Raw genomic sequence first — 57671 nt, 5'->3', positions numbered from 1 at the left:
GCGGTTCCACCTGTAATATCGCTTGCCGAGCGAAGTCCAGGTATCCGCGGAAACGATCTTCGGCGCTCGACGTCTTGGATTTTACCGAGGAAACGACTCCAATCTTGCGATGACCCAAACCGGCCAAATATTCGGTTCCCATCTCTCCGCCTTGATAATGGTCGGAGTATACGGCATTTGTCTGGATCCCGGGAAGGAATCGATCCACGAGCACGAAGGGGAAATTATCGGCACGCAGCTGCAAGATTTCCTCGTTGTACGATTCGCCGTCTACCGGGCAGATGATGAGCCCGACCGCTCCGGCGGCTACCATCTCGCGGATCGCCGCCTGCTCCTCGGCCTGCGAGAAAACGGATCTCACGATGAGTGTAAAGCCTGCTTCACGGCAAGCTTCCTCAATTCCATAAAGCAAACGGTACGTAAAGTCATCACGGAAAGGAAGCATCACGAAACCGATCAGCTTGGTGCTGATCTCTTTCACGTGAGGGTTGCCCATGTAATGATTCGGTTCGGCAGCCCTGACGAATGTCCCTTTCCCGGCGATTCTATAGACGAGCCCTTCCTTGACCAAATGTTTAATGGCCGTCGTGATCGTAACCCGGCTGACTTTGAAGTGGCTCATGAGCTCCGCTTCCGTGGGAAGTTGATCGCCTTCCCTCAGGATTCCGCCGTCGATTTGCCCCTTGATGTATTCTCTGATTTGGATGTGCAATGGTTTCTTATTTTGCTCCATACATTCCTCGCCTAAATGTCATAATATATTTTATTCTATCTTATTTAATCAACATTGAATAGATGTACAGGACTCAATGATAAATAAATGTATTAATAAATGTATTGCAAAATGTATTAACAAATGTATTATAAAATGTATTGACTAAATGAATGGTGCAATGTATGATTCGAATATGAAAGCGGCTACAATCACAACGATAAATACTAAAGGGGAAGATGCAATTGAAGAAGATGTGGATACTTGCCTTATCGCTGGTCATGGCATTCGGTTTGATAACCGCTTGCGGCAATAACGACTCGTCAAGCTCTAACACGGGGGCGGCTGAAGGAACAAGTACGGGAACTGCTTCTAATGCCTCCGAGGCACCCGCGGAAAAAGTAAAGCTGTCGTTCTGGCACACTTGGACTGGCGACGACAACCTAACGAAAGCTTATCTAAATCTAATCGTTCAATTCCAGAAGGATCATCCGAATATTGTCCTGGATATTCAAGCCATGCCTATGGATGCCTACAAGACTCGCTTAAAGACGGCGGCTGCAGCCAATGAAATGCCGGACGTCTTCCTCACGTGGGCAGGTGCGATGACGAAAGAACTGGCAGCCGGTAAAGCGGTCAAACCGCTGAACGACCTGTTGGACGGCAAACCGGAGTGGAAGAATGCCTTTCTGGCCAATTCGTTTAACGATTTTACGGTCGAAGGTCAAATCTACAGCGTTCCGATGGAGCTGACGCCGACTTCTCTAGTTTACTATAATCAATCGTTCTTTGACCAATACGGCGTTAAAGTTCCCGCGACTTGGGACGAGCTTAAGCAAGCAGTGGAAACGTTCAAGGAAAACAAAGTCATCCCGATCGCTCTCGGAGATAAAGCCGCTTGGCTTGCCCAATCTAGCATTATGAGCGCTTTAGGAGACCGCGTGACGGGAACGGAATGGTTCCTGAATGCCGCTTCGCAGAACGGGGCGAAGTTTACCGATCCCGAGTTCGTGCAGGCTCTGACATATTTGCAGGAGCTTGCTAAGATCGGAGCGTTCCAAGAAGGATTCATCAGCATCGATAACGCCGGGCAACAGCAATTGTACAATCAAGGCAAAGCGGCTATGTTCATCGAAGGCGCTTGGGCGGTTACGAATCTGGTCGCTCAATCTCCCAAAGAAATTCTCGACGCGACGCACGTGACCATTCTTCCTTCGATTCCGGGGGGAAAAGGGAAAGCGAACTCCACTTCCGGCGTCGCCGGCGTTGGCCCCGCGATCAGTGCGAGCATGGAAGAAGCGAAAAAAGAAGCTGCTCACGAATTGGTATACGCCTTAGCGGGACCGGAAGCTCAGCGAATGAGCCTGGAGAACAATAAGCTCGTCAGCTACAAAATAGACGTCCCGGCAGATAAAGTATCGCCCTTGTTCGCCGAACTCAACCAGTTGATCGGAACGCTGGAGTTGTCTCCCGTATACGATGCCGTACTGACTTCCGCAGGCACGGATGCGGTCAATAACGGATTGCAGGAATTGCTGCTCGGGGGCGATCCGCAGAAGATCGCAGCTAAAATTCAAGACGCGGTGGTTAAATCCACAAACAAATAAATTGCATCCATTGAGAGAGCCCTCCCAAGCCGAGGGGGGCTTTTCTCTTTTCCAGCGAGGTGAAATATGCCGACATCAAGACGATTAAAATGGTTTATTTTTATCGGATTAACCCCCGCGGTTTCCATCTTCGTAGTTTTCGCTATTGCGCCGATGATCTGGTCGATGTATTACGGATTTTACGATTGGTCCGGAATCGGGGATTCCAAGTTTATCAAGCTCGAGAATTACAAGGAAACGTTCGGCGACCCCGTGTTCTGGAAAGCTCTGAAGAATAACATGATCGTCGTGGTCGCTTCTGTGTTCGGGCAGGTGCCGATCGCACTGGTACTGGCGTTGGCGCTAAGAAAAACGTCGCTCTTCCAGAGAATCGTAAGGGGAGCTGTTTTCCTTCCTATGGTTCTTTCTTCCGTAGTCATTGGAATGATCTGGCAATATATGTACCATCCGCAGGTCGGAATCTTAAACTTTGCGCTGGAATGGCTTCATTTGGGATCGCTGAAGAGACAGTGGCTAGGCGACCCGGATATCGCGATGTATTCTTTGACTGTGCCGATTATCTGGAACTATGTCGGGCTTTATTTGTTGCTGTTCATGGCCGCTCTGAGCAATACGCCTGCGGAAGTGGACGATGCCGCGAAGATCGACGGAGCGTCCGGCTTGAAGAAGCTGTTTCTTGTTACCCTTCCGATGATCCGGGGGACGATTCAGGTGGCGGTGATTTTATGCATCGCGGGAAGCCTGAAGGCTTTCGACCTTGTTTTCGTCATGACGGGAGGAGGCCCGGCACACGGTACCGAGTTGTTGGCGACCTATATGTACAATAACACGTTTAACATCTATCGCTTCGGTTACGGTAGCGCGATTTCCACGGTAACGATTTTCATCAGCTTTATTTTCATCGCGATAAGCCAGTTGCTTCTGCGACGGGATCAACGGCAGCAATAGGAGGAGCGCTTGGCATGAGAAATTTACCGCAATCCGCAAAGACGTCCAACGACATGACCATTAAACCTATGAGAGGCCTTGTCGCCTTCCTGCTAGCCATATATTCTGTGCTGACCGTATATCCCCTTTTCTGGCTTCTTATCAGCGCGTTCAAGACGGATCAGGACTTTTTTCTAAGGCCTTTCGGGATTCCGCGGGATTGGCTGGCGAGCAATCTTGAACGGGCTTGGTCCGTGGGCCATATGGGACAAGGGTTCTTGAATTCGATTATCGTAACCGCTGCGTCCTTGGTGCTTACATTACTTGTCGGATCGATCGCCGCGCATATTGTCGCACGGTACCGGTTCAAGCTGAAGCCGCTCGTGATGGGGTTGTTCATGATCGGTATGCTTATCCCGATCCATAGCACCTTGGTTCCTCTATTCATCATGATGAAGCAGATGAACATCTTAAATAGCTACGCCGCTTTGTTGTTTCCTTACACGGCTTTTGCGTTGCCTACCGCGATCTTCATCGTGTCGGCTTTCATGTCGTCGGTTCCCCGGGATTTGGAGGAAGCGGCGATGATGGACGGCAACGGTCTTTGGGGCGTCTTTTGGCGAGTTATGCTACCGATATCGCGTCCCGCTCTAGCGACGACGGGAATTCTAAGCTTTCTGCAATTTTGGAACGACTATGCGTTCGCCTTAATTTTCATTAGCAATAACGCATTAAAGACACTTCCGCTGAGCTTAAGCATTTTTACGACGGGATATTCGACGAATTACGGTCTCACCATGGCAGCGATTGCCATTGCGGCGGTTCCGACTATAGTCATCTATCTTTTGCTTCAAGAACAGGTCATGAAAGGCATGACAGCCGGCGCCGTAAAAGGATAGGGAGACATCAGAGAGGAAAGTTGGGATCGGGATTATGAGCAGATACGAATCTATACTCGCGGAAATGCACGCATTGCAGCCGAAGCATTATTGGAGCGAGAGAATTTTGGGCCAATTAGGGTATGCAGTGAAATTATCCAAGTTAAATAACGGCGAATTCGACGGACTTCTGGCTGAAGTCGTAACGGATCTGTCCCTCCAGGTAGAAAAATCGGGCGTCATTTCGAAGGAATTGGCGATGGAAACGGAGGGAAAGCTTTCGGCTCTGTCCGTGGAGGCTAAGCGTTATCGAATGATCTGCGCGGGACATGCCCATATCGATATGAATTGGATGTGGGGTTGGGACGAAACGGTGTCCGTCACGTTGGATACTTTTCGTACGGTCCTCGATTTAATGCGGCAATATCCCGATTTCCGGTTTTCACAATCCCAGGCGGCGATTTACAAAATCGTCGAAGACCATGCACCGGAGATGCTGGACGAGATCAAGCGAAGGATCAAGGAGGGGCGCTGGGAAGTTACGGCGTCCCATTGGGTCGAAGCGGACAAGAACATGCCGAACGGGGAAAGCCTTTCCCGGCATTTGCTATATACGAAGCGTTATTTATCGCGTTTGCTAGACTTGGGTTCGGATTCGTTTGATCTCGATTTCGAGCCCGATACGTTCGGTCACAGCGAGAACGTACCGGAGATTCTGGCGGACGGCGGAGTCAAGTACTACTATCATTGCCGAGGAGACGAAGGACATCAGATCTATCGTTGGATCGCGCCTTCGGGGAGATCGGTTACGGCATACCGGGAGCCGATCTGGTACAACGGGGAAATCACTGCCGAGATGGCATGGTATGTGCCTGAGTTTTGCGGACGTCACGGGTTGAATACGATGCTGAAGGTCTATGGGGTCGGCGATCATGGAGGCGGACCGACGAGGCGCGATATTGAGCGGATTAAGGATATGGCCGCTTGGCCTATCTATCCTTCGGTCTCATTCGGCACTTTCCGAGACTTCTTCCGGTTGACGGACGCAATAGTCGAACGGTTGCCTGAAGTCAGGGGAGAGCGGAACTTTGTGTTTACAGGCTGTTACACGAGCCAGAGTCGGATCAAGATGGCCAACCGTTATGGCGAAGCGGCGCTTAAAGAAGCGGAAACGTTCGGTACCTTCGCGGCATTGGCCGCGGGGTTCTCCTATCGGAATGAGGTATTGAGCGATGCTTGGAAAAACGTCTTGTTTAATCAGTTTCACGACATTCTGCCCGGCTCAGGTGTCGTAGCAACCCGGGAACATGCGATGGGATTGTTCCAGAATACGATGGCGTCGGCCAATAGCGTACGCAAATTAGCCATGCAGCGAATCGCCGATTCGATCGATACTTCCGAATTCGGTAGTGCGGAGGAAGGTAACAAGCGCACGACTTCGGAAGGCTCCGGCGCCGGGTTCCTCGCGGATCGGTATCGGATTAGCCATGTGGAGCGGGGAGCGGGGAAAACGCGGATCTTCCACTTGTTCAATTCGGCTTCGTTCGAACGGGAAGAAGCGTGCGAGATCACGATTTGGGATTGGAACGGAGACATCGCGGCCATCCAAGCGGCGGAAGATCAAGGGATGTCGATCCGTCATCAGGTCGTCGATCACGGATTCAATCCTTACTGGGGACATCATTATTTGACTCTTTTGATCTTCGCGAGGGTTCCTGCATTCGGCTATGCCACCTTTGTTCTGACGGAAGGGGAGAGGACGATTCCGACGCCTCCTTACCCGGATCCCCGCAAAGAACAACCGGTCAGCGCCATCGTACTGGAGAACGGCAATCTCATTGCATCATTCGATCGCGAGAACGCTTCGCTTGTGTCTTTGATCGACAAGAAATCGGGAAGGGAGATGATCGGAAATACGGATGTTCGAGTCGCGAACTCCGCCGTATTTCGCTTCATTGTAGAGGATACGGATACAGAGATGACGGCTTGGTACGTAGGCCGGTACAAAAGTTCCGCGAGTCTTCATAAGGAAGCAAGAATACGGGACGTTAACGTGGGCAAAGGTCGGCTTAGACAGTCGTTCGCTTACGAAATCCCGTTTGCGAATTCGTTATTAAAGGTTACCGTCAGTTTGGATGAAGACAGCGACTGTCTCGCCTTCGAAGCGGAGTGCGATTGGCAGGAAAAAGGGGGACGGGACAGTGGAATCCCTCAACTCGGTTTCCATGTTCCGCTGGCTTATGGTTGCGAGAGTTATAAGTACGACGTGCCATATGGCGTCATTAAGCGTGAGGCGTTGGAGATGGACGTCCCTGCAACATCGTGGGCCCTTGGCGAGAGCAAGGAACCCGCAAGCGCTTCGCTTATGTTGGTCACGGATTCGAAGTACGGCTACCGCGGATGCGGACAAGCTCTGAACGTATCGCTTATTCGCAGCTCTTACGACCCGGATCCTTATCCCGAACTCGGCATCCATCGCTTCCGCATCGGTCTGATCGTAATCGCGGAGACGGGCAATCGAGAGTTGTCCGACCGGGGGGACCGCTTTAATCACCCTCTTAACATGGTATCGGGAACCTTTCACTCAGGAAATCTCCCGTCGAATGATAGCTTCCTCCAGCTTGAGGAAGGATCGATCGCAATTTCTGCCGTTAAAATGGCGGAGGATGGGGGAGATGGTGTGATCATTCGTTATTACGAGACCGACGGCAACGGGGGACAAGCCGTTCTGCGGTTATCGCGCCCGATCAAAAAAGTAGAGCGGATAGACGTTCATGAGCAGGGAATAACGGGTGAAGGTTGGGTGCGGTTCAGTGGGCGGCAGGCGATATTATCGGTTAAGCCTTACGAGCTGGCTGCCGTACGCATCGAGCTCGAATGATCGATCAATCTAAGCGGAGAGCGGGGTTTCCTCAATGTACACAATGAAACTGAACGAGAACTGGGCGGTCAGATTCGAAGAACTGTCCGAAGGGGCGGACCGGCATCGCGAGGTGGCGCTGAGAACGGAAGGTTGGATGAAGGGAGCTTCGCTTCCTTGCGATATTCATATGCCTTTAATAGAAGCGGGCCATATCGAGGAGCCGCTGGTCAGAGATCATTTTTTTGATTGCGAATGGACCGAGAACAAGTCGTGGTGGTTCAAGAAGCTCATTCGTCTCTCGAATGAGGAGCTGTCGCCGAGTCGGATCGAGCTCGTGCTGGAGTCGTTGGACGCGGAAGCGGACATTTTCCTGAACGGATCGGCGCTTGGTCATCATCGTAGCGCGTTCTACCCTTACCGCCAAGAAGTGAAGAGGTTGCTTCGGGAAGGCGATAACGAGTTGCTCGTCAGGGTAACTTCGGGTTTGGAGCTGCATAGCGGTCCAGCGGAGACGGAACGGTTCAAGGAACGGGTAGGCATCGAGAAAGGGCATAACCGAGGGGACTTGCGGCGCGTATTCGTTCGCAAACCTCAATACGGTTTTGGTTGGGACTGGGGGCCGAGAGTGGCGACCTGCGGCATCGTCGGAGGCGTTTATTTAGAAGGTCATGAAGAAGCGACGATCCGACATATTCACGCGTACACGGAGTCGATTGCCGGGAACGAAGCTATCGTTCGGTTCGAAGCGGAGATCGAGAATTTCCATCCTTATTCCACGCTGGAAGCCGAAGTTAACGTGAAGTTATCTTTCGCCGGCGAAGTCGTGGCGAGCTTGTCGAGGGGAATGCCTCTACGTTCCGGTCTGAATTACGTAGATTTTCGGCAAACGCTAACCAATGCCAAGCTTTGGTGGCCGAACGGGATGGGCCGGCCGGAATTATATCAAGTATCCTTCTCGTTAGTCGTAGGGAAACGGAAAATCTCCTTTCCCGATTTCGATATGGGAATTCGCACGATCGAACTGAATCAGGATCCCGTCAGTGGGGGCGAGCGGTTGTTCGCTATCTATGTGAACGGGGTGCGGACGTTCTGCAAAGGGGCGAATTGGATTCCGGCGGATTCTATCTATGCGCGTATTACGGACGAAAAATATACAGAAATCATTTCGGAAGCCAAGGAAGCCCAGTTTAACATGTTGCGCGTCTGGGGCGGCGGACTTTACGAGACCGACGCTTTCTATGAAGCTTGCGACCGCAACGGAATCATGGTCTGGCAGGATTTCATGTTCGCCTGCGCGCTGTATCCGGACGATCTGGAATGGTTCCGCGAAGAGGTAAAGGAGGAAATGGAATATCAAACCTGCCGTCTTCGCAATCATCCGAGCATTGTTCTATGGTGCGGCAATAACGAGAATCATTGGAACTTCGATATGTGGAAGCAAGCCAATCCGGATGAGAGTTTCGTAGGCGGAGCGATAAGCTACAACGAGTTGGCACCGCGCATCGTCCGCCGCAATTGTCCGGAAATTCCTTACTGGAACGGCTCGCCTTACGGCGGAATCCATCCTAACGGCGAAGAAAGCGGGGATAACCATTACTGGTTCGAAGCGATGATGAGCCCCGAGATGGTCAAGCGGATTACTCCCGAAAGATATGACGATTGGAATTCGAAGTTCGTTTCGGAGTATGGCTATATCGGACCTTGTCGCAAGTCGACTATCGAACGTTACCACGCCGGTGAACCGTTGGATCGCGAAGGGTGTATCTGGAAGTTACACAACAACATGTATGAGAAAGACACGGTCGCGGCCGGTATCACGAAACACTACGCGGATGCGGGAGGATTGGATCTTGATCGCTACTTGCTATACGCCGGACTTTGCCAAGGGTTAATGTACGGTTATTCATTGGAAGCAATGCGATACAGGCGCGATTGTTCCGGGGCATTGTTCTGGATGTACAACGATTGCTGGGGCGAGATTGGCTGGAGCGTCATCGATTACGATTTAAAACGGAAAATCTCATGGTATTTCGCGAAGCGGGCCTGTGCCCCCGTCGCTTTCATTGTCAGGGAAGCCGACGGCGTATTGCGTGCGGTCGGCATTAACGAAACAGGCATCGACATCCGGTGCGAGCTGGATTACGGCTACGTTTCTTTCGACGGACTTACGCGCTTGACGGAACAGGCGACCGTACTTCTTCCTGCGTATTCCAGGGATTGCGTTCTGACGTTTCCTAAGTTGGAACAGGATTGGACATCCGGTTGTTGGTTCGTCAGCCCGAAGCCGGAGCTCTCGGTAGTCGAGACCTTACCCGCCATCCTTCGGGGCGGAGTCGTCCGCGACTTGAAGCTGCCTTCCCCGGCTTTATCCGTTCGCGATTTCGTTCGGCTGGATTATGGCGTACGGTTTACGATAGCCACTGACGTCTATGCGCACGCAGTGCATTTTAGCCTGCCGGATCACGTGAAGCTGTCGGACGAGTTTTTTGATTTGCTGCCGGGACAGAGCCGGACGATCACGATTTACGATACATCCGTTAAGGCGGAAGAAATCGTGCCTATGGCGGTACAACTCTAGTGCGTGCAATAAAGCAAGACTAAATAAGGAGGCATTTTATAATGACGCTAAAAAGTTTTCGTTTAGCCTTCCTGTGTTTGCTAGCATTACTGTTGGTCGTACCTCCGCTTGTTCCCGGCTCTGTTTTGCCGAAAGCCGATGCGGCGGAAAGCCTGGGCGACACAATCTATGTATTCGATCTGGACGCTTACGAGAATTCGCTGGACCGGGCCGACTGGTACGATCTTAATTTATTTTTCGGTACACTTCAGGGGATCGTTAATCAGAAAGGGCCTAAACTGTATTTGCGCAACTACCGTTACACGCCTATTCTGAATGATCTGTCGTGGTATGCCCACGACGATACGAATTGGGAAACAAAGAATGTCAATCCTTATTGGCTAAGCAAATTCCAACAATCGGGACAGTGGTTAAGCGAAGCTAACGTAACCGTCCTCCCGTCTATCGATGCGCTAGTCCAAACTTTTGCGGGCGAGATCCAAGGGTTGATCCTGTGGGATCCCAAGGTGGATGCTACAGTAAACGTGGCGACTACGATGGCGGGAATCGAAGGCGCTCCTATCGTTATGTCGGGCGGCGATTTATATACGCGGTTAACGTCGGCTCCCAATTATTTAGCGGTCAAAAGCTCATGTATTGCTGCTCCGTTAACCGGACCATGCGATTTGGCGGGGAAATTCTCCGGAATTAACGCAAAGACCGACGCTTATCTCTGGGCTAAGACGAACTATCTCGATACTGGAAAAGCGAACCCGGGCATGCTTTCCTATATTGGCGATGGCTTTACGCGACAGAATACCGGGCTTCGGACGCAGGGCTATACGATCGAACGGGATTACTTGGTTAAAAACAAAGCGTTCGTGTTCGATCTGTCCCCGTGGGGAGACGAAGCGCCAAGCGACGCGCCAGAAGCTAGTCCCGTATCCAAAGATAAGGACACGCTGACCGCAATTCTTCAGTCCGCGTACAACCAGCACGGCCAATATTGGCCGATCGAGATCGTCGGATTCGTACCCTGGTGGGATAAGTACTCCACCTTCACGGGAGCGCAGGACTCCCCGAACGGGGACGGTCGGTCTCAGCACGACGCGATCGCGGGAGAGTGGGGAAGCCTCCAGTTGTTTTCGAATTACAACGCCCACTTGACTAGCATTATAGATATCGTAGGATATGGCAACGCCAGCTTTCATTCCTGGGCTCCGGTCGGGAAGGAACTCGCCAATCCGCCTAAGTCGCCGCCGAGAAAAACGTTGCAGAACAAAACGTACGTCTTGTACATGATGGGAGACCACGATGGCGGAACAGTCCATCAAACCTTTCCGCGCTTATGGGAAGACGATAGGAGAGGGACGGTACCGTTGGCATGGGGCATCGTGCCGAACATGTTGCGGGATTACCCGGATATTGCCCAATATTTGTACGATACGGCAACTCCGAACGATTATTTCATTGCGGGAGCTTCCGCGGGCGGTTACATGAATCCAGGATATTTGACCTCCGCTCAATTGCCCGTATGGACCGAGTGGAACGAACAATTGTACAAGCGTTCAGGATACACGATGTCGGGATTCGTGCTGAACGGTAACGCCGGCGCTCTGACGCCCGCGATCGAGCAGCAATTCTCGAAGTTTAGCGGCGACGGCATCGGCGCTTGGATGGGACAGATCGCGGGGCCATTACCCGACGTCCGCAGCGGGAATATGGCCGTTACGCAGATCAATACGGACATATTCAGATTCGATGTCGATACCGCCGTGTCCAGATTGCATGCGGCTGCCGCTAGCTCGGGCAATGCGGGATCTGCACCGAATTTTATCGAGGTCCGTTCCTCTTGGGCGACGCCGAAGTTCATCGAGCAAGTAAATAAGAGAATCATGTCGGAATATCCGGGCGACCAATTCGAAGCGGTGGATCCGTACACGTTCTTCTCGCTGATTCGCCAAGCCAAGAGCAATCGAGCGAACGACGCTATCGTATTGTCCGCCGACGTTCCGGATGTCATGGTGTCCGGCCAGGATTACGATGTCGCGCTAACGATCCGCAACGTGGGCGGCAACGCTTGGGCGGAAGCGACGAGCGATCGGCTGGGAGCGGGATGGAACAATCAGTTTACTTGGAAAAACCTGAATGGAGGCTTTTCCGCCGGTGTGACGAATCAAAGGGTATTTCTATCCGCAGGAGAAAGCGTCGCTACCCAATCGACAAAAACGTTCAAGTTCACGGTGACCGCGCCGACCGTCGCATCTCCGGGCAGCTATACGTTAGGAGCGATGATGGTTCGCGACGGAACGGCTTGGATGGGAAGCGAATATACGAGAAAGGTAACCATCGTACCCGCCGCGGGCGATCAAGCGATCGTGACTGCCGTTAACGTGCCGGAGATGCTCGAAGAGGGAACAACCGGCACGGTATCGATTACCTTTAAGAATGTTGGGAACACGACGTGGACGTCTACGGCTGGCATTCGACTTGGCGCAGTGCAGAAAAAACTTGCGCAGCGAAAGACGATGCCGAACCAGTTGTTGTGGACTGGCCCGGCCGGATGGGGCTACGGAAACTCCGAAACGGATCAACGGGTGTTCCTCGCTCCGGGCGAATCGATAGCCCCGGGGGCCATTAAAACTTTCGATTTTAATGTCCTAGCACCCTCGAAGAGAGGGAAGTACGTCCTTTCTGCCCAGATGGTTCATGATGGCGTGACTTGGTTCGGTTCACCGGTCGAGAAGGAAATCAAGGTTGTGCCTGCCGGCAGGATCGGATTCGATGCCGAGCTTGCGGGTGCTGTCGTTCCGAAATATATGATTGCGAACTCATCCGCCAAAGTTACGATAAGCGTGAAAAATACCGGGACGGAGACTTGGAGCGCCGCAGACTCCTACGGGTTGGGGGCTTCCATATCCGGAGAGCAAAACGAGCTGATTTTCGGCAGCTTCACGGACGGGGGATACTCCAATAGCGCTACGGATCAGCGCGTATATCTGAAAGCAAGCGACGCGATCGGACCGGAGCAAACTAAATCATTCACGTTCGATATTCAGGCAGGTGCCGCGTTAGGGCCTAAGGCGTTCTCGGTGGAAATGGCGCATGACGGATCGGGATGGTCCGGGAAGAAATATACGTTTACCGTTAACGTGGTCGGCGGCGGGAACGATGCCGTCTTCACGAACCATGATATTCCTCTGACCATGGCGGCGAATTCTATCCAGAACGTGAACGTCGAGGTCATGAACCGGGGAAGCAGCCCTTGGAAAGCGGGAACGTATCATCGCCTGGCTACGACTACAAACAATCAATTCCGCCTCAAGGAATTTAGGGACGGCGGGTTCAGCAATGACCTTACGGATCAACGGGCTTATCTCAATAATGCGGAGACGATTGCGCTAAACCAGAAAAAACAATTCACGTTTTCTCTGCAGGCTCCATCGACGCCGGGTACGTACACGATGGAATTCAAAATGGTGCAAGATCTGGTCGCCTATTTCGGGGATACGCTGACGCTCACGGTCAACGTGGTCGACGGTTATTCGAAACGAATCAATGCCGGCGATGGGGCTTTAGCGGATCCGAACGGCGATTGGTTAGCTGATTGCGCTTATGGCAGCGCATCTTGTCCGACATGGGGATACGTCGGAGCATCGACGATTGCGACAACGGCGAATGCCCAGACGGTGTGGAACAATGGGATTGTTTATTCGTTCCCGGCGGCGATCTATCCGTCCGCTCGCAAAGGAACCTCCTTTGGATATCGGTTCGATGTGCCGAATGGTACGTACCGAATAAGTCTGGGGTTATCGGAAATTTCCAAAACGCAAACGGCGCAAAGGTTGTTCGCCGTCGAAGCGGAAGGACAGGAGCTGTTGACCGGGTTGGACGTATATAAAGTCATGTGGTCGCGAATGACGGGCGGCAAGGACAAAGGAAGAACGTATCAGTTCGATGTTCCCGTCACGGACGGACAACTGAACGTAGACTTCCTAGGCCAAGTCGACGAAGCGTCGGTTAACGGGATCGTCGTAGAGCGTCTATACTAAACTGCGGGAAGTCTCTTTCGATTTGGAAGAGACTTCCCCTCATTGAGGAATATCGCTGAAAATGCGGTGGACGACGAATGACACGCAAGGCAGCTTGTCCGAAACGACCATGTCGTCGCCCTCGAACAATTCGAGCAGATCGAATTGTTTGCGATCGTTCAGCCGATACTGCTCCAACGTTCGGGCTTCCGGATCGATGATCCAGTATTCCGGCACTCCGTGTTTCTCGTATACCGCCATCTTCTTCAGTCTGTCCCGTTTCCTCGAGCCGGGAGATAGGACCTCCACTACCAGATCCGGCGGACCTTCGACTCCCCGGGAAGTCACGATGTGTTGGCGACTGCGATGAATCATGAGTACGTCAGGCTGCACGACGTTCGTATCGTTCAGGATGACGTCCAGGGGAGCGACGTAGATCAAGTAATCCGTTTTGCAACCTTGACGCAATTCATGGATCAGTTCCAACGAAATGGACTGATGCGCCGCTGTCGGACTCGGAGACATCAGTTCCAACATCCCGTCGATGACTTCGTATCGTTTGCCGTCATCCGGCATTTCCGCATAGATCTCGTAAGTGACTTGTTGATCTTTTACTCTATCGGCGGCTTTTTTGTCTTTTTCCATGCGAATAGTTCCCTCCTTATAATAGATTCTCAACCAACCACTATGCTATTCCAACATCTCCGGAGGCACGGGAAGGCTGCGTACGATCTCGTTCATGCTGAACGAGACGCAAGGAGCCGTCTTGGAATGGATTGTATCGTCTCCGGCGTAGACCTCCGCTAGCTCGTAGCGGTCGCCATCTAGAACGTATTGCTCCAAGGTGAAGTTGGAAGGGTCGACGATCCAGTATTCGGGAACTTGATATCGGGCGTACACGCTGCGCTTCGTCACCTTGTCCCGCCTGCGGGAATGCTCGGAAGTGATCTCCGCAACAAGATCGGGAGCGCCGTTAATTCCTCTATTGCTAATGATAGATACTCTGTTGCGGTGGACCATAACAAGGTCTGGCTGCCGAACTTCCGTGTCGGACAAGATGACATCGATCGGGGATGAAACGATAATAAACTCGTTACGGCAACTTGAGTTGAGTATATACTGCAACTCATAACTGATTGCTTGATGGATGAATGTAGGAGCTGGGCTCATCAACTCCAGCACGCCGTCCGAGATCTCATAACGATTGCCGTCATCGACCATATTGGCATAAATCTCGTAAGTAACGGGAGACTCCTTCATGACCTCTTCGAGAGTTTTCTTTTTCATTTCAACAACCTCCGCCCCATAAAAATAGCACCTGCAAAGCAACACGTCTTGTGTTTGACTTTGTGAGGTGCTTCCCCGACTTTATTTCCTTTATTATGATCGAACTCCCAAGGGCTGTCAAACCATGACGACCCATCGATGATCGAAAGAAACAAAAATAGCTCGACATAAATGTTTGTTTAATATAGTATAATGTTATAAACAAACAAAATTGATTTAAGCTAAGAGGAGAGGTTATTATCATGTCTACTACGAAGCCGAGATTAAACCGGATGTTCAGCGCGCAGGGCAAATGCTTCGACGTGGCTATCGATCATGGCTTTTTTAACGAGTTCTCGTTCCTGTCCGGCATAGAAAATATGAAAAGCGCCATCGAAACGGTCGTCCAAGCAGGGCCCGATTGCATCCAACTAAGCACGGGGCAGGCCAGATTGCTGCAGGAAATACCGGGTAAAACGAAGCCGGGGCTCGTCTTGCGTACGGATGCCGCCAACATCTACGGAAACGTGCTGCCGCGCTTCCTGTTCAGCGAATTGATCGATCGCGCGATCGAGCAAGCCGTCCGCTTGGACGCCGTTGCCGTGTGCGTGAACTTGCTGTTGCTTCCGGGCCAGCCGGAGCTTCACCACCAATGCGTGCGCAACGTCGCGATTCTGAAGACGGAAAGCGAGAAATACGGCATGCCTCTTATGGTAGAACCGCTTGTTATGCTGCCGAACGAAGAGAAGGGCGGCTACATGGTGGACGGGGATATCCGTAAAATCATGCCGCTAGTACGGCAAGCCGTCGAACTCGGCGCGGACGTCATCAAAGCCGATCCTAGCGACGACGTAACGGAGTACCATCGCGTCATTGAAGTGGCCTCGGGCATTCCGGTTCTCGTACGCGGAGGCGGACGGGCTAGCGACGAGGAAATCGTTAACCGTACGGTAGAGCTCATGAATCAAGGCGCTTCAGGTATCGTTTACGGACGTAATGTAATCCAACATCCGACACCGGGAGGCATGACTTCCGCATTGATGAGCATCGTGCACGATGGAGCAAGCGCGGAGCAAGCGCTCGCGATTCTGAAAGGAGCGCAAAACTAATGGCGAAGAAAATCGTATCGTTCGGCGTTATCGGCTGCGGGTTGATGGGCAAGGAATTCGCCAGCGCGGCTGCCCGCTGGTGCCATCTGACGGGCGTGGATTTCGAACCTCGCATCGTGGCGGTATGCGACGCGAACCCGGCCGCGACCCAGTGGTTTCAAGAGAACGTGCCTAGCGTGAAGTCGGCTTACACGGACTATAAGGAATTGCTTGCCGACTCTACTGTCGAAGCGATCTATTGCGCGGTTCCGCACAATTTGCACGAGCAAATCTATATCGATATTATTCAAGCGGGCAAGCATCTTCTGGGGGAGAAGCCTTTCGGTATCGACCGTGAGGCGAACGAAGCGATCGCGGCCGCGATCAAGGCAAATCCTCAAGTCGTCGTGCGAAGTTCGTCGGAGTTTCCGTTTTTCCCTGGCGCGCAACAGATCGTTCAGTGGGTGAACGAAGGCAAGTTCGGACGGATCATCGAAGTCGAAGCCGGATTCTGGCATTCCAGCGACCTTGACCCTACGAAAGCGATTAACTGGAAGCGCCGTATCGCTACGAACGGGGAGTACGGCTGCATGGGCGATCTTGGGCTGCACGTGCTTCATTTACCGATGCGTTTCGGCTGGAAACCGAAGAGCGTGCGGGCTCTGCTTTCTAAGATCGTTGAGGAGCGTCCAGACGGAAAAGGCGGATCCGCGCCATGCGAGACATGGGACAATGCGATTCTCGCTTGCGACGTCAAGACGGACGATCAACAATTCCCGATGGTGCTTTCCACGAAACGGATCGCTCCGGGGCATGCGAATACTTGGTTCATTCGTATTCAAGGCACCGAATTATCCGCGGAGTTCACGACGAAGAATCCGAAGCAAGTCGCGTCGCTTCCGTATACCCCGGGCGGTCAGCAGGCTTGGCATGTCGTAGACGCGCCTTATAAATCGGCTTACGGAACGATCACCGGCGGCATCTTCGAATTCGGTTTCTCGGATTCCATCTTGCAGATGTGGGCAGCCTTCTGCGATGAGGTCGTTCATGGCAAGGAAGGCATGCAGCAATCGTTCACTTGCGCTTTGCCGGAAGAAGCGGCAGGGAGCCACCGGCTGTTTACCGCCGCTCTCGAATCCCATAAGACGGGCGGAACCGCGGTCGTCGACTGGGGGAGCGAGGCGTGAGCAATCGCGATTACTCCGCTGCCGAGATCGTAATCGCCGGACATATTTGTCTGGATATCATTCCATCGATGCACGCCGGCAAGCCGGGTCAGGGCATCGGGGAATTGCTCGTCCCCGGCAAGCTTGTCGATATAGGGGCTGCTCAGCTCTCGACGGGCGGCGCGGTGTCCAATACCGGAATCGCCCTTCATCGCCTCGGTTTTTCGGTTAAGCTGATGGGCAAGGTCGGCAACGATCTGTTCGGGGAAGCAATTCTATCCATCCTGAAAGGATACGGAGAGAATTTGGCCGAGGGCATGATCGTGTCGTCCGGCGAATCCAGCTCTTACACGATCGTGATTAACCCCCCCGGGGTCGATCGTATTTTCCTGCACTGTACCGGAGCGAACGATACGTTCTCGGCGGATGACGTAACTCCGGAAGCCGTGGCTGGATCGAAGCTTTTCCATTTCGGCTATCCGCCGCTCATGCAAAGAATGTACGAGGAGCAAGGCGCGGAATTAACGCGGTTGTTGTCGGGAGCCAAGGCGCAGGGCGCGACCGTATCTCTCGATCTGGCGCGGCCGGATCCGGACTCGCCTGCCGGTCAGGCGGATTGGAAGGCCATTCTGCAACGGGCCCTTCCTTACGTAGACGTGTTTCTTCCGAGCTTCGAAGAAATTCTATATATGCTTCGGCCCGAGCATTACCGGGAGCTGTCCGAGCGACACGGTACGGCCGAACTGCTCGCGTATGCGGACGGTCCGCTGCTGAACTCGCTGTCCGAGGAACTGCTCGGCATGGGAGCGGCGGTCGTCGGGTTAAAGCTCGGCGAGCATGGCTTATACGCTAGGACGACCGATAGCTTGGAGCGTCTGCGCGGCATGGGAGCATGCGCGCAGAGTGAGGAGAAGTTGGAAACTTGGCAAGGCAAGGAACTGCTTGCTCCGTGTTTTCAGGTCGAAGTCGCCGGTACGACGGGGGCCGGCGATTGTACGATCGCCGGATTTCTAGCAGGGCTGGTCAAAGGGCTAACGCTCGAGGAAACATTGCTTGGAGCGGTAGGCGTGGGTGCATATAACGTCGAGCGTTCGGATGCGGTAAGCGGCGTTCCCGGTTGGACGGAAGTCCAGACGCGGATCGCATCGGGCTGGAAACAGCGCGAAGCTTCGCTTTCCCTGCCGGGGTGGACCCAAGAGAGCGGACGCGGGATATGGCATCGACGCTCGGACGGATAAAACGAAAGGGGATAAGAGGATGTCCATATTACGAAGCGAAGTGAAACGCGCGCAAGCTCGCACGGCTGAGTTGTTCGCCAAGGCGGGCATCGTATTGACCGCCGAGGAAAGCGATCGAATCGAGGTCGCGTGTTTCGGGTTAGGCCAATTGGAGACGCAGGGCCTTGAACTGATCACGTACGTGAATACGGACCGGTATTGCGCTAAGGATCTGGTCTTGTTCCCAAGACAGACTTGCCCGGAGCATATTCATCCACCAGTGAACGGAGAGCCGGGTAAGATGGAGACGTTTCGTTGCCGATGGGGCAGCGTAATGTTGTACGTGGAGGGGGAGGCGTCGCCGAATATTCAAGCTATCGTTCCCGCTCGGAGCGCCGCATCGTATACCGTATTCCACGAAATCGTCCTTCTCCCGGGAGAGCAATATACGATTCCTCCCGGAACGAAGCATTGGTTTCAAGGCGGTCCGGACGGCGCGATCGTATCGGAATTTTCCAGCACGAGCCGGGACGAATTCGATATTTTCACGGATCCCGACATCGTGAGAATGCCCGTTATCCTTGAAGATTAACGAGAGGAGGCGCTCGGCTTGCTGTTATACGGGGAGAAGATGACGCGCCGGGAAGTCGAAGCCCGCGTCGGTCATCTCGGACAGATCGGCGGCGTTCGGCGAATGAAGCTGACGGAAGGCAAGGAAGCGGGCACGGAGCTGATTGAAGTCCGGACGGGAGCCGGACTTTCCTTCGACGTGGTTCCCTCCAAAGGTCTCGATATCTCTCATGCCCAAGCGTGGGGAGCGTCCTTATCCTGGCAATCTCCCAACGGCAACGCGCATCCTATGCATTACGAACCGGAGGGAGTCGGTTGGCTTCGCACCGCTTCCGGCGGGCTTCTCATGACGTGCGGTCTGTCGCATGTCGGTTCGCCGTCGTCGGATGATACAGGTTCATATGGACTGCATGGAAGGATTCATCATACACCCGCGAAAAACGTTAACGTACGAGAACAATGGGTAGGCGACGAACTGGAGTGGGAAGTTTCGGGCGTGGTGGAAGAAACCGCGATTTTCGGCAGCAAGCTTAGACTGACGAGAAGCATCTCCGGTCGTCTAGGAGACAACCGGGTTACGATCAACGACCGGGTGGAGAACTTCGGTTTCCAACCCGCCGCTCATATGATGCTCTACCATTTCAACTTCGGCTTTCCTCTATTAGGGGAACATACGGAGATTGTATTGCCGGAGGCCGATAGCGAAGCCCGGGGAAGCGGAGGCGCTTTGCTTGAAAAATGCGGCCGATGGGAAGCGCCGGATGCGTTGATCGAAGAAACCGTATATTACCATTTACTTAGGCGGGAGGCTGCGGACGCGGAAGGTATGGCGGAAGCGCGGGTAAGCAATTCTCGTTTTCCGGCAGGCGGCGTTAGTCGACCTCTCGCGGTAACGCTAAAGTGGTCCGTCGATACGCTTCCGAACCTCGTTCAGTGGCGCATGCCCGGCGCGGGCGAGCATGTGCTCGGATTGGAGCCTTCCAATTGCAGGGTAGAAGGACGAGCGGAGGAACAGAACCATGGCGGACCGTTCATTTTGCAACCAGGATCCTCGGCTAACTACCGGTTAGAGTTGAATGTCACCAGCTAGACGGCGATAATAAAGGCACACCGGGCAAGACGATAATCGGGAGGCCATTTCGGATGAGGACAAACGCATATCCAGGTTTGAACGCAAGGCAGCAGCAAATGCTGGAGCATATTTCCCGGGAGGGCGAATTGAAACTCGCGATTCTGAAGGAAACCTACCAAGTAACGGAGATGACGATCCGCCGGGATCTCGAGAAGTTGGAAGAGACCGGGGCGATCAAACGGACGTTCGGGGGAGCTATATTCATCGGCAAAGACGTTGCCCTGCAGGAGAGGGCGGGCATTCTGACGGAAGAGAAAGCGAGGATCGGCCGTCATGCGGCGTCCTTGATTCAACCGGGGGAATCCGTATTCATGGACGGCGGTACGACAACCTCGCAGATCGCGAAGTTTTTGCCGGCCGGAATGAAGATTACGGTGGTGACCAACGCGGTTAACGTGTTGGCGGAGCTGTCCGGCAAACAAATACCGGTACTTATGACCGGAGGCATGCTGCTCGAGGCGACGAACTCCCTCGTCGGTCCGATCGCGGCGCAAAGCTTGGCGGGAATGGCGTTCGATCGTATTTTCCTAGGCGCGACCGGCGTGAATACCGAACACGGATTCAGCAACTCGAACATTTACGAGGCGGAGATCAAGCAGATCGCGATCCGACAGGCGGCGGAAACGAATATCGTGCTCGACCATACGAAGTTCGGGGCCAAGGTGCTCGTATCTTTCGCTCCTCTAGCGGGAGTAGGACGGATAGTGACGGATCGCTTGCCGGATGATGACCTCCAGAGGGCTTGCGAAGAAGCGGGTATCCGGTTGGAGATCGCGAACCCATTCTAACATCGCCAATATCGTAGGAGCATGTCGCGTTTGCGTATATACACGATTACGGTTATTTGCTACCCTGAAGCTGTCTTATCCGATTCTCATATCGCGGGAGGGTAAATTCAATGAGCAGCATTCGCGTCGGAATGATCGGTACGGGAGGCATCGCGCAATGGCACGGTAGGCAATTGCTGGAGTTGCCGGAGGTAGAGATTGTCGCAATCTCGGATACCAGCGATAAAAGCAGGGAATCATTTATCGGCAAGTTTGACTTGTCGGGGGTAGAAGAGTTCGGCGATTACGCGATGATGCTCGATAGTTGCGAGTTGGATGCCGTAGTCATCTGTTCCCCTCACACGCTGCATTTCAAGCAAGCGATGGACGTTCTGAACCGCGGACTTCATGTCTTGATCGAGAAACCGATGACCTGCTCATCCGGCGAGGCTGCTCAACTGATCGAAACGGCTAACAAGTCGGGTAAAATATTGCAGGTGTCGTACCAGCGTCATTTTCAACCCGAGTTTCTGTATATTAAAGATGCAATCGCTAGAGGGGAGATCGGCAAGCTGACTTCCATTACGGCCTCTCTCTATCAGGAGTGGAAGCAGGGAACTCCCGGAACATGGCGCCAAGATCCGTCCCTGTCGGGCGGCGGTTTTCTCATGGACTCCGGCAGCCATATTATCGATGTCTTGTTGTGGACGACGGGACTTACGCCGATAGAGGTTAAGCCTCAATTGCACAAGCATGGGTCGCCGGTCGAGATTGACACGTTTACTTCGATCCGATTTGCCGAGGGGGCGATAGCCTCGCTGAATCTTGTGGGATATTCGCCGTGCTGGCATGAAACATACGTGTTCTGCGGAGAAGAAGGCGGGATTTTCTACGAGAATGGCAAGATTACGCTTAGACGTTACAAGGAGGAACCGATCGTGCCGGAGCTTCCGGAGCAGACGACCAACCAAGACAAGAGCTTCATTGACGCCGTTCTAGGCCGGAGCGATGTAGCGGTAAGCGGAGAATTCGCCTACAAGGTCGTGAAGCTATCGGAGATGATCTACGAAGGTGCCGGATATTCTCCAATCCCAATTGCGAGCGGTAAGGGAGCTGACCTATGAATTACAAATTAGGCATGCGAATTCCTCCCAAGATCGGGAAGGAGGGAATTCATGCGGTAGCCGATTGGGCGGCGAAAACCGGATTGGACGTTCTGGATGTGCCGGAATTAACGCATGAAGTGAAATCGGCTTGCGACGGAGCCGGCATCGGCATCGGTTCGGTGGATGCGCGGAACGTCAGGTATTTGCTTAGCCGGGACGAAGCTCTTCGCTCGGACGCGGCGGAAACTCTGAAGAAGCAAATGGACGGAATGTCCGAGCTCGGCGGGCAGATTCTGTTCATGTGCCTGGTGCCCGACGATGTTACGCTTCCTCGCGCGGAAGGCTTCGCAATTTGGAAAGATACGTTCCCGGAGCTTGTCAAACATGCCGAGAAGAAGGGAATCTACATGGCTATCGAGGGCTGGCCGGGACCTGCGCCTTATTATCCGACGCTCGGATGTACCCCCGAGATGTGGCGGGCGATGTTCGAGGCGATTCCATCGAAGCATTTCGGACTTAATTACGATCCCTCCCATTTGGTTCGGTTAGGTATCGATTATATTCGCGCGTTATCCGAATTCGGTGAGCGGATCAACCACTGCCATGGGAAGGATACGGAGATTTTGTCCGATGAGATGTACGAGTGCGGGACGTTGCCGGCCACCTTCGGGTCAAAATACGACTTCTCGGAAGGCTCTTGGCGGTATACGATACCGGGACACGGAGAGGTGGATTGGGGCAAAGTCGCCGTTCGCTTGGAACGGATCGGTTATCGCGGAGCGATCAGCATAGAGTTGGAGGATCACCGATACTGGGGTTCGCTGGATGCCGAGTGCCAGGGCGTGGAAAAAGCGTTGGCCCATTTGGTTCGATATTTTAGGTGATCATGCGGTTTATTTCTCCGTTGGCTGTTTAACCTCGTTAATATCGGGTTAATAAGAAGCATAAAGGTAACGATGAAATACGAAATCGAGGTTTCTCTCTCGCAAGGCGAGCGGTTTTACTCGGTTTCAGGCGCACGAAAGACGAATCGGACCCTCCACCACCGTAGGGCATTCGTTATTGCCGCAAGGCTAACCAAGCGCCTGAGCCGATTAAAATAAACTTCAAACCGAAAGGGGATAGTCCATTGGAGAATGAAAGCGAAGCATGCCGGGATCGGATCGTGCCGAGAAGAAGCAGGTGACAGCTTTTTCGTAATCCGTGGGCATGCGGGACCCAATCGATCATAGACAAGCAGGGAATGCAAGGAGTATAAGATTCGATAGCGCATATATGCAATGGCGCGGAATGAAAGGATAGGGAAGACGATAAATGAATAGCCGTTGTCAACGATAGCCTCCGTTTATCATGATATAAACGGGGGCTATTTTACGTATATATGGGTGTGGAATTGCCTTCCAATGTGATACGATGGGTGCTAGATGTATCCATTCTATTATTTTCCGTTGAAAGGGATGTTCGTCAAATGCCGTTAGTCGATATGCCGCTTGAGAAGTTAAAAGAGTATCAAGGAATCAATCCGCGTCCGGCCGATTTCGATGTTTATTGGGATCGGGCGATTGCGGAGATGCGGGCCGTGGATCCGCAAGTCGAGCTTATTCCGAGCGAGTTCCAGACGCCGCAAGCCGAGTGCTTCGATCTTTATTTCACGGGAGTGCGCGGCGCTCGCATACACGCGAAATACGTGCGTCCCCGAAACGTTAACGAGCCTCACCCCGCCGTTGTGTTGTTCCATGGGTATACGGGTAATGCAGGGGATTGGAACGATAAGCTGGCATACGCGTCGCTTGGCTTCTCCGTGCTGGCCATGGATTGTCGAGGTCAAGGCGGATCGTCCGAGGATACGGGAGGCGTGAAGGGCACGACTCATCAAGGGCATATCATTCGCGGGCTCGATGATCATCCCGACAATCTGTTATTCAGACATATTTATCTAGATACGGCCCAATTAGCGGGGATCGCGCTTGAACTTCCGGAAGTCGACCCGGAACGCGTTTACGCGGCCGGAGGTTCCCAGGGCGGAGCCCTGACGATCGCTTGCGCGGCGCTCGAACCGCGCGTGAAGAAGCTTGCGCCGGTGTTTCCGTTCCTATGCGACTATAAGCGGACGTGGGAGATGGATTTGGCGAAAGATGCTTACCAAGAACTGCGTACGTTTTTCCGCCACTTCGATCCGTTGCATGAACGCGAGGACGAAATTTTCGAGAAACTCGGTTATATCGACTTGCAGTATCTTGCCGATCGTATTCGCGGCGACGTTCTGATGTTCGTCGGTCTCATGGATACGATATGTCCTCCTTCCACTCAATTCGCCGCCTACAATAAGATGATCGCGCCTAAGCAGGTAGTCATATACCCGGACTTCGGCCATGAGCATCTTCCGGGATCGACGGACAAGACGATTCAATTTTTCTTAGGCTGATTCGGAATGAAGCTGGAGAGACTCATTTCGATCATTTACAGGCTGCTCAATAACGAGATCGTATCCGCGTCGGAATTGGCGGCCAAATATAAAGTTTCCCAGAGAACGATCTATCGCGATATCGACATCATTTGCGCGGCGGGTATACCGGTCGTCTCCTATCATGGGGCCAATGGCGGCTATGGAATCATGGAAGCGTACAAAATGGAAAAGAGTTTGTTAGGCTCGTACGACGTAGCCTCTTTGGTTACCGTACTGAACAGTCTGTCCCGAGTGTTCAAAGACGACCGGGCGGCGGAAACGATCCATCGCCTTCAGACCGTGGACAACGGCGATCGCGCTCCGACCATGACGATGGATATCGGGAGCTGGGGCGTGTACAACGATTTTCTGCGGTTGTTAAGAACGGCGATTATCGAACGCTTCGTCGTGAAGTTCGAGTATATTAACGCCAAGAACGAGAGAGCGGCCCGAGTCGTGGAGCCGGTCAATCTTTCTTACAAGTTCAATACTTGGTATTTGTACGGCTATTGCAGAACGCGCAAGGATTATCGGGAATTTAAGCTGTCGAGGATCGCGGAATTGGATTCGACGGAGGAAAAATTCCATAACAAACATGATGTCCGAATTGAACAATCCGAACGGCCTTACAGGATGTACGATAGAACCCTCGAGATCGTATTGCGCGTGTCCGCGAATTCGTTGGCGCACTCGCTCGACGTTTTCGCGGAAGCGGATAGAAGGTTCGACGAAGACGGTTCGTTAACTCTAGTCCTCCGGGTGTCCCGGGATACTCGAGATTCCCCTTACGAATGGGTCGTTTCGAGAATTCTAAGCTTCGGGACCGGCATCGAGATTATCGAGCCCCCGGAGTTGAGACTATACGTGAAAGAGCGAATAGAGCAGATGCTAGAGAAGTATCGGGATTAAACTTTACGAGAAATAAAGAGAGAGCACCGAGTCCGCCGCTACGGATTCGGTGCTCTTTTTGGATATAAGAGAGGTATTGCGCTCAAGCGTCCACGGTCAATCTTTCCGACTCGCCTTCAGCGGACTTCGGGTCGGGCTCGACGGAGAGACATGGGACGATTTCTCCCTCTACTCGCAAGCAAATAACAAGGTTTGAATGGAATGAGCCGGACTTACGGACTCGGCAAGCTCATCGCGGTTCCGAACGATATACGGAAGATCTTCATCCGTGCGGTTAAGCACGACGACGGCGATCGTTCCATCTACGTTCTTGAACGCGATCGTGTCCAGCTTCTCCGTATATTTAGAGCTGGCGATTCTCACGGCGCCAGGACGAATATACTTGCTGAAGTGGCCGATGTAGTAATAAGAGCTTTGGAACGTGAGCGAATCGTTTTGCGTATCCGCGATAATCGGCGCGTCGCAGTAATTGCCGACATGGTTCGGACCGCCTTGCTCATCCAATACGATGTTCCAATCGGTCCATCCGGACATCCAATTGTTCAGGTTGCCGATGATGTCATGAGCGTAGCGCTCGCCGCTTTTCCAAGAGCCGAGCTGTACGCCTCCTTCGTGGCAGCCTTCCGTGAATATGAGGCCCTTGTCCGGAAACCGGTCATGCACGGCGGACAACGCTTGGAAGTGATCCCCGGAATACCAGTGGAAGCCGATACCCCAAATATATTTGGATGCTTCCGCATCCAGGAATGCAACCTTGGCGCGGTCATATACGCGTTCTTTGTTGTGATCCCATATCATGAGGCGAATTCGGGAGAGATCCGCTGCTTCAAGGGCAGGCCCCAGATGATCGCGAACGAAATCCCTCTCTTCCTCGGCGGTATAGATGCAGGAATCCCAGATTTGCACGGCTTTGGCTTCGTTCTGAACCGTTAAACCCCAGATCGGCAAACCTTCCGCTTCGTAAGCTTCGATGAACTTGACGTAATAACGCGCCCAAGCTTCGCGGTATTCCGGTTTTAACTTTCCGCCGTTGTTCATTTCTCCGTTCGTCTTCATCCAGGCGGGCGGGCTCCATGGCGACGCGTACAACAGGAAATCGTCCCCGGCGGCAGCGTATGCCTGTTTGATGTAAGGAATAAGAGCTTCCTTATCCCGGCTAATATCGAAGTTGGCTAGCGTAGCATCTTCTTCTTCCACGTAGGCGTAGTTGCCGACGGAGAAGTCGCAGCTGTTGATGTGCGTGCGGCAGAGCGTATAGCCGATGCCTTCTTCCGCATCGAAATAAGCTTGGATGATTTTATTTTTGTTTGCTTCTCCGAGCTTGGCGGCGGTTACGGCAGATGCTTCCGTAATGGCACCTCCGAAACCGATGATTTCTTGATATGTCAAATCGTCGTATACGTTGATCAGTTGGGTTTCTACGCCCTTCTCATCAGCGTGGAACAATAAAGAAGCTTTCTCCGAGAGCCTGTCCTGCGATTTCTGTTCCGTCTGGATGAGTCTGACTTTTCTTTGGCTCATTTGGTTAACCTCCATAAATATTTATATGATTATTATAGGAGGAAAAGCCGCAACATATGTAGAAACAATGTGATTGAAAACCTATACGATCTGGTCATAGTAGGCGCGAGAATTGAGGGTGACAGTATGACGGTTAGCGATATTAACGTTCAACTTTGCGAGTATTCGAGACATCAGGAGCCGTTCAAGCATGAATACGGCAACGGCCTCGATACCTATATTATCCGATTACAAATTGAAGGGGTTAGCCAAGCGCTGATCGACGGGGAATTGACCGAAGTGCTTCCCGGGGATCTGCTGTTATTCAAGCCCGGAGATATTTACGAGCTAAGGATCGGTACGCCCGGACAGCCGATGAAACCGAACGGGGATTATTTCGTCTTCTGTACCGGAAAAGGAATCGACGACTGGTGGGGAGAGAAGCGAAGGCCTACTCGCAAAAGAATCGCGGAAGACGAGCGGATCAAAGGGATCTGGCATCAATTGATCTTGGAAAGAAGACGTCTTGACGGCGGCCATTCGGAATTGATCGCGCTGCTTGTCCGTTCGCTGCTGCTGTTGCTGGACCGTGCGCTCGAAGAGGCTCCGCCAGCCCAGTCGGTATCCGCTTTCCATGCTTTGAAGATGAGGAACTATATCGAAGAGAACGCCGCTAAGGTTTTGAGATTGCAAGATGTCGCAGGTCATGCCGGACTAAGCGTATCGCGGGCCGTACATCTGTTCAAGGAGCATTTCGGAATATCCGCGATGCAGTACGTCCAGCAACTAAGGCTCTCTCATGCGTTGGAGCTACTCGATCACAGTCTGATGTCCTTGGAGCAAATCGCCACGGAGACGGGACTAAGCAGCTACACTTACTTTCACCGGGTATTCCGCGAAACTTACGGCATTTCCCCCGGTCAATACCGGAAGAAAAGGGCTTCTAATCCCGACTCTACGATTTCACGAGTTTAAGCCGCCCCCAGCGGCCTATCCGCCCAAGTTGCCTCTCTTTGAAGATTTTCCCCGGCATTTCCCCTTCCGAATCGAGCTAGCTAGACCCAGGGATCGATTTGATTTATGATTACCCTCAAACAAACTTACCTCGCGGCGGGGAGGACATCGCGGATGAAACGGTGGTTCAGAAGGTTAACGCCCGAGACGTTCAAGAATCGCATTTTGCTGGCATTCTTATTGTTCTTATTGGCACCGATCGCCTTGCTCGTCGTCTATAACTTCAAGGAAACGGAGCGGGTTCTGCAGGAGAACGCTTCGGCCAAGAACATGGAACAGCTCGCGGGAATCAAGAACGGTTTCGTCGATTTGATGAGTCTCGTCATGAAGACGGGATTGCTGCTAGAGCAAGATACGTACTTGCAATCGGTGATGAAAGAACCGGAGCAGCTCGACGATATTAAGCGGAAGAAGGCCGTGGAGAACAAATTCGGCGGCATCGAAAACAGCTTTTTCCTTACGGGAGCTACCGTGTATTACACGTTAATGGATTTTCACGGGAATGCTTATACGTCCTTTCTTCCCCAGAATGCTTTGAATTACGAGGAGCTGAAAGCCGAGTCTTGGGTGAAAGTTCTGCAACGGGAAGGCGGGGAAAGGTATATCTGGAACCCCAACGACAAGAATTACGTCATTCGGGAGTGGACGAACAGCCGCAAAATGCTCAGTCTCTATCAGGTGCTTCGCGACGAGGGCATGAAGCCTTACGCGTATGGACGCTTCAGCATCGATTACGAGGAATGGTTCAGCCGCACGACGGAAGATCGGCAAGAGGAAGGGGCTTATTTTCTGCTGAACTCGTCCGGCCAGACGATGATCCAATCGATAGCGGAGCAGACGATCAGTGAGACGATCATATCGAATATTATCTCCTCTCCCGAGGATGCGTTACCCACTTCGTTCATCGACGGCAAGGAGAGAACGCTTTATACGTTCAGCCGGATTAAGGAGCTTGACGGTTATCTCGTGAAGAAGGTGCCACTTGCGCAATTGTTCAAGGAAGTGGACAAGCAGAAACAGCGCTTTTTTCTGGGCTTCGGCGTTATTCTGCTCTTGTTCGTGCTGCTCACTTATTTGATTTCTTCTACGATTACGGTTCCTCTTAAGCTGTTCCAGAAGAAGATGGATACGTCCGTGAAGGCGAACCTGAAGGTCAAGCTGCCGGAACAAGGAAGAGGCGAGATACTGGCATTGACGCGAAGTTTTAACTCGATGATTGACGACATTAACGATTTGTTGGAACGATTGAAGCTTGAGGAGAGACAAAAGCAGTTCGTAAGGTTTCAGGTGCTATTGGCGCAGATGAACCCCCATTTCCTGCTCAATACGCTGAATACGATCAAGAGCATCGCGCTGGATAAAGACGAAGACGACATCTACGAAATCTGCGTTTCGTTGGGGAAAATATTGGAGACGACGCTTAACACGGAAGTCGATCTGATTTTTCTCAAGGAAGAAATGGTGTTGATCGATTCTTATATGGGTATTCAAAAAGCGCGGTTCGGCCATGGGATTACGATCGAATACGAGGTGGACGAGGAGCTGAGATACGCGCTTATTCCGAAATTCTGTTTGCAGCCGCTCGTGGAGAATAGCTTATTGCACGGCTTCGGACAATCGCCGCAATCCGGTCTGATCGAGATTAAAGCTTCGGCGCGCGGTTCGCTGCTGTATTTGGAAGTGACGGACAACGGCGTCGGACTCGAGCAAGCGAATCGGAAGAAGCCGTCTCGCCAAAGGAAAAGCATCGGAGTCCAGAACATACGGGAAAGCTTGGAATTGATCTTCAAAAACCAAAGCACGGGACTAACCTTGGAAGCGTTGGATACAGGGACGAGAGTCGTCATGCATATGCCGCTTCTGTTGTCTAAGCCGTATCGGAAGGATGAATAGGAGGATGGCCATGTGGCGGACTTTGATCGTCGAGGATGAACAACCGGCAAGAGCCAGCATGCGCAAGCTGTTCAAGAAAGCAGACATTCCGTTCGAGATCGTTGGCGAGGCCGCGGACGGGAGAGAGGCTCTGGCGATCATTCGCGAAATCCGGCCCGACGTCGTCATCACCGATATCGATATGCCGATCATGGATGGAGTTAAACTGCTGATGCAAGCTAGGGAAGAAGGCTTCGATTGCAGGTTCGTCATGCTCACGGCGATGAGCGAGTTCGAATATGCCCGGCAAGCGCTCGAGTACGGGGCTTCGGGTTATTTGCTCAAGCTGTCGCTCGACGTCAACGGTTTGCGACAAGCGATGATGAAGGTCGTTAACGAGTTGGAGCAAAGAGAGAAGCTGCGCAAGGTCGACAAGTGGTTTCCTGGCGGCAATCAGGCCGAGCCGACCGATCATCCCGAGATGAACCGAATCATCGGCTACATCGAAGAGCATTACGCGGAAGAGATCACGCTCAAAGGACTTGCCGAGTATATTCGGATGGATGCGAGCTACGTTAGCGACTTGTTCAAGAAGAAGACGGGTTCGACCTTAACCCACTATATTCAGAACCGGAGAATACAAGCGGCTAAGATGCTGCTCGCGGAGACGGATAAGACGGTCAGCGAGATCGGCCGGCAGGTCGGCTTCGAGAACGATAATTATTTCATCAAAATTTTCAAACGTTGGTGCGAGGCTACTCCGAACGAATACCGGAAAGGGATTGCGTCGGATTAAGTTCGCGAAAGAAACAAAATCCGTTCTATGAATGTCCAAATGCCGTTCATCCCCAAACCGTTCCCCGATGATAAAGTTATACACGTAGAGCAAACATATGTTTAGGGGGATAAGACGAATGAATAAGAAAAAGTGGTTGGTCTCAACGCTTTGTTTCGTCATCGCGGCGGTGCTGCTTGCCGGTTGCGGAGCCAATAACGACGCGAACGGCAACGGAGCGCCGGCTTCATCCGGGAATTCCGGAAGCGAGAAGATCAAGCTGACGCTATGGGGCGCCGTTCCCGCGGAAGCCGGACCTCAAGCCGTAATAGACGCGTGGAACGCGGAAAATGCCGACGTCAAAGTAGAATACGTACGTTACGTCAATGATGACGCGGGGAACCTGAAGCTGGATACCGCGCTTATGACGGGGCAAGAGTCGGACCTGTTCATCAACTACACGTTAACTCGTTTGCAGAAGCGCGTGGATGCGGGCGTTGCCGTAGACTTGAGCGCGAAGACGGACTATAACATCGATGATCAGATGGGTCCGGACGCGGCCCTCTGGAAAATCAACGATAAATACTACGGCATGCCGACCAAGAAAAACATGGCGTTCTTCTGGTTGAACAAGAAGATGCTCGACGACGCGGGTTTGCCCGTTCCTCCGCTGGATTGGACATGGGACGATGTGCAGCAATATGCGATCAAGCTCAAGAAAGATAACGTATACGGCTTACTCCAGCACGATGCCAGTTTCACGAACACGATGGACGGTACGGTTGCGGGGCTCGGCGTAACGAAAGCGGACGGAACGTCCAACTTTAATAACGATCTCTGGAAGAAGTATTTCCAAACGCTGCACGATATGATGTTCAAGGATAAGTCGACTCCCGAATACGGAGAGCAATTGACGAGCAAGATGCCCGTGGACACGATGTTCCTGAAAGGCGAGGCGGCGATGCTGAACGCGGGAGAATTCATTTTCCGCAATGCGAACAACTTGACCGAATTCCCTCACGACTTCCAAATCGCGTTCGCGACGACTCCGCGCGTCTCCGCGGATCAGAAAGATTTCAAGTATCCGGGCGGAGTCGGGGACGTGCTGTCGGTTAACGCTAAATCCAAAAATCAAGACGCGGCATGGAAATTCGCGAAATGGTATGCCGACGGCGGCATGCTGCCAATGGCAAGCGGCGGACGCATTCCTTCCTCCAAGAGCGTGGACAGCAAACAGGCGATCGAACTTCTGCTGAAGGGCGTAGAAGACAAATACGACGTCGACTCCTTGAACAAAGTCGTATTCGGCAGTTTCGAGTCGTTCCAATTAAGCGTACCTCAACAAGTCGTAGATGCGAGGAAAGAGGAGTACGAGAAGTACTTCTTGAACAAACAAGATCTGGATACGACCTTGGCTAATATGGCGAAGAGACACCAGGAGTACATTAAGTAATCGAATAGATCTATCGCGGCGGAGAGAAGAAGGAACGACGCTTCCTTCTTCTCTTTGTTGCATTCATTCGGAGTTTAAGAAAGGCGGCGATTCCGTGAAACGGCGAAGCTGGATTCAGAAGCAAGGCTGGGTAGGGTACGCGTTCATCATGCCGAACATGCTCGGCATTCTGCTATTCTTCATTGTTCCCGCGTTATATTCGTTCGGTCTTATGTTTACCGACTATCAATTTGCCAATCCGAATTATTCGTTCACGGGGATGGATAACCTTAAACGTTTGTTTCAGGACGAGCAGTTCTACGGCGCGATCAAGCATACGGGAATTTTCCTTCTGTCGGTACCGGTTTCGCTCGTGCTTGCGTTCATCGTTGCACTCGTGCTTAACCGGAGCGTTTACCTGAAAGGCTTGCTTCGCGGGATGTTCTTCCTTCCGTATATCTCGAGCGGAGTTGCCGTCGCGTTCGTCTGGATGCTTCTGTTCCAGCCGTCGCACGGTCCGATCAACGAAGTGCTCAGATGGATCGGCATCGCCTCTCCTCCGGGCTGGTTCGCGGATCCCGACACGGCGATGTACGCGATCGACGTCGTGCAGATCTGGTTCATGCTCGGCTATAACATGATCATTTACCTGGCCGCGCTTCAGGAGATTTCCACGGAACAACTGGAAGCGGCGAGGATCGACGGAGCGAGCACGAGAACGATCACTTGGAAAATCGTATGGCCGCTCGTCAGCCCTACGACGTTCCTATTGCTGATTACCGGCCTCATCATGACGATGAAATCGTTCTCGTTGATTCAGGCGATTACGGGCGGAGGGCCGAGCGGCAGTACGACCATCCTGTCGCTATACGTCTATAAGACGGCATTCAGCTATTACGAAATGGGATACGCCTCGGCGATTTCCTGGTTCTTGTTCGCGGTTATTTTATTGATCACAGTCATCCAGTGGATCGGCCAGAAGCGCTGGGTCCATTACTAGAGAAGGGGGTTATCGTATGAACGAATCGGCCGGACGAATGAAAACCAAATGGCTTGTCACCGTTCTCATGCTCATCGCCGGCGTGTTCATGATTCTTCCTTTTCTATGGATGATCAGCACGTCATTCCAAAGCGCGAGCGAAGTATTCTCGAGCTGGCTGCCTTCCAAACTCGATTGGAGCAGCCACAAGCGAATCTGGACCGGAAACTACAACTTCGTTCCATATTATCTGAATTCGGTCAAGATTTCGGTCATCAGCACGGTAGGCGCCGTATTCCTGTCCGCCTTGGCGGCATACGGCTTCGCGCGGATCGAATTCAAAGGCCGCGATGCGCTTTTCCTAGTTTACTTGTCCATGATGATGATTCCGCCTCAGGTTATTTTCGTGCCGAAATTCATTATGTTTAACTGGATGAACATCTATAACACGCACTGGGCGCTTATTCTGCCGGGCATGTTCTCGATCTTCGGGGTGTTCATGCTAAGGCAATTCTTCATGAGCGTTCCGAAGGAGATTACGGAATCCGCGTTTCTGGACGGGGCGGGCCATTTCAAAATTTTCTTCCGATTGATTTTACCGCTGGCCAAGCCGGCTCTCGCCACGTTCGCGATCATCGATTTCTCTTGGCATTGGAACGACTACGAGAATGCGCTCGTATTCCTGACGAGTCCGAAGCTGTACACGATTCCGCTCGGCTTGCAAAATTTCATTCTCGAAAACAACGTCGACTACAACGGGATGATGGCGGCTTCGTCCGCGGCGATCTTACCAATGATCGCGATCTTCCTGATCGGCCAGAAATATATTATTCAGGGCATTTCCAGCTCGGCTGTGAAAGGCTAATTACGGAGGGATCCTACGTGAAGCACGAAGTAACGAAGTCGGACGTAACCGTCGTCGGAGGAGGATTGGCGGGGATCAGCGCCGCGATTGCCGCGGCTAGAATGGGGATGAAGGTGGCGCTTGTTCACAACAGACCGGTACTAGGCGGCAACTCCAGCTCGGAGGTCAGAGTATGGGTTTGCGGGGCGACCGGACATGGAGTCAACCGATTCGCCCGCGAGACGGGCATTATGGGAGAACTGTTCGTCGAGAATCAATACCGCAATCCGGAAGGGAATCCGTATCTATGGGATCTCACTCTACTGGAAGCGGTTCGCGCCGAGCCTAACATCAGCTTGTTCATGAATACCGACGTGCGGGAGGTCGAAGCGGACGGAGAACTCGAAGCGCGAGTGATCCGTAGCGTGACGGGATGGATGATGGGCTCGGAAAGACTCATTCGCTTCGAAAGCGAGGCTTTCCTCGATTGCACGGGAGACGGGCTCGTCGGTTTCCTCGCGGGTGCCGCTTACCGTTTGGGACGCGAAGCTAGACACGAATACGACGAGGATTGGGCGCCCGAGGTCGCGGACGAAATTACGCTCGGCAGCACCTTGCTGTTCTACACGAAGGATACGGGCAAGCCGGTTCGCTTCGTCGCTCCTTCGTTCGCCAAGGATATCACGAAGACTTCGATTCCCCTTAAGCGGGTGATCCGCAGCGGCGACTCGGGTTGCCACTATTGGTGGATCGAGTGGGGCGGCGAGCTGGATACCGTCCACGAGAACGAGCGCATTCGGGATGAGCTATGGGCCGTTATTTATGGGATATGGGATTATATTAAAAACTCCGGACAATTCGATGCGGAAACGATGACGTTGGAATGGGTCGGTTCTTTACCGGGCAAGCGGGAGTTTCGTCGTTTTATCGGCGATACGGTGCTGACGCAGAACGATATTTTGGCGCAACGTCCGTTCGAGGATCGCGTCGCTTTCGGCGGCTGGTCGATCGATTTGCATCCTCCGCAAGGAATGTATGCATCGGAGAGCGGGTCTAAGCATCTTCATGCCGACGGAATCTATCATATTCCTTTCGGTTCGCTGTATTCGAAGAACGTGGGTAACCTGTTGTTCGCCGGGCGCAACGTCAGCGCGACTCACGTAGCCTTCGGGACGACTCGCGTAATGGCCACTTGCGCCGTCATGGGAGAAGCGGCAGGCGTAGGCGCCGCTCTATCCGTTAAAAAAGGCGTGTCGCCTCGCGAGCTTCGCGATATCCATATGGCAGAGCTTCAACAAGCGATGCTGAAGAGCGATTCCTCTATTATAGGGTTGAAGAACGAGGATGAAGCGGATTTGGCTAGGAAGGGTACCGTGCGGGCTTCGAGCACCATGACAAGGATTCGGTTGGATCAGCCAACGGAAGCTTATCCGCTTGCGGCGGATATCGGTATGTTATTTCCGATCGACGGGGCGATAGGGGCGCTAGAGCTACTCTTGTCGGCAACGGAAGGAACGGAGCTCGTCGTAGAATTGTGGGATACCGGGCGCGAGGAAAATTACGTGCCGGCAACAAGGAAGCAGAGCGCTACGATCGCGGTTAATGCCGGCGAGAAAAAGTGGGTTACGCTGCCGATCGAGGAGAGGGAAGAGGCTGGAGTCGGCGAAGCGCGCAACGCGTTCCTTATCGTTCGAGCCAACGACAAGGTTAGCCTATTCAAGTCGGCGGTTCCGTTAACGGGCGTGCTCGCTTTCGAACGAGGCGTCAAACCGGTCGTCTCCTCGGATCTCGAAGATCATCAGCCGGATCAACCGGTCATCGAATGGAGCATGAAGCGGCTCGTTCGCCAGCCGTTTTGCTTCGCGGTCGATACGGGAGCATATGCCGCGGATAAGGCGATCGACGGATTCGTTCGTCCGTTCGGCGGACCGCACATCTGGGTATCGGAGCCGTTGGAAGAGGGACGGGACGAGTGGATCGAGGTAGAATTGGCGGAGCGGGCGAACGTGTCCGAGATCCATCTGACTTTTAACGACGACGTGAACGAGGATTTGATCAACCTGCACCATCACGAGACGCCTTTCCCGGTTATACCGGAGCTGGTCAAGGATTATGAAGTCGAGGCTTGGCTCGGCGGCAAGTGGCAGTCTATCGTATCGGAGCAGGGTAACCGCAAGCGCAAGCGGGTTCACCGCTTGGCGAATGCCGTCGCGGCGGACCGAATCCGCCTCGTCGTTCACTTGACGAACGGCGGCGAGCGCGCGGAATTGGTCGAGATTCGTGTGTACTGATGAGCGATGGCAATCGCATTAGTCTTAAACTTCTAACGGAGACCACGGACGTTATTTAGTCGAAAACAAGCGGTTTAAATTTCTAAAGGAACTGATCGCAGTTATTTATGCCCAATTAGCATGTTTTCATTGGAAAACACACAAATAAGAGCGCCCACATCCGTTAGATTTTGAAAAGTACATTTTTGAACAAAATAAGGTCTGTGGGTTCCGTTAGACGGAAGCTAGTGTAGAAATCCGAAAATAATAAGCGATTCCTAATACGAATGCCCCCTGACGACCGACGGAATCAAGGTTGACAGAACATTTTAACTTGAACATAATTAAAAGATCAGCTATCGGGGAAGCACCTCACAAAGCCAAACACAATACGTGTTGCTTTGTCGGGGTGCTTTTTAGTATTAGGAGGCATGTGATTCTATGACCAAGAATAAGGATGAAGATCGGATTAAGGAGCAGCAAGTAACCTATGACATCTATGCGGCAATGCCTGACGACGGACAGCGTTATGAGATCGTAGACGGAGTGTTGGAGCTGATGTGTCTCGGACCTATGACGGTTCATCAAACGGTAAGCGGAGAGTTGAGTTACATTTTAAAACAAAGTTGCAAATCGGACTACATTTTCTTCACGCATTGAATTGATCCTGAGCCAGACGAACGTACTACAGCCCGATGTTTTGATGATTCACCGCACTCGACTGGATATCGTAAAGGCTAGAGGAATTGAAGGTCCGCCTGATCTAGTTGTTGAGGTTATCTCGCCTAGCTCCCGTAAAAGGGATAAAGTAGTCAAGTCGAGAATCTATGCGAAATATCAGGTACCGGAGTATTGGATCATAGATCCGAAGGGGCGGACATTGGAGCAATATCGGCTGCAGGGCGAGTTATATGAGTTAGTTCATTTATTCGAAGATGACGACCAGGTAACTTCGGACAAGCTTCCGTGCGTTTCTTTTGCTCTAAGCGATATTTTTAATGATCTTAAATTATTTTCTTTTAAGGAATAGTAGGTGTCGATCATTGAAAAAAATCATCTTTACCGGCGGTGGTTCAGCAGGCCACGTAACAGTTAATCTAGCCTTGATTCCCCGATTTACGGAACAGGGTTGGTCCATTGAATATATAGGTTCCCGAGACGGCATGAAAGACGATTGGTCTCTTCTTTACCTGATGTAACTTATCACGGGATAGCGGTCGGCAAGCTGCGCAGGTATATGGATTGGAAAAACGCAAAAGATCGAGTGCCGGTTATTATTCATGAGTCGGAATGTAGGGCCCATTATCCGTGAGGAGCTTAAGCGGGGGAACGCGGACCGGGGGCGAGAGTTATGCGGTTTTACTAGAAATAAACCCGTAATTCTGATCATGGGCGGCAGTCTAGGGGCGCAGAGAAGAACAATCAGACAGACAGAATCGCATTAGACAGGTTAGCGGTTAAATATCATATCGTAAGTCCGATCTCGTTTGTCACGCGAGCGGGAGCGAATTCTATTTTTGAATTTTTAACGTTGCGCAAGCCGATGCTGCTTATTCCCTTAACTAAGGAACAAAGCAGGGGAGACCAACTCGTGAACGCCGAATCTTTTCAAACAGCCGGTTATTGCGAAGTGTTGCATGAAGAGAAGCTTACGCCCGACGCGTTGGTAACTAACCTTGATCGCTTACATGAGAATCGCCAAGTATACGTCGATAACATGAATAAGTTCGAGCAGAAGGACGCTTTAACTTTAGTAATTAATCTGATTAATAAGGTCGCCAAATGAGAGGGGAAGGTAAGATGAAAAAACGAGAAGACCAACCGATCATCCGGGAGCAAATGGTTACGTATGACGATTATGCGCGAATGCCCGACGATGGCAAACGGTACGAGGTGGCCAATGGGATGCTGGAATTGTTGTCCGCTCCGAGTCCTAAGCATCAAGTCGTCAGTTATCAAATGCAAAGATTGCTTACGAATAGCTGTAATTCGGAGTACATCGTATTTGCTTCGCCGATTGACCTGATCCTATCCGCGACGGAAGTCCGCCAACCTGACCTGTTAATGATCCATCGCAGCCGAATGGAAATCATTACGCACAGAGCGATCGAGGGCATTCCCGATTTGGTAGCCGAGATCTTATCCCCTCACTCCGTCAAGAGAGATAGGCATAAGAAGCTGAAAGTGTACGCCGAATATCGGATTCCCGAGTATTGGATCGTCGATCCGGCTAACGCGGCGCTTGAGCAATACTTGCTGACCGGTGACGATTACGAACTCTTGAATCTCTATGACAGAGAGGAAGTCGTCCAATCCGATCGCTTGCCGTGCGTGGCGTTCACGATGGAGCAGATCGTCGAAGCCGCGGCTGATTTACCGGGGTGACCGAATATCGCGAATACGATCAGGGGGTTAGCCGAATCATCGGCCGAATCCCTTTTTTGTTGCGATTACAGTGAATTTTTTGCTAAAAAAAGGGATTTTAATAGAGAAAATTGAATATTCCATACATAGACAGACAACTCGGATATATACATAAAAATTATGGTATAGAAAGGTTGCGAACTATGAAGCGTAATGGGCTGCCGGTCAAGCAAGGGCTGTACGATCCGCAATACGAGCACGATGCTTGCGGAATGGGGTTCGTGGCGAATATCAAAGGGCGGAAGTCGCATGAAATCGTCCGGCAAGCACTGACGATTCTGGGAAATCTGGACCATCGCGGCGGACAGGGATGCGAAGCGAACACGGGGGACGGAGCGGGCATTTTGCTGCAAATTCCCGATGTCTTTTTCAGACGAGAGCTAGGCAAAGAGGGAATCGCGCTTCCGCCGACGGAGGAGTATGGGGTCGGAATGCTATTCTTGCCTCAAGATGCCGAACTGCGCGCATCGTTCGAGAATAAGCTGGAAAATATCGTGCGCGAAGAAGGACAGACGTTAATCGGCTGGAGAACGGTGCCGACGGACGACGGGAAGCTGGGAGAGACGGCAAAATCCGTGCAGCCTTTCGTTCGTCAGGTATTTATCGGACAACAGGGAAGCTACGCCGATGAGCTGGGCTTCGAACGCAAGCTGTTCGTCATTCGCAAGCGAGCGGAACAAGAGATTCGTTATTCCGGTACCGATGGCGGCGATTCCTTCTATTTCTCGAGCTTGTCGAGCAAGACCATTGTCTACAAAGGAATGCTGATCCCGGAGCAGGTCGACTCTTATTACGTCGAGCTTCAAGATCCCTCGGTCGAGACGGCGCTAGCGCTCGTTCACTCCCGGTTCAGCACGAATACGTTCCCGAGCTGGGAACGGGCGCATCCTTACCGATACGTCATCCATAACGGGGAGATCAATACGCTGCGCGGCAACGTGAACTGGATGCACGCCCGCCAAGCGCTCGCGAAGTCCGGGCTGTTCGGAGAAGACATGGCGAAGGTGAAGCCGGTTATCGATCATGACGGCAGCGATACGGCGATGTTCGATAACGCGTTGGAGTTTCTGTATTTGTCCGGACGCACCCTCCCTCATGCGGCCATGATGATGGTGCCGGAGCCTTGGTCGAATCATGAAAGCATGACGGAGCAAATGAAAGCGTTTTATGAATTTCATAGCACGCTGATGGAGCCTTGGGACGGTCCGGCGGCGATGGCTTTCACGGACGGCACGCGAATAGGGGCATTCTTGGATCGCAACGGCTTGCGACCTGCCCGTTATTACGTGACATCCGACGATTTAATTATTCTTTCATCGGAAGTGGGCGTGCTCGACGTGCCTGCGGAAAATGTACTCTATAAAGAAAGGCTTCGTCCCGGCCGGATTCTTCTTGTCGATACGAAGGAAGGCCGAATCATCTCCGACGAGGAGGTGAAGACGGGGATCGCGAGCAAACATCCGTACAAGGATTGGTTAGAAGAGCATCTGATCGGATTGGAGGAGCTGCCGGACGCGCCGGAAGTACCGCAGCCCGACCATGCTACCGTGTACCGGCGGCAGAGAGCTTTCGGATATACGTTCGAGGAACTGCGGAAAGTGTTCGAGCCGATGGCGCAGAGCGGAGTCGAACCGATCGGGTCGATGGGTTACGATGCTCCGCTTGCGATTCTTTCGAAACGGCCGCAGCGATTATATAACTATTTCAAGCAATTATTCGCGCAAGTGACGAACCCGCCGATCGACGCGATTCGCGAGGAAATCATTACGGCGACGGGTACGACGATCGGGCCGGAGCGCAACTTGCTCGAACCGGAGCCGGAAAGCTGTCGGCAGATCAAGGTGAAATCTCCGATTCTATCGAACGAGCAATTCGCCAAGCTCCGCCATATTCGCAGACCCGGGTTCAAATCGATCACCTTGCCGATTTTCTTCCTTGCGGGAAGCGGGTCGCAAGGGCTGGAAGCGGCTTTAGCCGAGCTCTGCCAAGCAGCCGATCGGGTCATCGCGCACGGACATAATATTTTGATTTTATCGGATCGCGGCATCGATTGCGACAATGCGGCCATACCGGCTTTGTTGGCGGTGTCTTGCTTGCACCATCACTTGATCCGGGCGGGCACGCGGACGAAAGTGAGTCTTCTGCTCGAATCGGGAGATCCGCGCGAAGTTCATCATTTCGCGTTGCTGCTCGGCTACGGAGCGAGCGCGATCAATCCTTACTTGGCGTTGGAGACGCTGGACGATATGATCCGGCAGGGGATGCTGGTCGGCATTTCTCATGAAAAAGCGGTACAGAATTATTTGAAGGCGGCGACGAAAGGCGTCGTGAAAGTGCTCTCCAAGATGGGGATATCCACTATCCAAAGTTACCGAGGCGCCCAGATCTTCGAGGCGCTAGGGCTGGAGCAGCCGTTGATCGATAAGTACTTCACGTGGACGCCTTCGCGAATCGGCGGCGTAGGCCTGGAGGTTATCGCCAAGGAAGCCTTGGATCCTCATGAGCAAGCCTACGCGGAGCAGACTCGAGGAGAATCCGTGTTACCCGCAGGCGGAGAGTACCAATGGCGGCGTGACGGAGAAGAGCATATTTATCAAGCCCAAACGATTCACGCGCTTCAACAGGCTTGCCGTACGAACGATTACGGTTTGTTCAAGAAGTTTTCCGAGGCGGTTAACGGTCAGCAGGAGAAGCTCTATACGCTGCGGGGGTTATTGGAACTGAAGTTGGACGGGGAGAACGGTGTGCCGATCGATGAAGTGGAGCCGGTCGATACGATTGTCAGAAGGTTTAAGTCGGGCGCGATGTCCTACGGTTCGATCAGCAAGGAAGCGCACGAGAGCATGGCGATCGCGATGAACCGCATCGGCGGGAAGAGCAACACCGGAGAGGGCGGGGAAGACCCAAGCCGGTTTATCGCCGACGCGAACGGCGATTCACGGCGAAGCGCGATCAAGCAGGTCGCCTCGGGCAGATTCGGCGTCACGAGCAATTATCTCGTGAACGCCGACGAAATTCAGATTAAGATGGCGCAGGGAGCGAAGCCGGGTGAAGGCGGCCAGTTGCCGGGACGTAAAGTGTATCCTTGGATTGCCGAGGTGCGGGGCTCGACGCCCGGAGTCGGATTGATCTCGCCGCCGCCGCATCATGATATTTATTCGATCGAGGACTTGGCCGAACTTATCCACGACCTGAAGAACGCGAACCCGCGCGCAAGAATTAACGTGAAGCTTGTCTCCGAGGTCGGGGTTGGCACCATTGCGGCCGGCGTCGCCAAAGGCCGGGCAGACGTCGTACTGATTAGCGGCTACGACGGGGGAACCGGGGCTTCGCCGCAGACGAGCATCCGCCATGCGGGATTGCCGTGGGAGCTTGGCCTCGCGGAGACGCATCAGACGCTCGTGCTGAACAAGCTGCGCGACCGCATCGTCGTGGAAACCGACGGGAAACTGATGACCGGACGGGATCTGGCTATCGCGGCGCTGCTGGGAGCCGAAGAGTTCGGCTTCGCAACGTCACCGCTTATCGTGCTTGGTTGCGTGATGATGCGCGTCTGCCATCTGGATACGTGTCCCGTTGGAGTCGCGACGCAGAATCCGGAGCTGCGCAAGAAGTTCAACGGCGATCCGCAGCACGTCGTTCACTTCATGCGTTTCGTCGCGCAGGAGCTGAGGGAGATCATGGCGTTGCTCGGCTTCCGTACGGTCAACGAAATGATCGGCCGTACCGACAAGTTAAACGGCCGCAAGGCGATCGAGCATTGGAAGGCGAAGGGCGTCGATCTGTCTCCCCTGCTCCACCAGCCCGAAGTCGGATCGGAGGTAGGCCGGTATTGTCGGACGTCCCAGAACCATGGACTGGACGAATCGCTTGACCGAAGAGAGCTTATGAAGATCGCGGAGCCTTCCCTCCTAACGGGCGAACCGGTAGCGGCGACCCTCCCGATCCGCAATACGAACCGGGTCGTCGGTACGATTCTCGGAAGCGAGATTACCCGGCGATACGGCGCGAAGGGATTGCCGGAGGACACGATTCGCTTCCATTTTATAGGCTCCGCGGGACAGAGCTTCGGGGCGTTCGTGCCGAGAGGAATAACACTTAAGTTGGAGGGGGACTCCAACGACTACGTAGGCAAGGGATTGTCCGGCGGCAAAATCATCGTAGCCCCATCGGATAAAGCCACCTTCAAGCCGGAGGAAAACATCATCATCGGCAACGTCGGTTTCTATGGCGCTACGTCCGGAGAAGCGTATATCCGCGGTATTGCGGGCGAGCGTTTCTGCGTGCGGAACAGCGGCGTGAACGCGGTCGTCGAAGGCGTGGGAGACCACGGCTGCGAGTATATGACGGGAGGACGCGTCGTTGTTCTCGGACGTACGGGACGTAACTTCGCGGCGGGAATGTCCGGCGGTATTGCCTATGTGTGGGATGAGACGGGGGACTTCATCAACCGTTGCAACTTGGAGATGGTTCATCTGGAACGGGTGGAGTCGGGAATGGAAGCGAGCCGACTGAAAGCGATGATCGAACGGCATGCGGCTTATACGAAGAGTTCTCGAGCCAAGTCGATACTGGAGAGTTGGGATGATCGCGTAGCTGAATTCGTCAAAGTCATCCCGAAGGATTACAAGCGGATGCTGGAAGCGATGGATCGCTTATCGGCTTCGGGCTTAAGCGGCGAAGCCGTCGCGATGGCTGCCTTCGAGGCGAATATGAAGGATTTGTCGCGGGTAAGCGGAAACTAGGGCGATGGAGGAATAACGATGGGGAAATCTACCGGATTCATGGAGTTTAGAAGGGAACTGCCTCCAGAAGTTAACCCCTTGGACCGCATCCATCATTGGCGGGAGTTTCAGAGCAAAGCAACGGAAGAACTGCTTAAGGAGCAGGGTGCGCGCTGTATGGACTGCGGTATTCCGTTCTGCCATACCGGACAGATCATTAACGGGATGGCGGCGGGGTGCCCGGTTAACAACCTGATCCCGGAGTGGAACGATCTCGTCTATCGCGGCTTATGGCGTCAAGCGCTGGATCGGCTGCACCAGACGAACAATTTTCCGGAGTTCACCGGTCGTGTCTGTCCGGCCCCATGCGAAGGCTCGTGCACGGTCGGGTTAAACGACACTCCCGTCACGATCAAGAACATCGAGAAAGCGATCGTCGACAAAGGTTTCGCCGAAGGCTGGATCGTACCGGAGCCGCCCGAAGTTCGTACCGGCAAGAAGGTAGCGGTCGTCGGCTCGGGTCCTTCCGGGCTCGCTTGCGCGGCGCAATTAAACAAGGCAGGCCATCTGGTTACCGTGTATGAACGCGCCGATCGGATCGGCGGTCTGCTCATGTACGGAATCCCGAACATGAAGCTGGACAAGAAAACGGTCGAACGTCGGGTAGAGCTGCTTAGGCAAGAAGGGATTACGTTCGTAACGGGAACGGAGATCGGCAAGGATATTCCAGCCTCGCAATTGACGGAGCAGTTCGATGCCGTCGTACTATGCGGCGGCGCGACGAAAGGCCGCGATCTGCCGATCGAAGGCCGCGGGTTAAAAGGCATCCATCTGGCGATGGAATTTCTGCATAAGAACACGAAGAGCTTGCTCGATTCGGAGCATGAAGACGGAAAGTACATTTCGGCCGAAGGGAAGGACGTCATCGTTATCGGCGGAGGCGATACGGGAACCGACTGCGTAGGGACATCCTTGCGTCACGGTTGCAAGAGCGTGACGCAGTTCGAGATTATGGCGAAGCCGCCGGAAACGCGCGCGGACAACAATCCTTGGCCGCAGTTCCCTCGCGTCTACAAGCTGGATTACGGCCAAGAAGAAGCGAAAGCTCTCTATGGAAGCGATCCGCGGCAATATCTGATCTCGACGAAACGTTTCGTCGGGGACGAGGAGGGCAACCTTAAGGAGCTGCACACCGTCGGCATGGAGTGGAAGGTGGACGCGAACGGGCGATTCGGACCGGTGGAAGTTCCCGGAACCGAGCAAGTGTGGCCGGCGCAACTAATCATGTTGGCGATGGGATTCTTGGGGCCGGAGAATACGGTGCTCGATCAGTTGGGCGTGGAGAAGGATGAGCGTTCTAATGCCAAAGCCGATTACGGTAAATACGCGACGAGCGTGAAGGGCGTATTCGCCGCCGGCGACATGCGGCGCGGTCAAAGCCTCGTCGTATGGGCGATCAACGAAGGCAGGGAAGCGGCTCGCGAGTGCGACAGGTATTTAATGGGCGGCACTTTGCTGCCGTAAGGTAAGTCATTCGTAAAGCGAAATACCTTACAGCCCCTTTATAATTCAAACGAAGAGAGCTCTTATCCGCAATCGCGGAGTGGGCTCTCTTCTTGTTTTTGTTCCCGTGCCCTAGGAGAGGCTATAATGATGGATAGTCTACGATCCGGGAGGAACCGAAATGCCGGCAAACTTGAAATATTGGTATCTGGGGCTGTCGATTCGCTCGAAGTTTCAACTGTGGTTCCTCCCGTTGCTCCTCGTCGCTTCCGGAAGCATCGGGTTTTTCTCCTATACGACCGCTTCTAACCAAGTGTTGGAGAAGGTCTCTCAAGCGCAGGAAAACATCTCCTCCCAGACGATCTCCCATTTGGATTACTTGGCGAAAGATATCCACGATATCTACAACTACTTGTCTTTGTCGTCCGAATTGCATGATTTGTTGTCGCCGGAACCTACCTTTAACTCGGCCATTATCGTGAACTCGATGATTAATCGGCTGCTGAGTACGCGTCAATTTTTCCAATCGCTGCTGATTTTCTCCGACGGGCATCAGACGATCAAGTTCAATAGCTTGAATAACAACGAGATCATCAGTTTTGAAGAATATAAGAAAAGCCGGATCTACGAAAATACGGTGAACGACGTCGTGAGTGGCGCTTGGGGGGTCGAGGAAGGACCGCTGAAGTTGTTCATCGGCGATCAAAGGCGGAAGGTGTTCTACAGCAAAGTTCTCGTCAATCCCGAGAATCTCGTGAAAGAAGGCTTGCTCGTCATCGGAATGACCGAGGAAGATTTCCGCCAGTCCTACGGCCGCGCCAAGGAAAACGTCGAAATCGTGATCGTGAACGGCGATGGAACGATTTTGTCGGACTCGGATGGAAAATGGAGCGGGAGCTCGTTCGAACAATTGCCTTATTATGACCATGTCCCTATCGAGCAAGTCGATTGGAGTAACCATGACGGCGAGTGGCTTATCTCCCACTCCTCTTCGGAAGTTACCGGGTGGCACGTGCTCGTAATCCAACCGCGGACGGAACAACTCATGCAACTGAATGCGATCCGCTGGCTCACGATCGGGCTCATGCTGCTCATCCTGCTCATGAACGCGCCGCTCAGTTGGACGATCTCCAGACTGTTTTTGCAGCCGCTCAAAAAAATATTGAAGTCGATGCGCGAAGTGCAAGCGGGCGACTTCAGCCAGCAGGTAGACGTTACGCTGCGGGACGAGATCGGCCAATTAGGCAATGGATACAACATCATGGTAACGAGAATCAGAGAGCTGATCCAGGACGTGTACCAATCCGAGATTTCCAAGAAGGAATCGGAGCTAAGGTTGTTGCAATCGCAGATCAACCCTCATTTTCTGTATAACACGCTCAATTCGATCGCCTGGATGTCTTACCGGGAAGGCGCGGAGAAGACGGCGGACATGATCCAGAAGCTATCCGATTTCTTCCGTTACAACTTGAGCCAAGGCGCGGACATTATCAGTTTGAGCAAAGAATTGAATATCGTGGAAAGCTACTTGTATTTAAGCAAAATCCGATTCGCGGACAAGCTGACCTACTCTATCGAAGTAGCACAACGACTGTCCGACGTCCTCGTTCCTAAGCTGATCCTGCAGCCGCTTGTGGAAAACGCGGTCGTCCACGGCATCGAGCAGATCGACGAGCAAGGATTCGTCCACGTATCGGTACGCGAATCGTCGGGCGATTTGCATATCGAGGTGACCGACAATGGCATGGGAATCGCGCCGGATAGGTTGGATAAGCTTCGTTCGGCCATCCGATCGGAGAAGCGCGCGGCACACTACGAAGATACGGGAGGTTTCGCCCTTCTTAATCTGCGGGACAGGCTGGTTAACCATTTCGGAGACGGAGCCGGGATCGAGATCGACAGCAAGCGGAATATCGGAACGACGGTCAAGATGGTCATCCCGTTCCGTCACTTGGAGTCGGAGGATATGAGGAGCGATGGTCGTGTTTAAACTGTTAATCGTAGAGGACGAGCCTTCTTTTCGCGAAGGCATTATGGCGATGATCGACTGGGAGGCCGAAGGCATTCGCGTCATCGGTACCGCATCGAACGGGCGCAAGGCGTTGGAGATGATGGAGGACGGCGAGGAGCCGGATATCCTGCTCACGGATATTCGCATGCCGTATATGAACGGACTGGAGTTGATCGAGGAAACGCGGAAGCGCGGAATCGATCTCATCCCGGTGCTGCTGACCGGTTATAGCGAATTTGATTACGCCCAGAAGGCGCTCAAATTAGGCGCGTTCGATTATATTCTTAAGCCATGTAATCCTAAGCAGGTGCGAGATGTGATTCTGAAGGTGAAAGACGAACTGATTCGTACGCGGAGCCGGGCCATCCAGGTGGATCGGTTGGAGAGAAAATGGATGGCCAACGCGAGAACGATAACGGAAGACAAGCTGTTGAAGTGGATGAGGGGCGCCCCGCGCGGCAAGGAAGATCGGACAACCGAGGTGAAGGAGTACGGCATCCGGTTGACGGAAGGACCGATTCTCGCTATCGTGTTCCGGTTCGATTCCAAGGATTTGAACGCTCTGGAATACGAGGAGCGGGATCTCGGTTTGATTCGTTATGCAGCGGCGAACATTATGGAGGAAAGCATAGGGGAACTGTTCTCGGGTAGGCACGAGCTGTTAACGCTGGAAGATCAATTCGTCCTGTTCGCCAACGTGACGGAAGGTTCGGTCGAGTCCGATATTCGGAGACGGCTGGAACGGTTGCAGGCTAATCTGGCTTCCTTCCTCAAGGTTAGCGTTAGCATCGGGATCGGATCCGTCGCGGATTTATCGCATTTGCACCGTTCGTACATGGATGCGCTCGAAGCGCTAACGAGAAGATTTTTCCATGGAGGGAGCGGATTGTTCGTCGCATCGGAGCATTCCGGAGAAACGTCGAACGCGGAAGAATCCCTCAAGTTCCGCTCGGATCTGGCCGAGCTCGAGAAGCAAATCCGCGAACATATTGCCGATAGCAACTATGCGGAATTCGTATCCGGGGTAGAGGGGTGGTTGGACAGCTTTCGGTCGCAAGGCTTATCGATCGCTAGAATTCACTTGCACACCTATTCCTTGATCGACGGCTTGATGAAGGAGCTTGGGGCAAGCTCCGACGAGGTTAGCAAAGAAGCGGCGCGGCAGTTTGAATCCTATGCGGGGCAAATCCAGAAAATAGAGACGTTCGAGGAGCTGTCGACGATGATGACCCTCGTCATCCAGAAATTCGTCGAGATCAAGAACGCGAAGAAGCCGGTTCATAAGACGATCCAGTTCGTGATCGGCTTGATTAACGATAAATACGCCACGAACTTGACGCTGAAATCGATCTCGGAAGAAGTATTCATGTCTCCGTCCCATCTTTCTACACTGTTCCGGCAGGAGATGGGTATCAATTTCCTCGATTACCTCCATCAATATCGGATAGAGAAAGCGAAGCAACTGCTAAGGAAAGGCAACGAGAAGGTTTACGCGGTAGCTCGACAGGTCGGGTATTATGACGAGGCTCATTTCGTGCGCTTTTTCAAAAAATGGACCGGAATGCTGCCTTCCCAGTACAAAAAACAGATCGGGTTCTAATAAACGTACAGGAACACGGAAGAATGTCGGGTTATTCCCCGCGAAAACCTAATTTATACTTAAGGAAGTTATCCGAATTCGCAATAGGTGGAGGGGTTTGTTTTGAAAAAGCGATTGAGCACGTTGTCTTATATTCTCGTATGCGCTCTATTCGTATCCGCTTGCGGAAATTCGAACGATTCGGGTTCGAATCCGTCTTCCGGCAATGCTTCCGAATCGAAATCGGCCAGTACCGCAGAGGGCGGCAATAAAAACGTCGAATTCAAGTTTTTCAGCAACAACCCGGATCGCACGGGCGGGCAAGGTTTGGCGGAGCAGAAATTGATCGATCGGTACATGAGCGAAAATCCGAACGTGAAGATTACGGTCGAAACGTTGTCCCCGGATCCGCAGTTCCAAGATAAGCTCAAGATCTACAATACATCCGATAAACTACCCGACGTAACGATGATGTGGGGACAGAAGCGATATCTATACCCTTTGGTTAAAAATAACTCGTTAGTTACTTTCGCGAAGGAAGATTTCGCGGGCCAAGGGTTCATTGACGCCGCTTTCGATTCGTTTACGATGGACGGTAAAATTTACGGCATACCGAAGAACACGGATTTTCTCGTTCTATACGCAAATAAGAAGCTGCTTGCCGACAACGGCTTGGAACCGCCGACAACGGAAGCCGATCTGTTCAAAATCGCGGATGCCCTCAAGAGCAAGGATATCGTTCCGATCGCCCTAGACGGCAGGGATTCTTGGCCTTTAGCGCTCTTGTTCGACGCGGTAGTCGCGCGCCAATCCGGCGGATTCGAGCTCTACCACAAAGCCATGGATCGAACGGGCTCCTTCGATCATCCGGACGTGATCGCTTCCGCGAAGAAGATTCAACGGATGGTCACGGAGGGCATGTTTGGGGAAGGCTTTCTCAATCTCGATTACGGCGGCGCCAGAAACCTGTTTGGGCAAGGCAAAGCCGCAATGTATTTAATGGGCCAGTGGGAGATGGGCATATCGACGGACGTCAATTTCCCGGAAGAAGTGCGCGATAATCTGATCGCTATTCCATGGCCTGCTTCGGATGACGGCAAAGGCCGAACGACGGACTTGCTCGCTTGGTTCGGCGGCGGTTACAGCGTATCGGCCAAGTCCGAATCTTCCGAGGATGCCAAGAAGTTCGCGATTTGGATGTTTCAGAAGCAAAACTGGGCCAAAACCGTGTGGGAGAACGGCATTACGTTCCCCGCGCAGAACTACGACGAGTTCAAGACGGGCAAGGAAACGCGGGTTCAGAACGATTTAACGGGCATTCTCGGCAACGCGACCGTATTCAGCGGCGCGAATTCTCAAGATTTATTCTCTACTTCAACGGCGAAAAGCTATCTGGACGCGATTACGGAGATGATGGCATCCAAGTCGACGCCGGAGGACTTCGCTAAGAAGATCGACGGCATTGCCGACAAATCGTTTAAGGAAATGAATCCGTAATCATGAACAAACTATGGATGGACAAACGGAATATCGCGCTGTTGATCGCTCCCGGTCTCGTGTTCATTCTCGGATTCGTTTTATTGCCGACGGCCGTCGCCCTATACTTGAGCTTCACGAATTTCGACGGGGTCGATTATCAAACCTTTAACCTAAGCAACTATAAGGACATCTTTCTTCACGACCCGATTTTTTGGAGAGCGCTCCGCAATTCGATCTTTCTCGGATTGGCTTTAGTCGTCCTGCAGCATCCTTTTGCCGTCCTTATGGCTATGTTAACGACCTACGCGGGAAAATGGGAACGTCCGCTACGGGTTATCATTTTCATTCCGGCGATTATTTCGACCTTCGTGACTTCGCAAATGTGGGTTAGCTTGCTGAACGTCCAATTCGGATTGGTAAACAGAATGTTAACGGCGGTAGGGCTATCCTCGTGGAAACAGGATTGGCTGGGCAACCCCGATATCGCGATCTATTCGATCATTTTCGTCGCCATGTGGCAAGGCTTCGGGTATGCTTACTTGCTTTACTATGCGGGGATCAAAGGGGTTCCGTCCGAGCTTAAGGAGGCGGCAATCGTCGACGGGGCGACCAAATGGCGCTATAACAAAAGCATCGTGCTGCCGTTGTTGTCGCCGATCATCCGCATCAATCTCGTGCTGGCGGTCGTCTCCGGGTTCAAGCAGATGGAGACGGTATTCTTGATGACCGGCGGAGGTCCCGCCAACAGTACGCAGTTCCTCGGAACCTATTTGTATTCGAAGGCTTTCCGCGACGGACTGTTCGGTTACGGGAACGCGATTTCCGTTTTATTCATTGTTTTCTGCCTTGTCATGACGTTGATTATGAACCGCTTGCTTAAGAAAGACGTAGGTGAATTCTAATGGGAGCATCAACTTCAACGAGATTCGGCGCGCGCTCCTCCAGAGTCCTTCTCTTTCTCGGGCTCGCGATCGTCGCGTTCTTGTCTATTTTCCCTCTCGTATGGATGGTAAACTTCTCTCTTCTGAAGAGCGGCGACTTCTTCGGCAGCAACGTGTTGAAATGGCCGGATCCGTTCCAATGGGTCAATTACAAGAATGCGTTTACGCTTGGTCACGTGCATGCGTATTTGCTCAACAGCGTCATCGTTGCCGTAGTCGTCATAACCGTCACCGTTATCGTTTCGCTTATGCTAAGCTACGTAATCGCGCGGATGGATTGGAAGTGGAACGTCTATCTATCGGGGCTTGTCATGGTATGCTTGATTGTCCCGATCTACTCCACGTTGCTGCCTAACTTCTTCATCTTTAACAAGATTCATTTGATAGATAACTATTTCTCGCTCATCTTGCCGAATATCGCTTTCTTGATCCCTCTTAGCGTATTCATCTTCATCGGCTTCTTGCAGACGACGCCTAGAGCGATCGAGGAAGCGGCCGTCATCGACGGATTAAGCTTGATCGGGGTCGTGTTTCGGATCATTATGCCGATTTCGAAGCCGGTGATCGCGTCCGTCGGCGTCCTTGCCTTCTTGAATACGTGGAACGAATTCATTATGGCGATTACGTATATCAGCTCGGACAATTATAAGACGCTTCCGTTCTCGTTAATTCAGTTCACGGGCCAGTACGCCTCCAATTACGGTGCGCAATTCGCGGTCATGACGTTGATCGCGTTGCCTTTGGTCGTGCTATATATGCTCTTCACGGATCGGATCACGAACAGTCTGACCGCCGGTGCCGTTAAGGGATGAAGGGCGTGTCGGTTTTAGCGGATTCATTATATAATAGCGGAAATGAGGTTTAATAGACGGATTACGAGGTATCGATGGAATGGCGAAAATGACTAAGGTTAAGCTCGGGTTGCTCGGTTTATTCGTTTTGGTTGCCCTGGGGTTAATTCTCGCGATCATGCTTAAGGTATTGGCGTCTGACGAAGCTGCGTACGAAGAGTTGAATATGCCGCGAGATTACGTATACGGCAAGGAATTGGCATCGAACGGCATGGAATTGCATTACCTGAGGACGAGACCCTCCAATGTTTCGTTGGTTCCCATCCATAATAACGTTACGGCTGCGTCTTATTACGGGATTAACGGGGGATTTTTCTACCAAGAAGCTTTGCTCAGCATCGCCGTCGTGAACGATGTTCCCGTTAACGAAGAGAAGGGATACGGGACCGGGGCGGAAAATGCCAAGTATGCGAGAGGTACGCTTGTATGGGATGGCGCTTCGGATAGGTTGAGCGTGCAGGTCGTCCGTCGATCCTCCGAGCTGACGGTCACGGATCGTTCGCAATTCTGGGCTCAGGGCGGCATTAGCATGGGCTTGGGCAAGAACGAGAGTTGGGTCGAGCAGTCCATGGTGGAGAGCGCGCCGCTTCCCGACCAACTCTGTCTTCGTTCGGCTGCCGTTTACGATGAAGAAGGGAGCTTGTATTTGATCGTCAGCGCGACGAAAGCCACGTTGGCCGATTTCCGCGCGGCGATTCTCGAGCGAATAGGAGAAGGACGGTTGGTGGACGGCATCTTCCTTGATGGAGACGGTTCGTCGCAAATGCGAAATCGGGAAATCAAGCTGCGCGGAGATGGCCGTCCCGTCGTTCAGATGATTCGGCTTATTAGGTAATTATATGAGTAAACCGCTCACCTTTCCGTCCGAGAAGTGAAACCTTTTCGCGTCATTTTCCGTTTAAGAGGGAAATCGACATTAATGCCTACGGGCGGAGGATACATGAAAAAAATCTCATTCGTTCTGTTTGTTATGCTATTGACCGGTTGCGGTATGGATGCGACGATGAATGCGAATTCCGGCTCAACGCCTAATCCAGCCGTCTCGCCGGCTCCGATCCCCGCCGTTGCCTCCGTGAAACCGGCGGATGTTCCGTCCTCGCCCGCGGAAGGATTGGAAGCGATACAGGAGAAATTGAATGCTCAATGGCGGGAACTTCGGAACCGTCATTCTATCCAGATGTTATCCACCCATTCGAGCAAAAGTGCGATAGGTATAGAAATACGCAGCTACGGAGATTTCGAACGCATCCTGACGAAGGAGGAGATCGAAGGGTTCAAAGAAAGCCTGTTCGAGCTCGTCGGAGAGCGGTTTCCGCTAGACGTGTCCATACGGGAATGCTGTAGCGGAGAGCCATTAGTTACGGGGAAGATCAAAGAGGTCGATCAGGAGAAGAACCGGATTCTGATCGTGAACGAGCACGAGAAAAACGGCAACACGGATGACCCGGTCGCTTATTGGGTAAGTCTGACGGAGGACGGTAAAGTTATCGTCGGAGGAGAGGAGCCCTCGAATGCTATCGAACCTTCGCTAGTAGGCAAAGAAGCGCAAGCTTGGACAACCGGCATGGTGGATCAATCCTATCCAGGCCAGACGGCCGCGCTCAAAATCGTCGCCGAATAGAAGCGGGAGCCGGGCGCGAAGATATCGCGGCGGCTCCGTTTTTTATTATAAGTACGGCTCGACGATCCGTTTGATCCTCTCAAGTCCTTCCCACATATCGCCGGGCCCGTCGTAAATGAGAACGTAAGCGCCATCGTAACCGACTGACTTTACGGCATCCAAACAGCGAGCGAATTCGGTTTCGTCGGGATAACCCGACTCGTCGTATGCGGCTTTGGCATGAACGGATAAGCTGTACGGGATCGTCGAAGCAATCTCTTCGTACTTGTCTTCCCCGTGGAAATTGCCGAAATCCGTAATCATCCGAACCGCAACCCCCGTCTCTCCCAACAATTTCAGGCAGCTTTTCCCCGTAGAGGTCAGCGCTTTGAAGTTCTCCGTAACGACTTGTACGTTGCGGCTCGCCGCATATTCGCCCAACTCCGAGAGAGTTCTTGCCGATTGCCGGATCGCCAGATCATCGTTAGGCGAAGCTTCGCCTGCGATCACCCGAATTCGCTTAGCTCCGCATAAGTCGGCTATGTCGATCCATTCTCGGATCAAATTCAGGTCGGCAAGTCGACGATTCTCGTCCTCCGCCGTTAAGTCGCCGTAGTCCAGGAGGAGCGTATCGAAGGAAACGCCGGCGTCCGTGAAAGATTTGCGGAGCAGGGTTAAATAATCGGCGTCCGTTCGAGGAAAATGAAAATGACACACTTCGACGGCTTGATAGCCTCGGTTGGCCGCTTGCGCCGGTAATTCGAGAAGGGTATGAATTTGCGGTTGATCTTGTACATGGGTGCTATGCTCGCTGGCTTCGGTATCCCAGGACGTCCAACGAAGAGGGCCAAGCATCCGATGCAAGCTCCAAGTGCTTATAGATAAATAGGACATATAGAATTCCCTGCCTTTCGGGTTGCGGATATCGATTCATTCTCTCTAATAGTAGTTTATTATTCCAAAATTATCTAACTGCTATTGTGGTTAAGTTGTAGTGTTTTTTGTCCTGACGGGATGGTAACCGACAACAATTTAGCGAGCCGGAGGACTCCGCAAGGAAACCTTGAACGAGTATGCGAAGTAACGATGCAAGAATATGATATACTCGGGATATGGAAATCACGACAAAACAGCCGGAAACGGCTTTGAAATTATGCGCGCAATGCGGGAGCATTAAACCGCTTGCGGAATTCGAGAACCGGCGCGGCGGGGGACCGAGGCGCAGAAGGCGACGGGGAACTTGCCGCTCATGCCGCCGGGAAGCACGGCAGCTTCACGAGCCCGCGACTTCCTCGGCGGATACGTCAGAGACGGTCGCGGAGACGTCAAAGGAGGACGCGGTCTCGACGAAGCCGGCTGATTCCGGACCGAAGAAGCGAAAGCGAAGAAGACGGAGAAAGGTGAAACCGTCTGCGACGGCGACGGCGACGAAGCGGGCGAATTCGCCCCCAGTTCCGGCGGTTGCACCATTCCTTGCTTCTCCGCTTCCTGTCTCTGCCCTCGTCCCGCGCGATATTAAGATCGCGGCGCGCAAGCGGAATATCGATCCGCTGGACGCTTCGGCATTGAGAGCGACGCGCCAAGGCTTCGTCCGCATGCGCGGGAAAACCGACAACGGCCGTTCCTATTATCAGGAGATCGAGCCGGAATTAGCGAAAATCCTGGTGCGGGAGAACGCCGCTTACGTCGTGAACCGGCATACGATTCGCCGTATTTACAGCAACCGGGAATTCCGGAAGCTTATCCTGACAAGGGACGGGCACGCGTGTTATTTCTGCGGACAGTACGGAGACACGATCGATCACTTGCTCCCGCGCGCGAAGGGCGGACATACGACGCCGGTCAATTGCGTCTGCGCCTGCAATGAATGTAATCATTCGAAGGCGGATCGCGATCTCGAAGAATTTACCGAATCAATCGCGAGAACATTCCGTTCCGAATAACTAGTTCTCCGCGATTCTAACGGCCGTCGATAACCGAATCGATTGCATCGGGGCGGTGCACGTGCTCGAGGCGGCAGTGCATGGCAACGAGGCCGCGCTGCATATTATGGATAAGCCGCTCGAGCATATGGCCATGGCGATAGCGAATATCGTTTCGCTGTTGAATCCGGAATTAGTCGTCACAGGGGGAGGATGGCCTTTCTCATCCTTACTACGGAGCTTCCAACCTGCCGCCCGGCGGTCGGAGGCTCCCCTTTTTGTAAGAATCGGCGGGGCGTTAGACGGATAGAATAGCCGCGGCTTAAAGGATGGATCGGACTTGAACGACAGGAAGGATTTGCAAGACTACATATATGCCATTGTCTCTAACGATGAAGAGCATTCCTTATGCATGCTGGAGATGCGATCGCTATTCGGCAGAGATTGCCGGTTTAATCTGCTGCGAAGTCACATCGAGATCGAACCTAGCCGTAGTCCTTTTATTAAAATGAGGATAAAAGTAATGTACGAGGCCGAGCGATTACAGGACATCGCCGAGCAGGTCGGCGCGATCGAACTGGGAGAATCGACGTTTAAGGTGCTGGCGATCGACAATCTCGAACAGGGTGACGAAGGCAAGTTCACTTATGACGAGAAACGCGCATTGGAACGGGAGATCGGCTTGAGGTTCCGAGGAAAGGCGGAGATGCGCCGACCTAATCGGGAATTCGGCTTCGCCCGGATTGGCGGGCGGTGGGTATTCGGAGAGGTGACCCAAGGAGCTGCGGTCTGGCTTAAGCATAACGACAAGCCGCGGAAGTACTCCACGGCGCTGAGTACTCGGGTCGCCAGGGCGGTCGTTAATATCGCGGTTCCTCGGATCGAAGGCGTACGGACGATCGATCCTTGCTGCGGTATCGGAACCGTGCTGGTTGAAGCGCTGTCTATGGGAATCGATATCGAGGGCAGGGAAATCAACCCGCTTGCCGCTCGCGGCGCGAGGGAAAACTTGGCGTTCTTCGGGTATGGCTCGGTAACGGTAACGTTAGGGGACATGCGCGAGATTACCGAAAAATACGATACGGCGATCATCGATATGCCCTATAATCTTTGTTCCGTAATATCGCCTGCGGAACAGTTGGAGATGCTTGGCAGCGCTAGACGGTTCGCGGCAAGAGTCATCTTCGTTACGATCGAGCGGATCGATCCGATTATCGAGGAAGCCGGCTTTGCGATCGTGGACCGCTGCACGGTGAGCAAAGGGAGTTTTACCCGACACGTGCTCGTCTGCGAATAACGCAAATGCGATTGTTGAAATTATGCTCGCTTTCGTCCACAATGGATGAAGAACATTTTATAACGAGGAGAGAAATCTACGATGAAGTATATAAGCACGAGAGGGAAAGTTGCGCCTATCGGCTTTATCGATATGTTCCTGATGGGGCTTGGCGAAGACGGCGGATTGATCGTACCCGAGACGATTCCGAACGTAACGGCGGATCAACTGAAAGCATGGTCCAAGCTATCGTACCAAGACCTTATGCTAGAAGTGTTCTCCCTATTCACGAACGACGAGATTCCGGAGCAGGATCTGCGGAAGCTCATTCAAGATAGTTACGCCGGTTTCACGAGCCCGGACGTTCTGCCGTTAACGACGTTAAACGATTCGTTGCACGTGCTCGAACTGTTCCATGGGCCGACATTCGCGTTCAAAGACGTTGCCCTTCAATTCATGGGTAACTTGTACGCTTACGTCGCGAAGAAGCAAAATAAAGTCATCAACATCCTAGGCGCGACATCGGGAGATACCGGCGCTTCGGCGATCAGCAGCGTTCGCGGCAAGGAAGGCATCCAAATCTGCATTCTTCATCCGAACGGCAAAGTCAGCCGCGTGCAAGAGCTCCAGATGACGACCGTTCAAGACGATAACGTATTGAACTTATCGGTTAACGGGAACTTTGACGATTGCCAGCAGATTATTAAGGAATTGTTCGCGGACATTCCGTTCAAGACGAAATATCACCTTCGGGCGATTAATTCCATTAACTTCGTGCGCATATTGGCGCAATCCGTTTACTACTTCTACGCATACCTGCAATTACCGGAGAAACTTAGAGCGGACGGCGTTAACTTCAGCATTCCTACGGGTAACTTCGGGAACATTTTCTCCGGCTATTTGGCGAAAAAGATGGGAGTGCCGATCAAGCAGCTCGTCTTGGCGACGAACGAGAACAACATTCTCGAGCGGTTTATTAACGAGGGCGTGTACAAGCCGGAAGGTTTCCGCAGCACGCACAGCCCGTCCATGGACATTCAGATCGCAAGCAACTTCGAGCGATACTTGTATTATTTCTGCGGGGAAGATGCTATCGCGGTGTCGGAGCGCATGGAACGGTTCAAGGCGGAGGGGCAACTTATCTTTACGTCGGAGGAAATTTCTCGTATCCAGCAGGATATGACGGCCTATAGCGTGAGCAACGAAGAGTGCCTCGAGACGATTCAATCTTATAAGAACGAATTCGATTATTTGCTTGATCCTCACTCCGCTTGCGGTATTGCGGCTTACAAAGGAGCCGGCAACAAAGGGGACGGCGCGTTCGTTTCCCTTGCGACGGCGCATCCGGCCAAGTTCGATGAAGCGATTCGCTTGATCGGAATCGAGCAGACGTTCCCTGAACGGATTCAGGAGCTGTTCGATAAGCCTCAACG

44 protein-coding genes and 1 pseudogene (2 of these 45 only partly in view) are annotated in these 57671 nt (G+C 52.8%); 40 read left to right on the top strand and 5 right to left on the bottom strand.

What is annotated here, in order from left to right; translation table 11 throughout:
- A protein-coding gene (locus HH215_RS18045) for a GntR family transcriptional regulator (protein ID WP_169281173.1) crosses the window boundary here: on the bottom strand, positions 1–733 show its 5' portion. The gene continues 407 nt to the left of window position 1, outside the view; 733 of the gene's 1140 nt are visible here — the first part of the coding sequence; its start codon is at positions 731–733; its stop codon lies beyond the left edge, outside the window.
- Positions 734–951: 218 nt separating this feature from the next.
- Between HH215_RS18045 and HH215_RS18040 the strand changes: the two genes are divergently transcribed.
- The 6 genes from HH215_RS18040 to HH215_RS18015 all read left to right on the top strand — a co-directional run bounded on the left by HH215_RS18040 (position 952) and on the right by HH215_RS18015 (position 13596).
- Entirely contained in the window at positions 952–2319 is a 1368-nt protein-coding gene (locus tag HH215_RS18040) for an extracellular solute-binding protein (protein WP_169281172.1), read from the top strand.
- A gap of 66 nt (positions 2320–2385) precedes the next feature.
- Positions 2386–3267 (top strand): carbohydrate ABC transporter permease, encoded by an 882-nt coding sequence (locus HH215_RS18035; protein WP_169281171.1) that lies wholly within the window; start codon positions 2386–2388, stop codon positions 3265–3267.
- A gap of 14 nt (positions 3268–3281) precedes the next feature.
- On the top strand, positions 3282–4145 hold the full coding sequence (locus tag HH215_RS18030) for a carbohydrate ABC transporter permease (protein ID WP_169281170.1): 864 nt from the start codon (positions 3282–3284) through the stop codon (positions 4143–4145).
- 34 nt (positions 4146–4179) lie between these two features.
- Entirely contained in the window at positions 4180–7005 is a 2826-nt protein-coding gene (locus HH215_RS18025) for an alpha-mannosidase (RefSeq protein ID WP_169281169.1), read from the top strand.
- Between the two features lie 34 nt (positions 7006–7039).
- Positions 7040–9565 carry a glycoside hydrolase family 2 protein gene (locus HH215_RS18020; RefSeq protein ID WP_169281168.1) on the top strand — a complete coding sequence of 842 codons (2526 nt, stop codon included), beginning with the start codon at positions 7040–7042 and terminating at the stop codon, positions 9563–9565.
- Positions 9566–9606: 41 nt separating this feature from the next.
- Positions 9607–13596 (top strand): NBR1-Ig-like domain-containing protein, encoded by a 3990-nt coding sequence (locus tag HH215_RS18015; protein WP_169281167.1) that lies wholly within the window; start codon positions 9607–9609, stop codon positions 13594–13596.
- Between the two features lie 39 nt (positions 13597–13635).
- On the opposite strand, the gene HH215_RS18010 is transcribed toward HH215_RS18015, so the two are convergent.
- The gene (locus HH215_RS18010) at positions 13636–14220 is read right to left on the bottom strand and encodes a Uma2 family endonuclease (RefSeq protein WP_169281166.1); all 585 of its coding nucleotides are present in this window, start codon (positions 14218–14220) and stop codon (positions 13636–13638) included.
- Between the two features lie 45 nt (positions 14221–14265).
- Positions 14266–14862, bottom strand: coding sequence for a Uma2 family endonuclease (locus tag HH215_RS18005; protein ID WP_169281165.1), 597 nt, complete (start codon positions 14860–14862; stop codon positions 14266–14268).
- 242 nt (positions 14863–15104) lie between these two features.
- Here HH215_RS18005 and HH215_RS18000 point away from each other — a divergent pair, with 242 nt between their 5' ends.
- The 10 genes from HH215_RS18000 (at position 15105) to HH215_RS17955 (ending at position 25242) form a co-directional block, all read left to right on the top strand.
- Positions 15105–15950, top strand: a complete 846-nt coding sequence (locus tag HH215_RS18000) for a class I fructose-bisphosphate aldolase (RefSeq protein WP_169281164.1) — start codon at positions 15105–15107, stop codon at positions 15948–15950.
- On the top strand, positions 15950–17116 hold the full coding sequence (locus HH215_RS17995; RefSeq protein WP_169281163.1) for a Gfo/Idh/MocA family protein: 1167 nt from the start codon (positions 15950–15952) through the stop codon (positions 17114–17116). The genes HH215_RS18000 and HH215_RS17995 overlap by 1 nt, the downstream gene beginning before the upstream one ends.
- Complete coding sequence (locus tag HH215_RS17990; protein ID WP_254450138.1) at positions 17113–18333, top strand: carbohydrate kinase family protein; 1221 nt, start codon at positions 17113–17115, stop codon at positions 18331–18333. Before HH215_RS17995 ends, HH215_RS17990 begins: the two co-directional genes overlap by 4 nt.
- 19 nt (positions 18334–18352) lie before the next feature.
- Positions 18353–18904, top strand: a complete 552-nt coding sequence (locus HH215_RS17985; RefSeq protein WP_174887629.1) for a D-lyxose/D-mannose family sugar isomerase — start codon at positions 18353–18355, stop codon at positions 18902–18904.
- Between the two features lie 18 nt (positions 18905–18922).
- Complete coding sequence (locus HH215_RS17980) at positions 18923–19972, top strand: DUF4432 family protein (RefSeq protein ID WP_169281162.1); 1050 nt, start codon at positions 18923–18925, stop codon at positions 19970–19972.
- 53 nt (positions 19973–20025) lie between these two features.
- Complete coding sequence (locus HH215_RS17975) at positions 20026–20802, top strand: DeoR/GlpR family DNA-binding transcription regulator (protein ID WP_169281161.1); 777 nt, start codon at positions 20026–20028, stop codon at positions 20800–20802.
- A gap of 110 nt (positions 20803–20912) precedes the next feature.
- The gene (locus HH215_RS17970) at positions 20913–21905 is read left to right on the top strand and encodes a Gfo/Idh/MocA family protein (protein ID WP_169281160.1); all 993 of its coding nucleotides are present in this window, start codon (positions 20913–20915) and stop codon (positions 21903–21905) included.
- A complete protein-coding gene (locus HH215_RS17965; RefSeq protein WP_169281159.1) occupies positions 21902–22771 on the top strand; it encodes a sugar phosphate isomerase/epimerase family protein in 870 nt (289 codons plus the stop codon). Before HH215_RS17970 ends, HH215_RS17965 begins: the two co-directional genes overlap by 4 nt.
- Before the next feature lie 584 nt (positions 22772–23355).
- The gene (locus tag HH215_RS17960) at positions 23356–24312 is read left to right on the top strand and encodes an alpha/beta fold hydrolase (protein ID WP_169281158.1); all 957 of its coding nucleotides are present in this window, start codon (positions 23356–23358) and stop codon (positions 24310–24312) included.
- Between the two features lie 6 nt (positions 24313–24318).
- On the top strand, positions 24319–25242 hold the full coding sequence (locus HH215_RS17955) for a helix-turn-helix transcriptional regulator (RefSeq protein ID WP_169281157.1): 924 nt from the start codon (positions 24319–24321) through the stop codon (positions 25240–25242).
- A 168-nt stretch (positions 25243–25410) separates the two neighbouring features.
- On the opposite strand, the gene HH215_RS17950 is transcribed toward HH215_RS17955, so the two are convergent.
- The gene (locus HH215_RS17950) at positions 25411–26763 is read right to left on the bottom strand and encodes a glycoside hydrolase family 30 protein (protein ID WP_169281156.1); all 1353 of its coding nucleotides are present in this window, start codon (positions 26761–26763) and stop codon (positions 25411–25413) included.
- Positions 26764–26889: 126 nt separating this feature from the next.
- On the opposite strand from HH215_RS17950, the gene HH215_RS17945 reads away from it, so the two are divergent.
- The 20 genes and pseudogenes from HH215_RS17945 to HH215_RS17855 all read left to right on the top strand — a co-directional run bounded on the left by HH215_RS17945 (position 26890) and on the right by HH215_RS17855 (position 53061).
- The gene (locus tag HH215_RS17945; protein ID WP_169281155.1) at positions 26890–27717 is read left to right on the top strand and encodes a helix-turn-helix transcriptional regulator; all 828 of its coding nucleotides are present in this window, start codon (positions 26890–26892) and stop codon (positions 27715–27717) included.
- A 153-nt stretch (positions 27718–27870) separates the two neighbouring features.
- Positions 27871–29649: a sensor histidine kinase gene (locus HH215_RS17940; RefSeq protein WP_169281154.1), complete on the top strand. Its 1779-nt coding sequence runs from the start codon at positions 27871–27873 to the stop codon at positions 29647–29649.
- A gap of 10 nt (positions 29650–29659) precedes the next feature.
- Positions 29660–30424, top strand: coding sequence for a response regulator transcription factor (locus HH215_RS17935; RefSeq protein WP_169281153.1), 765 nt, complete (start codon positions 29660–29662; stop codon positions 30422–30424).
- Between the two features lie 118 nt (positions 30425–30542).
- Positions 30543–31856, top strand: coding sequence for an ABC transporter substrate-binding protein (locus tag HH215_RS17930; RefSeq protein ID WP_169281152.1), 1314 nt, complete (start codon positions 30543–30545; stop codon positions 31854–31856).
- Between the two features lie 94 nt (positions 31857–31950).
- Complete coding sequence (locus HH215_RS17925) at positions 31951–32835, top strand: carbohydrate ABC transporter permease (protein ID WP_174887628.1); 885 nt, start codon at positions 31951–31953, stop codon at positions 32833–32835.
- 16 nt (positions 32836–32851) lie between these two features.
- Positions 32852–33679, top strand: coding sequence for a carbohydrate ABC transporter permease (locus tag HH215_RS17920; RefSeq protein ID WP_169281151.1), 828 nt, complete (start codon positions 32852–32854; stop codon positions 33677–33679).
- Positions 33680–33696: 17 nt separating this feature from the next.
- Positions 33697–35949 (top strand): FAD-dependent oxidoreductase, encoded by a 2253-nt coding sequence (locus HH215_RS17915; RefSeq protein ID WP_169281150.1) that lies wholly within the window; start codon positions 33697–33699, stop codon positions 35947–35949.
- A gap of 420 nt (positions 35950–36369) precedes the next feature.
- The gene (locus HH215_RS36095; RefSeq protein ID WP_217362223.1) at positions 36370–36588 is read left to right on the top strand and encodes a PDDEXK family nuclease; all 219 of its coding nucleotides are present in this window, start codon (positions 36370–36372) and stop codon (positions 36586–36588) included.
- Between the two features lie 43 nt (positions 36589–36631).
- Entirely contained in the window at positions 36632–36958 is a 327-nt protein-coding gene (locus tag HH215_RS37055; RefSeq protein ID WP_375140451.1) for a Uma2 family endonuclease, read from the top strand.
- A 13-nt stretch (positions 36959–36971) separates the two neighbouring features.
- Positions 36972–37714, top strand: a pseudogene (locus HH215_RS17905) (glycosyltransferase).
- Positions 37715–37728: 14 nt separating this feature from the next.
- Positions 37729–38313 (top strand): Uma2 family endonuclease, encoded by a 585-nt coding sequence (locus HH215_RS17900; RefSeq protein WP_169281149.1) that lies wholly within the window; start codon positions 37729–37731, stop codon positions 38311–38313.
- A 182-nt stretch (positions 38314–38495) separates the two neighbouring features.
- A complete protein-coding gene (gltB, locus tag HH215_RS17895) occupies positions 38496–43097 on the top strand; it encodes a glutamate synthase large subunit (RefSeq protein ID WP_169281148.1) in 4602 nt (1533 codons plus the stop codon).
- An 18-nt stretch (positions 43098–43115) separates the two neighbouring features.
- Positions 43116–44600: a glutamate synthase subunit beta gene (locus tag HH215_RS17890; RefSeq protein WP_169281147.1), complete on the top strand. Its 1485-nt coding sequence runs from the start codon at positions 43116–43118 to the stop codon at positions 44598–44600.
- A gap of 160 nt (positions 44601–44760) precedes the next feature.
- Complete coding sequence (locus tag HH215_RS17885) at positions 44761–46569, top strand: sensor histidine kinase (RefSeq protein ID WP_169281146.1); 1809 nt, start codon at positions 44761–44763, stop codon at positions 46567–46569.
- Positions 46562–48190 (top strand): response regulator, encoded by a 1629-nt coding sequence (locus HH215_RS17880; RefSeq protein ID WP_169281145.1) that lies wholly within the window; start codon positions 46562–46564, stop codon positions 48188–48190. The genes HH215_RS17885 and HH215_RS17880 overlap by 8 nt, the downstream gene beginning before the upstream one ends.
- A gap of 102 nt (positions 48191–48292) precedes the next feature.
- Entirely contained in the window at positions 48293–49666 is a 1374-nt protein-coding gene (locus HH215_RS17875; protein WP_169281144.1) for an ABC transporter substrate-binding protein, read from the top strand.
- A gap of 2 nt (positions 49667–49668) precedes the next feature.
- Positions 49669–50550, top strand: coding sequence for a carbohydrate ABC transporter permease (locus HH215_RS17870; RefSeq protein ID WP_169281143.1), 882 nt, complete (start codon positions 49669–49671; stop codon positions 50548–50550).
- Positions 50550–51401, top strand: coding sequence for a carbohydrate ABC transporter permease (locus tag HH215_RS17865; protein ID WP_169281142.1), 852 nt, complete (start codon positions 50550–50552; stop codon positions 51399–51401). The genes HH215_RS17870 and HH215_RS17865 overlap by 1 nt, the downstream gene beginning before the upstream one ends.
- Before the next feature lie 79 nt (positions 51402–51480).
- Positions 51481–52275, top strand: coding sequence for a phosphodiester glycosidase family protein (locus HH215_RS17860; protein ID WP_254450137.1), 795 nt, complete (start codon positions 51481–51483; stop codon positions 52273–52275).
- Between the two features lie 105 nt (positions 52276–52380).
- Positions 52381–53061, top strand: coding sequence for a YdgH/BhsA/McbA family protein (locus tag HH215_RS17855; protein ID WP_169281141.1), 681 nt, complete (start codon positions 52381–52383; stop codon positions 53059–53061).
- A 45-nt stretch (positions 53062–53106) separates the two neighbouring features.
- On the opposite strand, the gene HH215_RS17850 is transcribed toward HH215_RS17855, so the two are convergent.
- Positions 53107–53934, bottom strand: coding sequence for a sugar phosphate isomerase/epimerase family protein (locus HH215_RS17850; RefSeq protein WP_169281140.1), 828 nt, complete (start codon positions 53932–53934; stop codon positions 53107–53109).
- 218 nt (positions 53935–54152) lie between these two features.
- Between HH215_RS17850 and HH215_RS36435 the strand changes: the two genes are divergently transcribed.
- The 4 genes from HH215_RS36435 to thrC all read left to right on the top strand — a co-directional run.
- Entirely contained in the window at positions 54153–54983 is an 831-nt protein-coding gene (locus HH215_RS36435) for an HNH endonuclease (protein ID WP_254450136.1), read from the top strand.
- Between the two features lie 13 nt (positions 54984–54996).
- Positions 54997–55272, top strand: a complete 276-nt coding sequence (locus HH215_RS17840) for an ROK family protein (RefSeq protein WP_169284454.1) — start codon at positions 54997–54999, stop codon at positions 55270–55272.
- 30 nt (positions 55273–55302) lie between these two features.
- A complete protein-coding gene (locus tag HH215_RS17835) occupies positions 55303–56259 on the top strand; it encodes a TRM11 family SAM-dependent methyltransferase (RefSeq protein WP_254450134.1) in 957 nt (318 codons plus the stop codon).
- A gap of 81 nt (positions 56260–56340) precedes the next feature.
- Positions 56341–57671, top strand: partial view of a threonine synthase gene (gene thrC, locus HH215_RS17830; RefSeq protein ID WP_169281139.1) — the 5' portion only. Its footprint extends 73 nt past the window's final position; only the first 1331 of its 1404 coding nucleotides appear in the window; it begins with the start codon at positions 56341–56343; the stop codon falls past the right edge of the window.

The organism is Cohnella herbarum (assembly GCF_012849095.1).
GTDB lineage: Bacteria > Bacillota > Bacilli > Paenibacillales > Paenibacillaceae > Cohnella > Cohnella herbarum.
Note: the sequence above shows the minus strand (reverse complement) of the source record. Positions and strands in the feature narration are given on the sequence as shown.

Excerpts from the sequence above, each read along its gene's own strand:
- HH215_RS18040 (WP_169281172.1), top strand. The coding sequence starts at position 952 with ATGCAATTGAAGAAGATGTGGATACTTGCCTTATCGCTGGTCATGGCA.
- HH215_RS18035 (WP_169281171.1), top strand. The coding sequence starts at position 2,386 with ATGCCGACATCAAGACGATTAAAATGGTTTATTTTTATCGGATTAACC.
- HH215_RS18030 (WP_169281170.1), top strand. The coding sequence starts at position 3,282 with ATGAGAAATTTACCGCAATCCGCAAAGACGTCCAACGACATGACCATT.
- HH215_RS18025 (WP_169281169.1), top strand. The coding sequence starts at position 4,180 with ATGAGCAGATACGAATCTATACTCGCGGAAATGCACGCATTGCAGCCG.
- HH215_RS18020 (WP_169281168.1), top strand. The coding sequence starts at position 7,040 with ATGTACACAATGAAACTGAACGAGAACTGGGCGGTCAGATTCGAAGAA.
- HH215_RS18015 (WP_169281167.1), top strand. The coding sequence starts at position 9,607 with ATGACGCTAAAAAGTTTTCGTTTAGCCTTCCTGTGTTTGCTAGCATTA.
- HH215_RS18010 (WP_169281166.1), bottom strand. The coding sequence starts at position 14,220 with ATGGAAAAAGACAAAAAAGCCGCCGATAGAGTAAAAGATCAACAAGTC.
- HH215_RS18005 (WP_169281165.1), bottom strand. The coding sequence starts at position 14,862 with ATGAAAAAGAAAACTCTCGAAGAGGTCATGAAGGAGTCTCCCGTTACT.
- HH215_RS18000 (WP_169281164.1), top strand. The coding sequence starts at position 15,105 with ATGTCTACTACGAAGCCGAGATTAAACCGGATGTTCAGCGCGCAGGGC.
- HH215_RS17995 (WP_169281163.1), top strand. The coding sequence starts at position 15,950 with ATGGCGAAGAAAATCGTATCGTTCGGCGTTATCGGCTGCGGGTTGATG.
- HH215_RS17985 (WP_174887629.1), top strand. The coding sequence starts at position 18,353 with ATGTCCATATTACGAAGCGAAGTGAAACGCGCGCAAGCTCGCACGGCT.
- HH215_RS17975 (WP_169281161.1), top strand. The coding sequence starts at position 20,026 with ATGAGGACAAACGCATATCCAGGTTTGAACGCAAGGCAGCAGCAAATG.
- HH215_RS17970 (WP_169281160.1), top strand. The coding sequence starts at position 20,913 with ATGAGCAGCATTCGCGTCGGAATGATCGGTACGGGAGGCATCGCGCAA.
- HH215_RS17965 (WP_169281159.1), top strand. The coding sequence starts at position 21,902 with ATGAATTACAAATTAGGCATGCGAATTCCTCCCAAGATCGGGAAGGAG.
- HH215_RS17960 (WP_169281158.1), top strand. The coding sequence starts at position 23,356 with ATGCCGTTAGTCGATATGCCGCTTGAGAAGTTAAAAGAGTATCAAGGA.
- HH215_RS17955 (WP_169281157.1), top strand. The coding sequence starts at position 24,319 with ATGAAGCTGGAGAGACTCATTTCGATCATTTACAGGCTGCTCAATAAC.
- HH215_RS17950 (WP_169281156.1), bottom strand. The coding sequence starts at position 26,763 with ATGAGCCAAAGAAAAGTCAGACTCATCCAGACGGAACAGAAATCGCAG.
- HH215_RS17945 (WP_169281155.1), top strand. The coding sequence starts at position 26,890 with ATGACGGTTAGCGATATTAACGTTCAACTTTGCGAGTATTCGAGACAT.
- HH215_RS17940 (WP_169281154.1), top strand. The coding sequence starts at position 27,871 with ATGAAACGGTGGTTCAGAAGGTTAACGCCCGAGACGTTCAAGAATCGC.
- HH215_RS17935 (WP_169281153.1), top strand. The coding sequence starts at position 29,660 with ATGTGGCGGACTTTGATCGTCGAGGATGAACAACCGGCAAGAGCCAGC.
- HH215_RS17930 (WP_169281152.1), top strand. The coding sequence starts at position 30,543 with ATGAATAAGAAAAAGTGGTTGGTCTCAACGCTTTGTTTCGTCATCGCG.
- HH215_RS17920 (WP_169281151.1), top strand. The coding sequence starts at position 32,852 with ATGAACGAATCGGCCGGACGAATGAAAACCAAATGGCTTGTCACCGTT.
- HH215_RS36095 (WP_217362223.1), top strand. The coding sequence starts at position 36,370 with ATGACCAAGAATAAGGATGAAGATCGGATTAAGGAGCAGCAAGTAACC.
- HH215_RS37055 (WP_375140451.1), top strand. The coding sequence starts at position 36,632 with ATGATTCACCGCACTCGACTGGATATCGTAAAGGCTAGAGGAATTGAA.
- HH215_RS17900 (WP_169281149.1), top strand. The coding sequence starts at position 37,729 with ATGAAAAAACGAGAAGACCAACCGATCATCCGGGAGCAAATGGTTACG.
- gltB (WP_169281148.1), top strand. The coding sequence starts at position 38,496 with ATGAAGCGTAATGGGCTGCCGGTCAAGCAAGGGCTGTACGATCCGCAA.
- HH215_RS17890 (WP_169281147.1), top strand. The coding sequence starts at position 43,116 with ATGGGGAAATCTACCGGATTCATGGAGTTTAGAAGGGAACTGCCTCCA.
- HH215_RS17885 (WP_169281146.1), top strand. The coding sequence starts at position 44,761 with ATGCCGGCAAACTTGAAATATTGGTATCTGGGGCTGTCGATTCGCTCG.
- HH215_RS17870 (WP_169281143.1), top strand. The coding sequence starts at position 49,669 with ATGAACAAACTATGGATGGACAAACGGAATATCGCGCTGTTGATCGCT.
- HH215_RS17865 (WP_169281142.1), top strand. The coding sequence starts at position 50,550 with ATGGGAGCATCAACTTCAACGAGATTCGGCGCGCGCTCCTCCAGAGTC.
- HH215_RS17860 (WP_254450137.1), top strand. The coding sequence starts at position 51,481 with ATGGCGAAAATGACTAAGGTTAAGCTCGGGTTGCTCGGTTTATTCGTT.
- HH215_RS17855 (WP_169281141.1), top strand. The coding sequence starts at position 52,381 with ATGAAAAAAATCTCATTCGTTCTGTTTGTTATGCTATTGACCGGTTGC.
- HH215_RS17850 (WP_169281140.1), bottom strand. The coding sequence starts at position 53,934 with ATGTCCTATTTATCTATAAGCACTTGGAGCTTGCATCGGATGCTTGGC.
- HH215_RS36435 (WP_254450136.1), top strand. The coding sequence starts at position 54,153 with ATGGAAATCACGACAAAACAGCCGGAAACGGCTTTGAAATTATGCGCG.